59 protein-coding genes (2 of these 59 only partly in view) are annotated in these 54,838 nt (G+C 66.3%); 42 read left to right on the top strand and 17 right to left on the bottom strand.

Annotation, left to right across the window (positions count from 1 at the left end; genetic code table 11):
- Nucleotides 1-413 carry the 3' portion of a zinc-dependent alcohol dehydrogenase family protein gene (locus F3H41_RS16370; protein ID WP_149739754.1) on the top strand. Its footprint begins 628 nt before the window's first position, so only the last 413 of its 1,041 coding nucleotides appear in the window; its start codon lies beyond the left edge, outside the window; the stop codon is at nt 411-413.
- A gap of 23 nt (nt 414-436) precedes the next feature.
- Here the strand turns inward: F3H41_RS16370 and F3H41_RS16365 are convergent, their stop codons facing one another.
- The 5 genes from F3H41_RS16365 to F3H41_RS16345 form a co-directional block, all read right to left on the bottom strand.
- Nucleotides 437-1,789, bottom strand: coding sequence for an HD-GYP domain-containing protein (locus F3H41_RS16365; protein WP_149739753.1), 1,353 nt, complete (start codon nt 1,787-1,789; stop codon nt 437-439).
- Between the two features lie 93 nt (nt 1,790-1,882).
- Nucleotides 1,883-4,228, bottom strand: a complete 2,346-nt coding sequence (locus F3H41_RS16360) for a glucose/quinate/shikimate family membrane-bound PQQ-dependent dehydrogenase (protein WP_149739752.1) — start codon at nt 4,226-4,228, stop codon at nt 1,883-1,885.
- Nucleotides 4,229-4,523: 295 nt separating this feature from the next.
- Nucleotides 4,524-5,849: a DUF2254 domain-containing protein gene (locus F3H41_RS16355; protein ID WP_149739751.1), complete on the bottom strand. Its 1,326-nt coding sequence runs from the start codon at nt 5,847-5,849 to the stop codon at nt 4,524-4,526.
- Between the two features lie 96 nt (nt 5,850-5,945).
- Nucleotides 5,946-8,042, bottom strand: coding sequence for a S9 family peptidase (locus F3H41_RS16350; protein WP_149739750.1), 2,097 nt, complete (start codon nt 8,040-8,042; stop codon nt 5,946-5,948).
- 114 nt (nt 8,043-8,156) lie between these two features.
- Nucleotides 8,157-9,074 carry a LysR family transcriptional regulator gene (locus tag F3H41_RS16345; protein ID WP_149739749.1) on the bottom strand — a complete coding sequence of 306 codons (918 nt, stop codon included), beginning with the start codon at nt 9,072-9,074 and terminating at the stop codon, nt 8,157-8,159.
- A 573-nt stretch (nt 9,075-9,647) separates the two neighbouring features.
- Between F3H41_RS16345 and F3H41_RS16340 the strand changes: the two genes are divergently transcribed.
- A complete protein-coding gene (locus F3H41_RS16340) occupies nt 9,648-9,941 on the top strand; it encodes a DUF2798 domain-containing protein (protein WP_149739748.1) in 294 nt (97 codons plus the stop codon).
- A gap of 115 nt (nt 9,942-10,056) precedes the next feature.
- On the opposite strand, the gene F3H41_RS16335 is transcribed toward F3H41_RS16340, so the two are convergent.
- The gene (locus F3H41_RS16335) at nt 10,057-10,887 is read right to left on the bottom strand and encodes a VOC family protein (RefSeq protein ID WP_244616247.1); all 831 of its coding nucleotides are present in this window, start codon (nt 10,885-10,887) and stop codon (nt 10,057-10,059) included.
- 339 nt (nt 10,888-11,226) lie between these two features.
- On the opposite strand from F3H41_RS16335, the gene F3H41_RS16330 reads away from it, so the two are divergent.
- Both F3H41_RS16330 and F3H41_RS16325 read left to right on the top strand, forming a co-directional pair.
- Nucleotides 11,227-11,649, top strand: a complete 423-nt coding sequence (locus tag F3H41_RS16330) for a universal stress protein (RefSeq protein WP_149739746.1) — start codon at nt 11,227-11,229, stop codon at nt 11,647-11,649.
- Between the two features lie 93 nt (nt 11,650-11,742).
- Nucleotides 11,743-12,078 carry a TraR/DksA family transcriptional regulator gene (locus F3H41_RS16325; RefSeq protein ID WP_149739745.1) on the top strand — a complete coding sequence of 112 codons (336 nt, stop codon included), beginning with the start codon at nt 11,743-11,745 and terminating at the stop codon, nt 12,076-12,078.
- Between the two features lie 37 nt (nt 12,079-12,115).
- On the opposite strand, the gene F3H41_RS16320 is transcribed toward F3H41_RS16325, so the two are convergent.
- Nucleotides 12,116-13,294: a tetratricopeptide repeat protein gene (locus F3H41_RS16320; protein ID WP_188129501.1), complete on the bottom strand. Its 1,179-nt coding sequence runs from the start codon at nt 13,292-13,294 to the stop codon at nt 12,116-12,118.
- Nucleotides 13,295-13,867: 573 nt separating this feature from the next.
- On the opposite strand from F3H41_RS16320, the gene F3H41_RS16315 reads away from it, so the two are divergent.
- Nucleotides 13,868-14,521 (top strand): hemolysin III family protein, encoded by a 654-nt coding sequence (locus F3H41_RS16315; RefSeq protein WP_149739743.1) that lies wholly within the window; start codon nt 13,868-13,870, stop codon nt 14,519-14,521.
- 4 nt (nt 14,522-14,525) lie between these two features.
- Here the strand turns inward: F3H41_RS16315 and msrB are convergent, their stop codons facing one another.
- Nucleotides 14,526-14,939, bottom strand: a complete 414-nt coding sequence (gene msrB, locus F3H41_RS16310) for a peptide-methionine (R)-S-oxide reductase MsrB (protein WP_149739742.1) — start codon at nt 14,937-14,939, stop codon at nt 14,526-14,528.
- 393 nt (nt 14,940-15,332) lie between these two features.
- Here msrB and F3H41_RS16305 point away from each other — a divergent pair, with 393 nt between their 5' ends.
- The 10 genes from F3H41_RS16305 (at nt 15,333) to F3H41_RS16260 (ending at nt 23,979) form a co-directional block, all read left to right on the top strand.
- Nucleotides 15,333-17,702, top strand: a complete 2,370-nt coding sequence (locus F3H41_RS16305; protein WP_149739850.1) for a putative monovalent cation/H+ antiporter subunit A — start codon at nt 15,333-15,335, stop codon at nt 17,700-17,702.
- Nucleotides 17,699-18,118 carry a Na(+)/H(+) antiporter subunit B gene (locus F3H41_RS16300; RefSeq protein WP_149739741.1) on the top strand — a complete coding sequence of 140 codons (420 nt, stop codon included), beginning with the start codon at nt 17,699-17,701 and terminating at the stop codon, nt 18,116-18,118. The genes F3H41_RS16305 and F3H41_RS16300 overlap by 4 nt, the downstream gene beginning before the upstream one ends.
- Nucleotides 18,118-18,495 (top strand): Na+/H+ antiporter subunit C, encoded by a 378-nt coding sequence (locus F3H41_RS16295; RefSeq protein WP_149739740.1) that lies wholly within the window; start codon nt 18,118-18,120, stop codon nt 18,493-18,495. The genes F3H41_RS16300 and F3H41_RS16295 overlap by 1 nt, the downstream gene beginning before the upstream one ends.
- Before the next feature lie 3 nt (nt 18,496-18,498).
- The gene (locus F3H41_RS16290) at nt 18,499-20,112 is read left to right on the top strand and encodes a Na+/H+ antiporter subunit D (RefSeq protein WP_149739739.1); all 1,614 of its coding nucleotides are present in this window, start codon (nt 18,499-18,501) and stop codon (nt 20,110-20,112) included.
- The gene (locus F3H41_RS16285; RefSeq protein ID WP_149739738.1) at nt 20,109-20,627 is read left to right on the top strand and encodes a Na+/H+ antiporter subunit E; all 519 of its coding nucleotides are present in this window, start codon (nt 20,109-20,111) and stop codon (nt 20,625-20,627) included. The genes F3H41_RS16290 and F3H41_RS16285 overlap by 4 nt, the downstream gene beginning before the upstream one ends.
- Entirely contained in the window at nt 20,624-21,016 is a 393-nt protein-coding gene (locus F3H41_RS16280; protein WP_149739737.1) for a cation:proton antiporter, read from the top strand. The genes F3H41_RS16285 and F3H41_RS16280 overlap by 4 nt, the downstream gene beginning before the upstream one ends.
- Entirely contained in the window at nt 21,016-21,354 is a 339-nt protein-coding gene (mnhG, locus tag F3H41_RS16275) for a monovalent cation/H(+) antiporter subunit G (RefSeq protein ID WP_149739736.1), read from the top strand. Before F3H41_RS16280 ends, mnhG begins: the two co-directional genes overlap by 1 nt.
- A gap of 672 nt (nt 21,355-22,026) precedes the next feature.
- Complete coding sequence (locus tag F3H41_RS16270) at nt 22,027-22,458, top strand: MucR family transcriptional regulator (RefSeq protein ID WP_149739735.1); 432 nt, start codon at nt 22,027-22,029, stop codon at nt 22,456-22,458.
- 305 nt (nt 22,459-22,763) lie between these two features.
- On the top strand, nt 22,764-23,138 hold the full coding sequence (locus tag F3H41_RS16265; protein WP_348532496.1) for a helix-turn-helix domain-containing protein: 375 nt from the start codon (nt 22,764-22,766) through the stop codon (nt 23,136-23,138).
- The gene (locus F3H41_RS16260; protein WP_244616241.1) at nt 23,131-23,979 is read left to right on the top strand and encodes a DUF6456 domain-containing protein; all 849 of its coding nucleotides are present in this window, start codon (nt 23,131-23,133) and stop codon (nt 23,977-23,979) included. The genes F3H41_RS16265 and F3H41_RS16260 overlap by 8 nt, the downstream gene beginning before the upstream one ends.
- A 26-nt stretch (nt 23,980-24,005) precedes the next feature.
- Here the strand turns inward: F3H41_RS16260 and F3H41_RS16255 are convergent, their stop codons facing one another.
- Both F3H41_RS16255 and F3H41_RS21335 read right to left on the bottom strand, forming a co-directional pair.
- Entirely contained in the window at nt 24,006-24,431 is a 426-nt protein-coding gene (locus tag F3H41_RS16255; RefSeq protein ID WP_149739733.1) for a SufE family protein, read from the bottom strand.
- A 159-nt stretch (nt 24,432-24,590) separates the two neighbouring features.
- Nucleotides 24,591-25,082, bottom strand: coding sequence for a DUF5330 domain-containing protein (locus F3H41_RS21335; protein WP_188129500.1), 492 nt, complete (start codon nt 25,080-25,082; stop codon nt 24,591-24,593).
- Nucleotides 25,083-25,808: 726 nt separating this feature from the next.
- Here F3H41_RS21335 and F3H41_RS16245 point away from each other — a divergent pair.
- From F3H41_RS16245 to F3H41_RS16235, 3 genes are read left to right on the top strand one after another with little or no spacing between them, the layout of a single operon-like run.
- Entirely contained in the window at nt 25,809-27,395 is a 1,587-nt protein-coding gene (locus F3H41_RS16245; RefSeq protein WP_244616240.1) for a HAMP domain-containing sensor histidine kinase, read from the top strand.
- Nucleotides 27,367-28,308, top strand: coding sequence for a peptidoglycan-binding protein (locus F3H41_RS16240; RefSeq protein ID WP_149739731.1), 942 nt, complete (start codon nt 27,367-27,369; stop codon nt 28,306-28,308). Before F3H41_RS16245 ends, F3H41_RS16240 begins: the two co-directional genes overlap by 29 nt.
- A gap of 56 nt (nt 28,309-28,364) precedes the next feature.
- A complete protein-coding gene (locus F3H41_RS16235; protein ID WP_149739730.1) occupies nt 28,365-28,748 on the top strand; it encodes a DUF1491 family protein in 384 nt (127 codons plus the stop codon).
- A 15-nt stretch (nt 28,749-28,763) separates the two neighbouring features.
- On the opposite strand, the gene F3H41_RS16230 is transcribed toward F3H41_RS16235, so the two are convergent.
- Both F3H41_RS16230 and F3H41_RS16225 read right to left on the bottom strand, forming a co-directional pair.
- Nucleotides 28,764-30,047: a DUF2336 domain-containing protein gene (locus F3H41_RS16230; protein ID WP_244616239.1), complete on the bottom strand. Its 1,284-nt coding sequence runs from the start codon at nt 30,045-30,047 to the stop codon at nt 28,764-28,766.
- 277 nt (nt 30,048-30,324) lie between these two features.
- Nucleotides 30,325-31,113: an SH3 domain-containing protein gene (locus tag F3H41_RS16225; protein ID WP_149739728.1), complete on the bottom strand. Its 789-nt coding sequence runs from the start codon at nt 31,111-31,113 to the stop codon at nt 30,325-30,327.
- A 266-nt stretch (nt 31,114-31,379) separates the two neighbouring features.
- Between F3H41_RS16225 and F3H41_RS16220 the strand changes: the two genes are divergently transcribed.
- The 3 genes from F3H41_RS16220 to F3H41_RS16210 all read left to right on the top strand — a co-directional run bounded on the left by F3H41_RS16220 (nt 31,380) and on the right by F3H41_RS16210 (nt 33,058).
- Nucleotides 31,380-31,673: a hypothetical protein gene (locus F3H41_RS16220; protein WP_149739727.1), complete on the top strand. Its 294-nt coding sequence runs from the start codon at nt 31,380-31,382 to the stop codon at nt 31,671-31,673.
- Nucleotides 31,674-32,009: 336 nt separating this feature from the next.
- The gene (locus tag F3H41_RS16215; protein WP_149739726.1) at nt 32,010-32,189 is read left to right on the top strand and encodes a hypothetical protein; all 180 of its coding nucleotides are present in this window, start codon (nt 32,010-32,012) and stop codon (nt 32,187-32,189) included.
- Between the two features lie 287 nt (nt 32,190-32,476).
- Entirely contained in the window at nt 32,477-33,058 is a 582-nt protein-coding gene (locus F3H41_RS16210) for a DedA family protein (protein WP_149739725.1), read from the top strand.
- A 9-nt stretch (nt 33,059-33,067) separates the two neighbouring features.
- Here F3H41_RS16210 and F3H41_RS16205 read toward each other — a convergent pair whose 3' ends face one another.
- The 3 genes from F3H41_RS16205 to F3H41_RS16195 all read right to left on the bottom strand — a co-directional run bounded on the left by F3H41_RS16205 (nt 33,068) and on the right by F3H41_RS16195 (nt 36,603).
- Nucleotides 33,068-33,622, bottom strand: a complete 555-nt coding sequence (locus tag F3H41_RS16205) for a DUF1254 domain-containing protein (protein WP_149739724.1) — start codon at nt 33,620-33,622, stop codon at nt 33,068-33,070.
- Nucleotides 33,615-34,202, bottom strand: coding sequence for a DUF1214 domain-containing protein (locus F3H41_RS16200; RefSeq protein WP_149739723.1), 588 nt, complete (start codon nt 34,200-34,202; stop codon nt 33,615-33,617). Before F3H41_RS16200 ends, F3H41_RS16205 begins: the two co-directional genes overlap by 8 nt.
- Nucleotides 34,203-34,416: 214 nt before the next feature.
- Nucleotides 34,417-36,603 (bottom strand): PBP1A family penicillin-binding protein, encoded by a 2,187-nt coding sequence (locus tag F3H41_RS16195; RefSeq protein ID WP_244616238.1) that lies wholly within the window; start codon nt 36,601-36,603, stop codon nt 34,417-34,419.
- A 106-nt stretch (nt 36,604-36,709) separates the two neighbouring features.
- Between F3H41_RS16195 and F3H41_RS16190 the strand changes: the two genes are divergently transcribed.
- From F3H41_RS16190 to F3H41_RS16155, 8 genes are all read left to right on the top strand, one after another.
- Complete coding sequence (locus tag F3H41_RS16190) at nt 36,710-37,171, top strand: YcgN family cysteine cluster protein (RefSeq protein ID WP_149739722.1); 462 nt, start codon at nt 36,710-36,712, stop codon at nt 37,169-37,171.
- A 189-nt stretch (nt 37,172-37,360) separates the two neighbouring features.
- Nucleotides 37,361-37,924 (top strand): hypothetical protein, encoded by a 564-nt coding sequence (locus F3H41_RS16185; RefSeq protein ID WP_149739721.1) that lies wholly within the window; start codon nt 37,361-37,363, stop codon nt 37,922-37,924.
- An 811-nt stretch (nt 37,925-38,735) separates the two neighbouring features.
- Nucleotides 38,736-39,944: a terminase family protein gene (locus F3H41_RS16180; RefSeq protein WP_149739847.1), complete on the top strand. Its 1,209-nt coding sequence runs from the start codon at nt 38,736-38,738 to the stop codon at nt 39,942-39,944.
- 123 nt (nt 39,945-40,067) lie between these two features.
- Entirely contained in the window at nt 40,068-40,712 is a 645-nt protein-coding gene (locus F3H41_RS16175) for a hypothetical protein (RefSeq protein WP_244616237.1), read from the top strand.
- 320 nt (nt 40,713-41,032) lie between these two features.
- Nucleotides 41,033-42,223: a phage portal protein gene (locus tag F3H41_RS16170; RefSeq protein ID WP_149739720.1), complete on the top strand. Its 1,191-nt coding sequence runs from the start codon at nt 41,033-41,035 to the stop codon at nt 42,221-42,223.
- A gap of 786 nt (nt 42,224-43,009) precedes the next feature.
- Nucleotides 43,010-43,324: a DUF6107 family protein gene (locus F3H41_RS16165; RefSeq protein WP_149739719.1), complete on the top strand. Its 315-nt coding sequence runs from the start codon at nt 43,010-43,012 to the stop codon at nt 43,322-43,324.
- 109 nt (nt 43,325-43,433) lie between these two features.
- Complete coding sequence (locus F3H41_RS16160) at nt 43,434-43,997, top strand: HK97 family phage prohead protease (RefSeq protein WP_149739718.1); 564 nt, start codon at nt 43,434-43,436, stop codon at nt 43,995-43,997.
- A 45-nt stretch (nt 43,998-44,042) separates the two neighbouring features.
- Complete coding sequence (locus tag F3H41_RS16155; RefSeq protein WP_149739717.1) at nt 44,043-45,305, top strand: phage major capsid protein; 1,263 nt, start codon at nt 44,043-44,045, stop codon at nt 45,303-45,305.
- Between the two features lie 11 nt (nt 45,306-45,316).
- Here F3H41_RS16155 and F3H41_RS16150 read toward each other — a convergent pair whose 3' ends face one another.
- On the bottom strand, nt 45,317-45,802 hold the full coding sequence (locus F3H41_RS16150) for a hypothetical protein (protein ID WP_244616236.1): 486 nt from the start codon (nt 45,800-45,802) through the stop codon (nt 45,317-45,319).
- A complete protein-coding gene (locus tag F3H41_RS16145; protein ID WP_149739716.1) occupies nt 45,789-46,109 on the bottom strand; it encodes a nucleotidyltransferase domain-containing protein in 321 nt (106 codons plus the stop codon). Before F3H41_RS16145 ends, F3H41_RS16150 begins: the two co-directional genes overlap by 14 nt.
- A gap of 101 nt (nt 46,110-46,210) precedes the next feature.
- Between F3H41_RS16145 and F3H41_RS16140 the strand changes: the two genes are divergently transcribed.
- From F3H41_RS16140 to F3H41_RS16080, 13 genes are all read left to right on the top strand, one after another.
- A complete protein-coding gene (locus F3H41_RS16140) occupies nt 46,211-46,780 on the top strand; it encodes a phage head-tail connector protein (protein ID WP_149739715.1) in 570 nt (189 codons plus the stop codon).
- Nucleotides 46,781-46,783: 3 nt separating this feature from the next.
- Nucleotides 46,784-47,116 carry a phage head closure protein gene (locus tag F3H41_RS16135; RefSeq protein ID WP_149739714.1) on the top strand — a complete coding sequence of 111 codons (333 nt, stop codon included), beginning with the start codon at nt 46,784-46,786 and terminating at the stop codon, nt 47,114-47,116.
- The gene (locus F3H41_RS16130; protein WP_149739713.1) at nt 47,113-47,511 is read left to right on the top strand and encodes a DUF3168 domain-containing protein; all 399 of its coding nucleotides are present in this window, start codon (nt 47,113-47,115) and stop codon (nt 47,509-47,511) included. The genes F3H41_RS16135 and F3H41_RS16130 overlap by 4 nt, the downstream gene beginning before the upstream one ends.
- Nucleotides 47,512-47,651: 140 nt before the next feature.
- Nucleotides 47,652-47,984 (top strand): BrnT family toxin, encoded by a 333-nt coding sequence (locus F3H41_RS16125; protein WP_210246666.1) that lies wholly within the window; start codon nt 47,652-47,654, stop codon nt 47,982-47,984.
- A complete protein-coding gene (locus F3H41_RS16120; RefSeq protein ID WP_210246665.1) occupies nt 47,968-48,315 on the top strand; it encodes a BrnA antitoxin family protein in 348 nt (115 codons plus the stop codon). Before F3H41_RS16125 ends, F3H41_RS16120 begins: the two co-directional genes overlap by 17 nt.
- 132 nt (nt 48,316-48,447) lie before the next feature.
- Nucleotides 48,448-48,855, top strand: coding sequence for a phage major tail protein, TP901-1 family (locus F3H41_RS16115; RefSeq protein WP_149739712.1), 408 nt, complete (start codon nt 48,448-48,450; stop codon nt 48,853-48,855).
- Nucleotides 48,855-49,259 carry a gene transfer agent family protein gene (locus tag F3H41_RS16110; protein ID WP_149739711.1) on the top strand — a complete coding sequence of 135 codons (405 nt, stop codon included), beginning with the start codon at nt 48,855-48,857 and terminating at the stop codon, nt 49,257-49,259. Before F3H41_RS16115 ends, F3H41_RS16110 begins: the two co-directional genes overlap by 1 nt.
- Nucleotides 49,256-49,480: a rcc01693 family protein gene (locus tag F3H41_RS16105; protein ID WP_149739710.1), complete on the top strand. Its 225-nt coding sequence runs from the start codon at nt 49,256-49,258 to the stop codon at nt 49,478-49,480. The genes F3H41_RS16110 and F3H41_RS16105 overlap by 4 nt, the downstream gene beginning before the upstream one ends.
- Before the next feature lie 44 nt (nt 49,481-49,524).
- A complete protein-coding gene (locus tag F3H41_RS16100; protein WP_149739709.1) occupies nt 49,525-50,133 on the top strand; it encodes a phage tail tape measure protein in 609 nt (202 codons plus the stop codon).
- Nucleotides 50,134-50,511: 378 nt separating this feature from the next.
- Nucleotides 50,512-51,153, top strand: a complete 642-nt coding sequence (locus tag F3H41_RS16095; RefSeq protein WP_149739708.1) for a DUF2460 domain-containing protein — start codon at nt 50,512-50,514, stop codon at nt 51,151-51,153.
- Nucleotides 51,150-52,043, top strand: a complete 894-nt coding sequence (locus tag F3H41_RS16090) for a DUF2163 domain-containing protein (protein ID WP_149739707.1) — start codon at nt 51,150-51,152, stop codon at nt 52,041-52,043. Before F3H41_RS16095 ends, F3H41_RS16090 begins: the two co-directional genes overlap by 4 nt.
- Complete coding sequence (locus F3H41_RS16085) at nt 52,033-52,473, top strand: NlpC/P60 family protein (RefSeq protein WP_244616235.1); 441 nt, start codon at nt 52,033-52,035, stop codon at nt 52,471-52,473. Before F3H41_RS16090 ends, F3H41_RS16085 begins: the two co-directional genes overlap by 11 nt.
- 42 nt (nt 52,474-52,515) lie before the next feature.
- Nucleotides 52,516-54,838, top strand: the 5' portion of a protein-coding gene (locus F3H41_RS16080) for a glycoside hydrolase TIM-barrel-like domain-containing protein (RefSeq protein ID WP_149739705.1). The gene runs 1,517 nt beyond the window's last position; the window shows 2,323 of its 3,840 coding nt (coding positions 1-2,323); the start codon lies at nt 52,516-52,518; its stop codon lies beyond the right edge, outside the window.

Genomic DNA, 54,838 nt, shown 5'->3' with positions numbered 1-54,838 from the left:
CCGTCGCCGGCATCAATGCCCGCTCGGTGGATGATGTCGCCAGCGCCGTGAAGGACCTGACCGGTGGCGGCGCCCATGCCTCCGTCGATGCGCTCGGCTCGCCCGTCACCTGCTTCAATTCCATCAAGAACCTGCGCCGCCGGGGTCGCCATGTGCAGGTCGGTCTCATGCTCGCCGAGCACGCCGCCCCGCAGATCCCGATGGCGCAGGTCATCTCGCAGGAACTGGAGATCTACGGCAGCCACGGCATGCAGGCCTACCGCTACGACGCCATGCTCGCCATGATCGCGGCCGGCAAACTCCAGCCCGACCGCCTCATCGGCCGTCACCTGTCGCTGCAAGAGGCCGTGCCGGCGCTCGTCGCCATGGGCCAGACGAGCGAAAACGGGATTGCGGTGATCACGTCGTTTTAAAGATGGCGGTCGCTGCCGCCGTGTCAGGCGGCGGCCTTGAGCACCGGTTCGACCCGCGCGAGCGCGCGTTTCAGCGCATCATAGCAGTCGGGGTCGAAGGCGAGCCCGACGTCGCGGTCCATGATCGAGAAGGCCTTGTCGATCGGCATGGCCGGGCGATAGGGCCGGTCGGCCGTCAGCGCATCGAAGACATCGGCGACGGAGATGATGCGCGTGTCGAGGCCGAGGGCCTCCGCCGTCAGCCCGCGCGGATAGCCGCGCCCATCCAGCCGCTCGTGGTGGCTTGCGGCAACGACCGCGAGGTCGGCAAAGGCGGTGATGCGCGACAGGATGCGCTCGCCAAGCCCCGGATGGCTTTTGATCGCGGCCCATTCGTCGTCGTCCGGCTTGCCGTTCTTGTCGAGGATCTGGTTGGAAACGCCGAGCTTGCCGATGTCGTGCAGCAGGCCGGCGCGTTTGAGGTGCCGGCGGTGCTCGTCGGAAAGGCCGAGTTCTTCCGCGATCAGATCGGCAAACAGCGCCACGCGCTTGCTGTGGCCGCTGGTGAAGGGCGACTTGGCATCCACCACCTCGGCGAAGGCGGCGGCGACCGCATCGAGAAAATCTTCCTCGACGGTCTCGGTCGCATCGGATGGTGCGAAGCGTTTGATGCGGCTCTCCATATCGGGGGCCTTGAGCGCCGCCCAGAAGGCCGGGTCGGCGGCAACGGTGGCAAAGACGGCGGCAAGGGCGGGATCGAACCACTTGCCGCTGCGCCGTGCGATTTCCCGCCGCGCCGCGGCCGGGCCGGAGGCGGTGTGGAAGACATCGGCGACCTGCGCCAGAAGCGCGATCTGGGCAAGCGGCGAAATCTCCGCGCCCTTGCGCCCGAGCGGCAGGCCGCTGCCGTTCCAGTGCTCGTCGAGATCGAGAATGCCGGTCGCCACGGCCTCCGAAAACCGCATCTGCCGCGCGATCTCGGCGCCGCGCTGGCAGCGGGTCTCGATCAGCTCGTGGGTGATGTTGCCAGCCGTGAAATTGTGGACGAGGGCCCGGAAGCGTTCGGCAAGGCCGGCCTTCAGCCCCGTATGGCTGAAGACGAAATGCAGCACCTGCGGCAGGCTTTCGTTCAGGGTCTTGAAGTCGCGCTTGAAGGTCAGGTCGTCGGCAAGGAACAGCTGGCAGATGCGCGCGGCATTGCTGGAGCAGCCGATGTCCTTCAAAAGCAGCATGTAATAGAGGTCGCCGCGCTGATCCTGCGGGAAGGACAGGTGCTCTGCCATGGTCATGCCGATGAAGCAGCAGCGCAGCGCATGCCCTTCCGCCTGACCCTCCGTCAGGTCGAGGGCGTAGGACAGGGCACCGATCAGTTCCGCCTTCGAAATCGACACGCGCATCTCCCGTTTCGCGCGGGGAGATTAGCAGGCAGCGGTGAATCAAAGATGATCATGGTGCCCGCCGCCCCGGGGAGGGCGGCGGGCATTGGCCGTTTACCGGTCGAGCTTGTAGGCGATGACGTAGTCGCCCGGCCTGGTGCCGACCGAACCGTGGCCGCCGGCGACGATCAGCACATATTGCGTGCCATCTTCCGTCGCGTAGCTCATCGGCGTCGACTGGCCGCCGGCGGGAAGCCGGGCGCTCCACAGCACGCGGCCGTCGGTGAGGTCGTAGGCGCGCAGGTAGTCGTCCACCGCGGCCCCGAGGAAGACGACGCCGCCCTTGGTGATCATCGGCCCGCCAATGCCGGGCACACCGACCTTGAAGGGCAGCGGCAGGGGCGTCATGTCCATGACGGTGCCGTTGCGATGCTGGTAGGCGACCTTGCCGGTGGAAAGGTCGACGCCCGCCACCGTGCCCCATGGCGGCGCCTGGCAGGGAATGCCGAGCGGCGAGAGGAACGGCCCCATGAAGACGCCGTAGGGCGCGCCGTCGTTGCGGTTGAGGCCCTGCTCGGAGGCCTTCTCGTCCGCGCCCTTCGGCGGGATCTGGTCGCGCGGTACCAGCTTCGAGGTGAAGGCGAGGTAGGTCGGCATGCCGAACATCACCTGCCGCTCGGGATCGACCGCGACCGAGCCCCAGTTGAACGTGCCGAAATTGCCGGGATAGACGATCGTGCCTTCCAGCGACGGCGGCGTGTAGCGCCCCTCATACTTGTGCGACAGAAGCGAGATGCGGCAGGCGAGCTGGTCGAACATGGTGATGCCCCACATGTCCTTGCCCGTCAGCGGCTTCGGCGCGAAGCTGAGGTCGGACACCGGCTGGGTAGGCGAGGTGAAGTCCTCCGGGATCGCGCCGCCGGGAGCGGGTACTTCCGTGACCGGAATGATCGGCTCGCCGGTGCGCCGGTCCAGCACGTAGATGTCGCCCTGCTTGGTGGGGCCGACCAGCGCCGGCACGGTCTCGCCACCCTGACGCTTCAGGTCGATCAGCACCGGCTGGGCCGGAACATCCATGTCCCAGAGATCGTGATGCACGGTCTGGCGCACCCAGCGCAGCTTGCCGGTGTTGATGTCGAGCGCCACGATGGACGAGGAGAACTTCTCGACATTGTCCGAGCGGTTCATGCCGAGCTGGTCCGGCACCTGATTGCCGAGCGGCACATAGACGAGGCCGAGGCCTTCGTCATAGCTGAAGACCGACCAGCTGTTGGGCGAGTTGGTGGTGTAGAATTGGCCCTCCGGCAGCGGCTCGGTGGCGTCCGGATTACCGCTGTCCCAGTTCCAGATCAGCGCGCCCGTGTTGACGTCGAAGGCGCGGATGACGCCCGACTGCTCCTGCGTCGAGTAATTGTCGTTGACGGCACCGCCGATGATGATCTTGTTGCCGGTAATGACGGGTGGCGATGTGGAATAGTAGTAGCCGGCCGGCGTATGGCGCATGCCCTGCTCGAGATGCAGCGCGCCGTTGTCGGCAAAGCTCGTGCACACCTTGCCCGTGGCGGCATCGAGCGCGATCAGCCTTGCATCCGAGGTCGGCAGGTAGACCCGCTCGGCGCAGGCCGCATTCGGCACGGCGGCCGGATCGGCATAATAGCTAACGCCGCGGCAGGTCTGGTGCTGGCGGTCCGGGTTCATGCCGGAATTGGCGTCGAATTTCCACTTTTCCTTGCCCGTGGCGGCATCGAGCGCGATGGCCCAATTGTGGGGCGTGCAGAGGTAGAGCGTGTCGCGCACCTTCAGCGGCGTGACCTGATAGGTCGTCTCGCCGACATCATCCGGCCGCTTCACATCGCCCGTCTGGTACTGCCAGGCGACCGTCAGCGTGTTGACATTGTCGGGCGTGATCTGCGCCAGCGGCGAATACCGCTGCCCATAGGGCGTGCGGCCATACTGGTGCCAGTCGCCCGCGGGCACGGCGCCCCCAAGCGCGGGTTCGGTCGCCGCGACGCGTTCGGTCGGCAGCGTTCCGGCCCGGTCATAGGGATCCTGCAGCATGGAGAACAGGGCGACGGCCACGGCCACGAGGACGGCGAAGGTGACAGGCGTGGCGCTCGGGACATAGGGCGGGGCGCTGACGCCGGGATAACCGAGCGGGCGCCGCACCCACGGCGTCATCAGCCACAGGCCGAGAACGACAATGACGCCGCCGCGGGGGCCCAATTGCCACCAGTCGAAACCGACTTCCCAGACGGCCCAGGCAAGGCTCGCCAGGATGACACCGGCAAAGACCCACAGGGCCGCCGAGGACCGGCGGAACAGCAGGACGGCGGTGAGGATGAAGGCAAGGCCGGCGATAACGTAGTAGAGACTGCCGCCCAGAAGGGCGAGCCAGATGCCGCCAAGGGTGAGGACGAGGCCGATCAGTCCGAAGACGATCGCCGTGAGAAAGAGCACCATGTGCCGTCTCCTGACATGGCCAGGGACCTCTAAAAGACGCAGGAAGGCGTCTCCCGTCGGGTCCGGTAAGTCCCTGGAGGAACGGATGATTTTCCAAAAAGCCGCCGGCGGAAGAGATGCGGGCGACCCGGAAGGCTTGGGGTTCGCTGTTGCCGCGCTGCATGATCGATGCCGCCTGCAATGCGAGGGAGGTAGAGCCCGCCGCCGAGGGTTCAAGGCCAAACTGTGGCAGAACGGACACGGTCCTGCCGCTCGAACCGGTATGGCGCGTGAATGTTCCCGCAGGCAGCGCCTCTTACAGAGTGTCCGTCTTGAGGCCCAATGCCTTGCGGGCCGCGAGGAAACGCACCCGGTCGGGCTCAAAGGACAGCGCGGAAAGGCTCCGCTCGGCAGCGTCGTCTGCCATGGACCTAGCTGCAACGCGGGTCGGCTTGTGGCCGACATGCATGAGAACGTGGAAGATCTTTTGCAGGCGCACCGCAAATTCCAGCGCCCCGGCGCCCTCGCGCGCCATGCCGAGGAAGGAGTCGTCGAAAACGTCGGCCGGCGTGATCGGTGGCAGGTGCAGGCGGTCGTACGTCACGGTCAGGGCGCCGTCCCCGCTCGCCTCGCCATCCCCCGGTTGATCCGAGGCCTTGGCTTCGGTCAGCGCTTTCAACTCGCCCTCTGCCAGCCTGACATGCAGGCGCAATTGCGCATTGGCCACATCGATCGCCGTGCCGGGATCGTTCACCGCCGGGGAATGGGCGCGAATGCCGATCTCGGCGAGCACCACCAGGCCGAAGCGCGGGTCCTGCGCAAAATCGCGCTGCCGGTCGACCACGAAGGCCTTGCGAAGGGCCTCGGCCTGTTCGTCGAACAGCCCGCGACTTTCATTGGCGACCGCCAGCAGCGGCAGGCCGGGACCGGTCAAGCCTCCCGGCCGGCGCAGGATGAAGATCCGGCCGTCCATCGTCTCCGCCAGCGACTGGAGCGTGGCGAAATCGATGCGCTGGACATAGCCCGGCTTTTCCGGCTCCACGAAGACGGCCTCAGCCGGCACCGTTGTCAGCAGGCGGCAACCGATGAGCGGCGCCTCGCAATAGGCGTCGATCTCCCGCTCGGCGACGGCCTCGACCCGCGCGATGGTTTCACCCATGCGACCCAGACGCGCGAGGTAATCGATCCAGCGCAGGAGAGTGAGGACGACGAGCGCGATCATCACAAGCGTCGCAGCAAACAGCACCAGCCGGCCACCGTCGCCATAGGCGCCGGTGTGCAGCGTGATGAGGCCGACGAGGGCGAAGAGAAACGCACCGAGGAAGGTGGCGAGCGCCCGCTGCGCCGTCTCGTCCTCCAGCATCAGCGTCGTGGCCCGCGGCGTGGCGCTGCCGGCCGCCGATGCCGTGGCGGACACCAGGGTGGAGAGCGAGAAGGTGGTGACGGCCAGCATGGAGGAAGCGATGATGGTGAGGATCGACCCCACCGCATCCGCCCCGAGCTTCGTCGTCAGCGATGCCGGAATGTAGGGCCCAAGCAAAATCGCCGCCAGCGCCGCCGACATTCCGGCGATGCAGTAAAGGCTCGCCCGAAACCACAGCCGCCGCGCGATCTTGCCAAACAGCCAGACCCAGTGATTCACGGTGATGTTCCCTCCGCCATGGCCGGAAAGACGCGGCCTCCGGACGGCGCGGATCAAAAGCGACCCGCGCCGTGAGGGTAAGCTAGCGGCGCGGGCTTACCCGGCAACCCCCACCGCCTTCAACGCGAACGCATATTCGAAGGCGATCTCCTCCAGGCGCTGGAAGCGGCCGGAGGCGCCGCCGTGGCCGGCGTCCATGTTGGTCTTGAGGAGGATCGGGGCGGTGCCGGTGGTGTGGGCGCGCAGTTTCGCGACCCATTTGGCCGGTTCCCAGTAGGTCACTCGCGGGTCGGTCAGGCCGGCGAGTGCCAGGATGACGGGGTAGGGCTTGGCGGCGACGTTGTCGTAGGGGCTGTACCCGGCGATGATCTTGTAGAAGTCTTCGCTCTCGATCGGATTACCCCATTCCGGCCATTCTGGCGGGGTCAGCGGTAGCGTATCGTCGAGCATGGTGTTCAGCACATCGACGAAGGGCACGGCGGCGATGATGGCGGCGAATTTCTCCGGCGCCATGTTGGCGACGGCGCCCATCAGCATGCCGCCGGCCGAGCCGCCTTCGGCGACGATCTTCGCGTAGGACGTGAACTTCTCCTGATTCAGATAGTCAGCCGCCGCGATGAAGTCCTTGAAGGTATTGGGCTTGTCGGCCATCTTGCCGGTCTCGTACCAGGCAAAGCCCTTGTCCTTGCCGCCGCGGATATGGGCGATGGCATAGACGAAGCCGCGGTCCACCAGCGACAGGCAGTTGGTGTTGAAGCTCGCCGGAATGGTGATGCCATAGGCGCCGTAACCATAGAGCAGGCAGGGCGCGGAGCCATCGAGCGGCGTATCCTTGCGGTAGAGCAAGGTGACCGGCACGCTCTCGCCGTCATGGGCGGGCGCGAAGACGCGGCGCGTGACGTAGTCGTCCGGATTGTGGCCCGACGGCACGTCCTGCGTTTTCAGCAACGTGCGTTCGCGCGTCGCCATGTTGTAGTCGTAGAGCTGCGAGGGCGTCGTCATCGAGGAATAGGAGAAGCGGATGACGTCGGTGTCGTACTCCGCCGCGCCCTGAAGACCGAGCGAATAGGCTTCTTCCGGGAAGGCGATGGTGTGCTGCTCGCCGGTCATGCGATCTCGGATGACGATTTGCGGCAGGCCGTCGGCGCGCGCCAGCCAGACGAGGTGGCGGGCAAAGGCCATGTGCGAGAGGATCAGCGTGCCGGGCGTGTGCGGCACGACATCCTTCCAGTTGGCGCGCTCGGGGGCCGAGACCGGGGCTTCGACGATCTTGAAGTCCTTGGCGCCATCGGCATTGGTGAGGATGTAGAAGACGTCGCCGCCCTCGGTCAGCGAATATTCGATGCCCGTCTCGCGCGGCGCGACGATCTTCGGCTCGGCGGTCAGATCCGAGGTCGGGATCAGGCGATATTCGCTGGTTTCATGGTCGTGAATGTCGATGAAGATGAAATCATCGAGCAGCGAACCGCCGACCCCCATGAAGAAGCCGAAATCCTCCTCCTCGTAGACGAGGCGATCCTCTGCCTGCGGCGTGCCGAGGATGTGATGGAAGATCTTCGAGGGGCGGTGGTTCTCGTCAAGCACCGTGTAGAAAAAGCTCTTGCCGTCGGGCGCAAAGACACCGCCGCCGCCGGTCGCCTCGATGACGTCGGCGAAGTCCTCGCCGGTTGTCAGATCGCGCACCCGCAGCGTGAAATATTCCGAGCCCTTGTCGTCATAGCCCCACAGGCCCTTGGAATGGTCGGTGGAATGATCGAGGCCGGAAAGGCGGAAATAGGCCTTGCCGGCCGCCTCCTTGTCACCGTCGAGCAGCACGGTGCGCTCGCCGCCCGCGCGCGGCTCGCGGAAATAGCGCGGCTGCTCGCCGCCGGTCACGAAAGAGGTCCCGTAGGCAAAGGGGCCGTCCTTCATGGGAACGGAACTGTCGTCTTCCTTGATGCGCCCCTTCATCTCGGCGAACAGCGCCTTCTGCAGCGCCTCCGTGTCGGCCATGGCGGCCTTCTGGTAGGCGTTCTCCGCCTCCAGATGCGCACGGATCTCGCTTTGTAGAATGGAGGGATCGCGGAACATTGCCTGCCAGTTGTCATCGCGCAGCCACGCATAGTCATCCGTGCGGGTGATGCCGTGGCGGGTGTCCGACACCGGCTTCTTCGGCGCGACGGGCGGGGCGGGCAGGTTCTTGAAAGCGGACAAGGGGAGGCTCCGGTTGGATCACACGGGGGGAGAAAGAGGTGGCAAAGAGATAGAGGGCGTGAGAGGGGCGATCAAGCGCGAAGTGGATGGCGGGATGATGGCGCTTGCCCCGCATCACCAGCGGTTTTTCAGTTCCACGACGGCAAAATCGATGAAGGCGCGCACCTTTGGCGTTTCGGCGAGGCGATCGACCACGCAGATGTGGAAGGTCAGCGGTTCGGGGATGGCGGGTGCGATGGCCGGGTCCTGGTCGACCAGCACGCGCACGAGGCTGCCTTCCCTGAGATAGCGTTCGGAGATGAAGGCACCGAGCCTTGTGATACCGGCGCCCTGCACGGCGAATTCGGCGAGCGTATCGATATCGTTGCCGACAATGGCGGGCCGCACCGGCGCATCGAAGCGCACGCCCTCGCGCACGAAGCCCCAGTCCATGATCCGCCCGTCGATCGGCAGGCGGTAGACGAGGCAGTCGTGATGGGCAAGATCCTCCGGCCGCATCGGGACGCCGTGCTTTTCGAGATAGGCGGGGGCGGCGCAGTAGTGCATCGGTGCGCTGTTGAGCTTGCGGGTGATGAGGCCGGGTTCCAGCTGCTGGTCGAAGCGGATGCTGACATCCACATCGTCGCCGAAATGGTCGGCGGCAAAATCGCCGAGTTTCAGTTCGAAGGAAATCTCGGGGTAGAGCGCCGTAAATTTGGGGATGATGGCGGACAGCACATGCCGCCCGAAGGCGACGGAACAGGCCACCTTCAGCCGCCCGCGCGGCCGCGCCCCGATGGCGGACACGGCGGCCGAGGCAAGTTCCAACTCCTGCAGGATGCCGCCGACCCGCTCCAGATAGACGCGACCCGCCTCCGTCAACGCAAGCCGCCGCGTGGTGCGCAGGAGAAGCCGCGTCCCGAGCGCCTCTTCCAGCCGCGCAATGTTCTGGCTCGCCGCCGCCGGCGTGATCCCCAGCCGCCGCGCCGCCGCCGCAATGCTCCCGCCCTCGGCGGCCCGGACGAAACACTCGATGCTGCGCAGGTTTTCCATGGGGGCTCCGTTTGGGGGCGGGTCTTTATCGGCATGCGAGGGCGGGCACCCCCCTCTGCCCTGCCGGGGATGGGGCACTCCAACCGCAGTCGGTTTGTATGCCTCATTCCATCCGCCGCCGCCGGGGATGCCTCACCGTTGTGTCACCCCACCCGCCGCTTTGCGGCGACCTCCCCCTCAAGGGGAGGTAGGGCGGCGGCAACGGTAGGCCTCCGGCGGCTGCGGCATGCTCCCACCCGCCCCTTGAGGGGGCGGGTCGGCGCTCGCGCCGGGGTGGGGTGACCACGGGGCGGGGCGTTCCAACTCGCACGGGCTCAAGGCAGGACAGGGTCGTCCCGCGACAGCATCCACCGCCGCGACCAACCTCTCCTTGCGCGCCATAATCCCCCATCCATTCGTAAATTTCAATTACGAATGTCTTCGCCACAGCTCGTCTACCGCGGGGACCGCCGCGGCTGTATCTCTTGCCTCACATCGAACGGAGAGAGGGCTTCGCTCCGGTTCCCATACCTTCAAGACACCCCCGGCGCTTTGCGAAAAAGCCGCGCCGGCCCGATACCAAAGGACACCACCATGCCCCATCAGACGTCCCCGGCGCAGGCTGCGCCGTCCTCCAGCCGTGCCCGCCGTTCGGCGCGGCTGCATCCGCGTCATCTTCCCTGGGTCTTCGCCTTCTTCATGGCGGCGATCATGGCGATGATCATGAGCACCGTCATCGTCGGCGCCAATACCGGTGTGGATGCCGGCCTGCCGGGCCGCATTCTCGGCGCCTATGGACTGGCCATGCCGGTCGCCTTTCTCTCGGTGCTGGCGGTGCGCCCCGTCGTCATGCGCCTCGTCGCACTCGTCATCCATCAGGGCCAGTAACGGCAAACACGAAGACGCCGCGCGGGCCGTTCGGTCCACGCGGCGGTCTGGCGTCCCGTCACCGGCGGGGCAGGGGATGCCGGTGCAGGCGGGAGGGGGAGGAAGAGGCGCGGCCTCACGCCACCAGCGTCACGCCGATGCCCCAGGGGTCGGTGAGGCGGGCGCGATCGCCGCTGCGGATGACCGGGATTTCCAGCCGGTCGAGGGCAGCGAGCGCCGCCGCGAAGCGGGCGGGGTCGTTGAACTGGATCGTGTAATCGGCAAGGCCGGTCGTCAGCCCCTCGCGTCTGGTCGCGCCGCGCGAATTCCAGATATTGGCGCCGACATGGTGATGATACTGGCCGGACGCATAGAAATGCGCGCCCGGATAGGTCGCCATCAGGTCAAGACCCAGCACCTGCCGGAAGAAGGCATCCGCCTCCGGCAGCGCCGAAACCTGCAGGTGGATGTGGCCGAGCGTCGTGGCGTCCGGGGCGCCAGCATAGCCGGTCTTCGGAGCCTCGTCATAAAGCGCCTGCAGGTCGAGCGGCAGCGTCGCCATGGCGACCGTGCCGTCTGGCTCGAAGCGCCAGTCACTGCGCGGCCGATCACGATAGACCTCGATGCCGTTGCCTTCGGGGTCGGCAAGGTAGATGGCTTCGCTCACGAGATGGTCGGAGGCGCCTTGCAGGGGCACGCCCGCATGGGCGGCATGGGCGAGCCAGCGGCCAAGTTCGGTTCTATCCGGCAGCAGGAAGGCATTGTGGAAGAGGCCCGGGCCGCGCTGTGAGCCGATCCGCGCATCGCCCGCCGTCGTCAACGTCAGCAGCGGGCGTCCGCCTGCCCCGAGCGTTGTCCCGCTCTGCCCTGTTTCGATCGGGGAAAGGCCGAGGATGCGCTGATACCAGGACGAGACCATCGGCAGGTCGCGCACGAGAAGATGGGCATGGTCGACGAAGGCTGGCATGGAAACGGCGTGATCGGCGCTGTGGACCTTCGGTTGGTCGCCGCCGGCGGGCGCACCGGTAAGAGCGTCATGCATCGTGAAATCCTCCGGGGCGGGCCCGCTTCCGGCGCCGGCGGCGCCGTTCTGTTGCCCGGACTATCCGCCAAACCGGCCCTTTGCAGAAGACGGCAGAACGGGGATTGACCGTTCAACGCCTGTTGACGGCTGTCCACCAACTGGAGTGCGCCTGTTGACTACGATCAAGGCGCGCTCGCCCTAGATCCTGTCGTGTGAGGACAGGCAAACGGCTGGACCCCCGCGCCCGAACAGAATGCGGCAGCCCCTCCAAGGAGACATGCGATGTACAAGAAGATCATTGTTCCCATTGCCATCGACCAGCTCGAGCACGGCGAAAAGGTGATCGAGATCGCCAAGGCGCTCGTCGATCCCGATGGTGAGATCATCCTGCTCAATGTCGTCGAAGACCTCTATGCCTATGCGCAGGGCTACATGATCGTCGATTTCCCGCTCGAAATGGTCGAGGAAAGCCGCAAGCACGCCGAAACCACCCTGAACGGCTTGCTGACCAGCCATGCGGTGAAGGGAAAGGCGGCCGTCAAGACGGGCAGCCCCGCCGCCACGATCAACGGCTTTGCTGGCGACGAGAAGGCTGATCTCGTCATCATCGCCTCGCACCGGCCGGGCCTGATGGACTATTTCATCGGCTCGACCGCCAACCGGGTCGTCAGCCATTGCCCCTGCGCCGTGCTGGTCGATCGCTGAGTCAGGCTTGGCCCCGACGAAAGGTCGCAACGCCAGGCGGGCGCCTGCCGCTTGGCGCCGTCGATGTCCATCGAAATGAAGGGAGATACAGTCATGTCGCATGTCGCCACCCAGACCGAGAAGGCGCGTGCGGGTCTTCTGGCCCGCAAGCGCGACCTCTTTTCCCGGCTGGTCCGGATCGAGAAGGATCTCGAGGCGCCGGTCAGCGCGGATACGGGCGAGCAGTCCGTCGAACGGGAGAATGACGAGGTGCTGGAAGGGCTCGGTGCGGCCGGCCAGACGGAAATCCGTGCCATCGACGCCGCGCTCGACCGCATCTCCGCCGGAACCTACGGGATCTGCGCCGCCTGCGGCGAGCCGATCGCGCCGGAGCGGCTGGAGACCCTGCCGCACACGCCGCTCTGCCAGTCCTGCGCCACCAGCCGTTGAGGCGGCGCCCGGCAGCAATCCTGATCAGGTTGTGAGCCTAGAGCGGCACGTTGAAAACGGTGTCGATCGCATCCTGCGTCGTCGCGCCGAAGTCGCCGTCGATGGCGCCGGTGTAAATCTTCTGCTCCTTCAGCCGGGCCTGCAACGCTTTTCGGAAATCGACGGACCACTCGCCGGCATTGTCGCGCATCTGGTCGCGGCTGAAGGTGGCGCCGGCGCGCAGGGCCTTTTCCATCCATTCGGCGGCCTTGGCCGGGTCCTTGGCCATAGCAATGCCCTCGTCGGCAAAATTGGCGAGATTGTTGAAGGCCATGCCGTCGCCGAGCTCCGCGCCCTTCAGGTAGTACTCATAGGCCTTTGCATTGTCCTGGGGCGCGCCGAGGCCCGTTTCCGAGGCGTAACCGAGATTGGTAAAGGCGGTGCCGATCCCGGCGTCGGCGGCGATCTGGTAGAGCCGCATGGCCTCAGCCAGGTCCTTCGTCACGCCAAGGCCCTCGTAATAGAGGTAGCCGAGCCCGTTGGTCGCGCTGGCATTGCCCCGGTCTGAGGCCGCCTTGTACCATTTGAAGGCACCCTCGAGGTCTTTCGGACCGCCAGTCCCGTTCATCAGGAAGCCGGCGAGGTTGGCCATGCCGACATCATTGCCCGCTTCGGCGCCCTTCACATACCACTCGCGCGCCTTCACCACGTCGCGTAGATCGGTTGTCGTCGTTTCCAGCAGGAAGCCGGCATCCGTCATGGCGCGGGCATTGCCGAGCGAGGCGGCACGCTCGAACCATTGCAGCGCGATCCGGTCGTCCTCCGGCACCTGCCGGCCGTCGTCGTAGAACTTGGCGAGGTTGAACATGGCCCAGGCATTGTTGCGGTTGGCGCCCTTGCTGTACCAGTCGAAGGCCTGTGCCTCGTCCTTTTCGACGCCCTCGCCATTGTCGTAGGCATAGGCAATGCCCGCAAAGCCGGCGGCATAGCCCCTGTCGGCCAGTTCGCGGTACAGCTTCACGGACTGCTGATAGTCCTCGTTCTTCTCATAGGCGCGGGCAAGCTGGTACTTGATCCTGAGAATGTTGGGCTCGGCTGCCAGCGCCGCGCTGCAGGCCTCGATTGCGGCGTCTGCATCGAGGTCATCCCATTCGACGAGATCGACGTCGCGGCGCCGGTCCTCGTCCAGCGGATCGGAGGCCAGCGCATCGCAGCGATCCTTGGCCGTTTCGGCCATGTCGGCATCCGTCTCTGTTTCATCCTCTTGCGTGGTGTCAGGCGTATCCGGCGTCGCCGCCGGTGCCGTGTGAGTTTCGGAAGGGGATTTGCCCGTCTGCGGATGCTGCGCTTGACCGGGAGCGGCCGGGGAGGGCTGCGGCGCCTTTCCGTAACTTTGCGGTGCCGACACGATCTGGGCACTGGCCGCGGGAACAAGAGCGGGGAAGATTAGTGGCGAGAGGGTCGATCCCGTGAGGAGAAGCCCCATGAGGATGCTGATGCGCCGGCACCTGACGGCACCGTTCGCCCGAGCCTTCCCCACATCCATCCCGACTTGCAACGACTGTACCCTCATCTTGCTTCTCCCTTGCCCGGCATGGCGTCGCCGGGCATCATCTTCGGCGCCATTTTCCCCGAAAGCGCGATGCGATCAAGTCGCGCATGATGCGCTGGCGCTTGCGAAATTTGCGCGACGGTCACTCTGCGAGGTTGAACGCGACCGAGCCCCTGTGGCAAGATTTCGCGGCGGCGCAATTGTGCCCCAAACAGACGACATATGCAGCGCTAGAATGACAAGGCCGGGACGAACGCAATGACACACTTTGGGCCGATCAAGTGGGACTATGATCGCTTCGAACTGATCGCCGATGGCATCGTCCACGGTTGCGGGCTCGCCTTCGCCCTGGTCGGCGCCACGGCGCTGATCGCCTACGCCACCTTTTTCGGCACGACGGGGGAGCTTGCCGCCGTCTGGATCTACGGCTGCGGGCTGGTTCTGGCGATCGGGATCTCGTTTCTCTACAATCTCTACCCGGTGTCGCGCACCAAATGGATCCTGCGCCGCTTCGACCATTCGGCGATCTTTGTCCTGATCGCGGCGACCTATACGCCCTTCCTGCAGCGCGGCGCCGATGACCCGTTCCTGCTGGGCATGCTGATTGCCATCTGGATGATCGCGGCGGGTGGCATCGTGCTGAAATTCGGCTTTCCCGGTCGTTTCGACCGGCTGGCCATCCTGCTCTATCTCGCCATGGGCTGGAGCGGCGTGATGGCCGCCGGGCCGCTGCTCGACCGTCTACCGGCCGTGACCATGGTGCTCATCGTCATCGGCGGCGTCATCTATTCGGCGGGCGTGATCTTCCACATCTGGGAGAAACTGCGCTTCCAGAACGCGATCTGGCACGGCTTCGTCATGACGGCCGCGGCCGTGCACTATGGCGCGGTCGCGACCTCGCTCGGCAGCTGATCGTTCAGGCGGCGTCCGGCTCGAAGCGCAGCGCAACGCCGTTCATGCAGTAGCGCAGGCCCGTCGGCTGCGGCCCGTCGGGAAAGACGTGACCAAGATGGGCGTCGCAATCGGCGCAGCGGATTTCCACCCGGTCCATGCCATAGGACAGATCCCGGTGCGCCGTCACCGCATCGCGGCTCGCCGGCTGGAAAAAGCTCGGCCAGCCCGTCCCGGAATTAAACTTCGCATCCGAGCGATAGAGAAGCCGGTCACAGCAGATGCAGTGATAGGTGCCCTTGGTCTTCAGGTCGAAATCGGGACTGGAAAAGGCCCGTTCGGTGCCGTGCTGGCGGGTAATGCGGTACTGTTCGGGGGTCAGAATCTCCCGCCATTCCGCGTCGCTCTTTTCCACTTTCAGCTTGTATGCGGTTTCCATGGCGTCCTCCTGTGGTACACGCTTCGATATAGGAGGTCCGAACCGGCAGACAATGCCGGCGCGACTTCGACTCGTTCACAGCATGCACGCCACCTGTCACGAACAGATGGCAATTCGGTGTCGCCGATGTGATGACACGTGAACGGAAACGCTAAAATAGCATTTCGCTTTTACTTGAGTTTACCCGGGCCTTGCCCTAAGTCCGGTCTCGCCCAGTGGTTTTTCGGCTGGCTCTTCATCTGGCGCTGCTGGAAGTCTTCCGGCGTCTTTAGCGCTCTTTGTCCTTGTCCGGCCCATCTTGTCTTCGGCGTGCCGGAAACGCATGATCGCTCCGCGCATGCGCGATCGGTGGGAGGAACCTTGGCTGACGCATTGACCGGAACCGGCCTGACCATGCTGGCCCTGCTGCTGCCCTTCGTCGGCGCTCTGCTTGCTCCCCTGGCCGTCCGAGCGTTCGGCGGTGCGGCGGCATGGGTGCTTGCGCTCCTGCCGCTCGGTGCCTTCGCCATTCTGTCACGCCATCTGGGGGCCGTCTCCGAGGGGCAGGCCCTGACGGCCGGCTTCGACTGGATCCCCTCGCTCGGCGTGCGCTTTTCCATCCTCATCGACGGGTTGTCGCTGACCTTTGCGCTGCTGGTGACCGGAATCGGTGCGTTGATCGTTCTTTATGCGGGCGGATATCTGAAGGGGCATCCGCATCTCGGACGTTTCCTCAGTTTCCTCTTCCTCTTCATGGGCGCGATGCTCGGCCTTGTTCTCTCGGACAGTTTCCTGATGCTGTTCGTCTATTGGGAACTGACCTCGATCGCCTCCTTCCTGCTGATCGGCTTTGACCATACGCGCACAGCCGCGCGCCGCGCCGCCCTGCAGGCGCTGGTCGTGACCGGTGCCGGCGGCCTGCTGCTTTTGGCCGGTCTGTTGGTCATCCAGGCCATCACGGGCGTTTCCGAACTCTCGGCACTTGCGGCGATGGGGAGCGTGCTGCGCGACAGCCCGCTCTACCTGGCGGCCCTGCTGCTCGTGCTGGGCGGCGCCTTCACCAAATCCGCGCAGTTTCCCTTCCACGTCTGGCTGCCCAACGCCATGGAAGCGCCGACGCCGGTATCGGCCTATCTCCATTCGGCCACCATGGTGAAGGCCGGCGTCTATCTTCTGATGCGGCTCAATCCGGTCATGGGGCAGACGCCGGAATGGCAGATGCTGCTGCCGTTGTTTGGCGGCGTGACGCTGCTCGCCGGCGCGCTGATGGCGCTCGCCGAAACCGATCTGAAGCGCATGCTGGCCTATACGACCATGGCATCGCTCGGCCTCCTGGTGCTGCTGACGGGCCTCGGCACGCCCCATGCGGTGGAAGCGGCCGTTCTCTATCTGGTCGCCCATTCGCTCTTCAAGGGCACGCTCTTCATGGTCGCCGGCATCATCGATCACGAGGCCGGAACGCGGGACGTCACCCGGCTGGGTGGTCTTGGCCGGGCCATGCCCATCACCTTCGTGGCGGGTGGGCTTGCCGCGCTGTCGATGATGGGCCTGCCGCCGGCCTTCGGCTTCCTGGCCAAGGAAAAGACCTATTACGCGCTGACCGGTGGCGGCCTCTTCGTCACGATCCTGCTCGTCGTCGTCATCATCGGCAATGCGCTGATGGGCGCGGTTGGCCTGCTGGTGGGTGTGCGTCCCTTCATCGGCGCGCCCGTGAAGACACCCAAGCATGCCCATGAGGGACCACCGCTGCTCTGGCTCGGTCCGCTGCTGCTCGCCGTCAAGGGCGTGGCGATCGCCATCGCCGCGGCCGTGACCCACCAGATGATGACGACACCGATGGCGAGCGCCGTTGCGGGTGAGGCCCGTCCCGTCACCATCTCGCTCCTGCCGCATCTCGGCCTGCCGCTGCTGCTCTCGCTCGTCACCGTGGCGCTCGCCATTGCGATGTTCCTGACGGCGACGCGCCTGCGCGCCGCGATAACCAGCCCCATGGACGCCCTCGGCTGGGGGCCGGACCGCGGCTTCGACCAGATGATCGCGGGCGTGCTGCGCTTTGCCTCCGCCCTGACGCGCCGTCTCCAGCCCGGCCGGCTGGATGCCTACATGACGGCGGGCTTCGTGCTCCTTGCCGCGCTGCTTCTGCTGACGCCGGCGCTGAACGGCGAATGGCCGAATGCGCCGGTCTTCCCGGCGGATATTCCCTGGGATGAACTGGCGATCTTCGCCATAGCGCTTTGCGGCCTCATTGCCGTCGTGCTTGCGCCGAACCGGCTGACCGCGATCGTCTCGCTCGGCATCCAGGGCTTTGCCGTGGCGGTGATCTTCCTGCTGTACGGCGCGCCGGACCTTGCCTTCACCCAGTTCATGATCGAGACGCTGTCGGTCGTCATTCTCGCGCTGGTGATGACGCGGCTCGACCTGTCGCCCTCCGACCATCGCCCGCTGCGGCAACTGCTGCCGGATGCGGCGCTGGCCGGTCTCGTCGGCTTCGGCTTCACGATCGTGCTGCTGAAGGTGACATCCGTGCCATTTGATCCAGCACTCAGCACCTTCTTCGCGCAATTTTCCAAGACGATTGCCCACGGCGCCAATATCGTCAACGTCATCATCGTCGACTTCCGCGGCACCGACACGCTGGGTGAGATCGCGGTGGTCATGGCGACCGGCCTTGCCGTGCTTGCGCTGCTGCGCCTGCGCGGTGGAAGCGAGCGAAGACTGGCGGACAACGATCCCGATGCCGCCGAGGCGGTCGAGACGGCGCCGCTGCAGGGGAGGGGTGTATGAGCACGCTGATCTTCCGAACCGTCGCGCCTTTCCTCACCGCGCTGATGCTGCTCTTTTCCGTCTTCGTGCTGCTGCGCGGCCATAACGAGCCGGGCGGCGGCTTCATCGGCGGGCTGATCGCCGTCTCGGCGCTCGCCATCTACGGCATCGCCTTCGGCGTGGCGGCGATGCGCCGAGCCATCGTCCTTCATCCCCTCACGATCGCCGGGATCGGGCTGGTGGCCTCGACGCTCGCCGGTCTCGTCTCGCTCGCCGCCGGCGTGCCCTTCATGACCGGCCTGTGGATCGAGCCGTCTTTTGCCGGCGTGACGGTGCCGCTCTCGACGGTCACGCTCTTCGACATCGGCGTCTACCTCGTCGTGATCGGCGGCATCGGCTCCATCGCCATGACGCTGGAAGAAGAGGGAGATCTGTGATGGAACCGGTCTTCGCCATTCTCGTCGGCATCTTCTTTGCCTTTGCCGTCTATCTCCTGCTGTCGAAGTTCATCGTGCGCATGATGTTGGGCGTTGCCATCCTCGGCAACGCCGTGAACCTCCTGATCTTCACGGCGGGGCGCCTGACGCGTGAAGTGCCGCCGGTGATCGGCGCCGGGCTCGATGGCCCCGTGACGGCGACCGCCAATCCGCTGCCGCAGGCCCTGATCCTGACGGCGATCGTGATTTCCTTTTCCTTCTTCTCCTTCCTGCTGGTCCTGTCCTGGCGCGCCATCGACGCGCTGAAGACGGACAACACAGACCGCATGCGCCTGGCGGAGCCCGCCGACGATCCGGCCCCGCCGGCGGGGTATTGAGCCATGTCCATGACACTTCTTCCCCTTGCCGCCGCGCCCGCGGGCGTTGATCTTGCCGCCGCCTACCGCATGGCCGCGCCGGGCCTTGCCGAATGGCTGACCATTCTGCCCGTCGCCTGGTGCCTTCTTGCCGGTGCCGTGCTGACGGCGATGCGCGGCGCCACCCGGCTGCATCCGGGGCTGACGGTCGCCGCGCTCGCCGTGCTGGTCGTGATGGATGCCGCGCTTCTCGTGCATGTGGCGACACACGGTCCCGTGACGATGATGATGGGCCGCTGGCTGCCGCCCTTCGGCATTGCCTTCACGGTGGATATGCTGGGTGCGCTCTTCGCGCTGACGGCGGCGGTGGTTGCGCTGCTCGTTTCCATCCAGGCGCTCGGCGAGGTGGATGACGGCCGGCGGCGCTACGGTTTCTATCCCTTCCTGCTGCTGCTGATGGCCGGCGTCAGCGGCGCCTTCCTCACCGGCGACCTCTTCAACCTCTATGTCTGGTTCGAGGTCCTGCTGATCGCCTCCTTCGGCCTGCTGGTGCTCGGTTCGGAAAAGACGCAGATTGACGGCACGGTGAAGTACGGCTTCCTCAACCTCGTCGCCACGACGCTGTTCCTCATCGGGGTTGGCCTGACCTACGGGGCGCTTGGAACGCTCAACATGGCCGATATCGCGGCCAAGCTCGCGGCCGAGCCGCTGGGCGTGCCCGCCGTGACGCTGGCCGGCCTGTTCCTCTTCGCCTTTGCCATGAAGGCGGCGGCCTTCCCGGTGAACTTCTGGCTGCCGGCCGCCTATCACACGCCGAACGTTGCCGTTTCCGCGTTGTTTGCGGGGCTTCTCACCAAGGTCGGCATCTACGCGCTGATCCGCGTCTGCGTGATGCTGATGCCGGCTGCGACAGGCGAGCTTTCCCTGCCGCTCGGGCTCGTGGCGCTCGCCACCATGCTGGTCGGCAGCTTCGGCGCGCTGGCCCAGGACAATCTGCGCCGTCTCTTCGGCTATCTCGTCGTGGCCGGCATCGGCGCGATCCTCGCCGGCGTCGCCATTGGCGGCGCGACGGGGCTGGCCGGGGCGATCGTCTACGCGGTGCACTCCATGGTGGTCATGGCGGCTCTCTATGGCGTGGCGGCGCTGGCGCTTGCCGTTGCCGGCAGCGAGCGGCTGACCACGCTGGCCGGCCTTTGGACGGCACGGCCGGTTCTGGCCGCGCTCAGCCTCATGCTGTTCCTGTCGGCGGCCGGACTTCCGCCCTTCTCGGGCCTTTGGCCGAAAGTGATGCTGATCCGGGCGGCGCTGGAGGGCGGCTGGTGGTGGCTGGCGGCCGGGTTGATCCTCATGGGTCTTTTGACGACGCTGGCGCTTGGCCGCGTCTTCCTCCTGGCCTTCTGGCGCCCTGTCGCGGACGGCGCGGTGGCAGGTGGTTCGGCGACGTCGGTAACGCCCGGTCGCGCCGTACCGCTCAGCCTTGGCGTGCTGGGCCTGATGAGCGCGCTCACCCTCGGCTTCGGCCTCTATCCCGAGCCGCTGATTGCGGCGGCGAACGAGGCCGCTGCCGGGCTTCTCGATCCGACCGCCTATCGCCAATCGGTCTTTCCGCCTGCCATGAACGGGGAGGGCACGCCATGAAACGCGTGGGTCTGCTGGCCATCATGATCCTGTGCTGGGCCGCCGTTTCCGGCAGTTTCAGCATCCCCAACCTGCTGCTCGGCGCGATCGTCAGCCTTGCCTGCTTCTGGCTGGTGCGCGACCGCCTGGCCATGGAACGCCTGCCAATCCGGCCGATCGCGCTGACGGTGCTTTTCCTGCTCTTCCTGAAGGAGCTCGCCCTGTCGGTCATGGCCGTCGTACGCACCGTGCTGAAGCGTGACATGGCGCTGAAGCCCGGCATCTTCGCCTATGAAACGAACCTGACGCGCGATTTCGAGGTGACGCTGCTCGCCAACATGATCACGCTGACGCCGGGCACGCTGAGCGTCGATGTGGCCGAAGGACGGAAGGGCGAAAAAGCCAAGGGCGGGGAAACGACAAAACCGACGGGCCGCATCCTCTATGTCCACGCGCTCGACTGTGCCGATCCGGCAGCCCTGCGCCGCGGGATCGCCGAGGGCTTCGAGCGCCGCATCCGGGAGGCCTTCGCATGACACCGGCAGCCCTGATCGACATGGCGACCTCCGCCGCCCTCGTCATCCTTTCCATCGCCCTTCTGCTGACGGTGGTGCGCATCGTGCGCGGCCCGACGCTTGCCGACCGGGTGCTTGGCCTCGATATGCTCGTCGCCGTTGCCATCGGCATGATCGCGGTCATTGCCTTGAGGAGCGGCTTCACCCTTTACATCGACATCGCGATCGCGCTTGGCCTCGTCGGCTTTCTGGCGACCATCGCCTTTGCCCGTTTCATTCTGGCGCGCGGCCTCAATCCCGAGGCAGAAGGCGGACGCGGGGCGGTGGCTGCCGTCGCACGAAAGCCGGCGGTCTCCGGCGCGAAGGCCGGCAAGAAGGCGCAAGGCAAGGGCCGGAAGGGAAAAGGCTGATGGAAACCGCATTGCCTCTCATTCTGTCCGGTGCCCTTGCCGTGCTGGTCGTTGTCGGCGCGCTCTTCACGCTGACGGCCGCCATCGGCCTGCTGCGCTTTCCCGATCTCTTCACCCGCATGCATGCGGCCTCCAAGGCCGGCACGGTGGGGGCGTCACTCCTGCTTCTGGCTGCGGGCCTGCACACTGGCGAACTCTACGTCCTGTTCCGCGCCCTGGCCGGTGTCGTCTTTTTCGTCCTGACCGCGCCGATTTCCGCCCATCTCCTGGCAAAGGCGGCACATGAAATGGGCTATCGCCTCAGTCGCCTGACGGTCCGGGACGATCTCAAGCGATAAAGCCTGTCCGGCAAGCACGACATCGCTGACAGGTATTCACACTCTGGCTTAACGTGGAAAGGCCGCAGGTGGAGTCGTCCTGCTCCGAAGCGCCGCTCGTCAGCTTTCCGTGTTCACGCACCCAAACGTCGTTGCGGCGGTTGGGTCGCGGGACGGCGCGTGGTTCCACCACCAGAGTGGTTTCTCCCGGCTAGAATACATACGATTGGTTGTAATGTGTGGCGCACTGATTCGTAATCGCTGCTTAACATGGAGATTGTGACAAAGAAATCCACGTAAAAGTTTCGATCGGTGGACGCATAATGCCGTAACGCGCTGCATAATGACCAGCAAGATGATGGTCCATAGGTAAAATATTGCATGTCGCATGCGAAAATACTGTTTGGATGTCGGCTGGAACAATGTTATTCGACTACGCGAGGGCGGGACCCAAGTTCAGGGCCTGTCCGACGTATCGGATGGGTTGTAAGCCTTGTGGTTTTGTTGAAGTAGAACGTACTCCTCCTGTCCCGGGAAGTAGAGTTTTCCTCACGTTCCATCGGTTTGCGCGCGGTTGGTGCAACTGCCGCCATACAAGGACCTCATCCGCTACGCTGAACTCAGTGTGTGTGACGTTCGCCGGGTCTGTCCGCCTCCCAATGGAAGACCCGCTTTGGATGACAGGAGACTAAAATGACGGAAACAGCCACGGGCCATGGAAGTGATCTTCTGGTCGAATTGACCGCCGACATCGTTGCAGCCTATGTCAGCAATCATGTTGTTCCGGTTGCTGAACTTTCGACCTTGATTGCTGATGTTCATTCTGCCTTGAACAATACATCCAGCCCCCAGCCCGTGCAGCCGGTCATTGAAAAGCCCAAGCCTGCCGTTTCGGTGCGCAAGTCCGTTCAGGACGACCAGATCACCTGCCTCGAATGCGGCGGAACCTTCAAGTCGCTGAAGCGCCACCTGATGACCCACCACAATCTCTCCCCGGAAGAATACCGCGAGAAGTGGGACCTGCCGGCCGAGTATCCGATGGTCGCGCCGGCCTATGCCGAAGCGCGTTCGCGCCTTGCCAAGGAGATGGGTCTCGGCCAGCGCCGCAAGCGCCGCGCCAAGTAAGCGATTCCCTCCCGACATCGCCGGAGAGTGCAAAAAGGTCGCGCAGCGGCCTTTTTCTATGAGGAAAAAAAGCCTAGAAAATCTTGATAATTGCAAATTTATAGGCGTGTTTTCAAGGAGATGGTGCCGGAGGCGCTCGCCTGCTATTCCCCGCAGTGGCGCAATGTGTATGAAATAATTCCTATAACAAGGAGGTTTTCATGCCAACGCCCCTGTCGCATGCCCCAATCACTCCGCTGTGCCCCCACGATCTGCCGCCCTTGGCGAGATCTCTGGTGCCCGTTTCTCCCCACCGATGTGCGGTGGTGCCCGAGCCCTGCGCCTGCACGAGCCTCGAAACACCGACACTGACCGCAGCCCTGAAGCGGGCGCGGGACGCGCGCTGCCGCATGGTCCGGTCGCTGACCGTCGAGATGCTGGCGCTGTCGGCCGACCGGGTGCGGCTGCGGCGCGACAGTGCCTGCAAGGTCCGCCAGATCGCCATGTATGTCTGCCATGTCACGCTGCGCATGCCGATGGTCGAGGTCGGCCTCGGCTTCGGCCGAGACCGGACAACGGTCAGCCATGCCTGCAACGTGGTGGAGGACCGCCGCGACGAACCGCATTTCGATGCGCTCATCAGCGCCATCGAGCGCGTGGCGACGCTGGTTTTCCCCATCGGAGATGAGCCCCATGCCTGATGCACGCATGACAGCACCGGTGGGGAAAACAAGGGCGCTGACACGGCTGTTGAAGGCGGTTCTGTCGGGTGCCCGGCTCGTGGAGGCGGGTTCCCCCGATGGCGGCCTCGATGGCGGTGCCGGGGCGACCGTTGATCGGCAGATGGCGATCGAGACGGCGGACGGCCGCCGGCTGCCGGTCGGCGAGGACGTGCTGACGGCCGCCGCGCGGGCAGGGCTGCTTCGCCGGGACGGTGTGCGCCTTTTGGCAACGCGCGAAACCGAGACGGCGCTGCGCCGGGCGCTGGCGGCCCCGGACGAGGCCTTTCTCGACCAGCACCGCTGCGTGGAGGAAGCGGTGCGGGAGGGACCGGAGGGACCGGCGCGCCTTGCCGTCAACCGGACGGAATCGCCGCTCGCCATGCTGGCGCGGCTGAAGGAACGTGACGGCGCCCCGTTTTTCGCCGCGGAGGCGATCGCCGCCGGCGAAAGGCTGCATGCCGACTTCACCCGGGCGCAGTTGCAGCCGCGCCTGACGATGATCTACGCGCCGCCCCTGCCGGGCGGCAGTGGCCAGGGGGTCGGCAAGGAGGATCTCTCCGACAGTGCGCTGTCGGCGCGCCTGCGGGTGCGGCGGGCCGTCGAGGCGATGGGGCCGGAGCTCTCCGGCGTCGCCCTCGACATCTGCTGCTTCGAAAAGGGGCTGGAGACGGTGGAGCGGGAGCGGCTCTGGCCGGTGCGCTCCGCCAAGGTCATGCTGCGGGCCGCGCTGATGGCGCTTGCGCGCCACTATGCCCCGCCGCGCTCTTCCGGTCAGCGCCAGCACAGCTGGGGCACGGACGATTTCCGTCCGACCCTCTGACACGGAGAAAGATCCGTCCGTCGTGATCAGGCCGCTGCCAGATGGGCGGCGGCCTCTTCGCGGATACGCTTGACCATGGAGCGCAGGCCATTGGCCCGCTGGGTGGACAGATGCTCGACGAGCCCGATCTTCGAAAAGACCTCGATGGCATCGGTCTTGGCGATCTCGGAGGCTGGGCGGCCGGAATAGACGGCGAGCACGATGGCAACGAGGCCCCGCACGATATGGGCGTCGGATTCGCCCTCGAAGACGAGCACCGGATCGGCCCCGGGCGTGTCGACATGGCTGACGAGCCAGACCTGGCTGGCGCAACCCTGCACCTTGTTTTCGGCGGTGCGCTTGTCCTCGGGAAGGTCCGGAAGGCTGCGACCGAGTTCGATGACGTAGCGGTAGCGGTCTTCCCAGTCGTCCAGGAAAGCGAAATCGTCAATGATGCTCTGGAGATCGGCCATGGCGTTCGAAAGTCCCGTCTTCTGTCCTGCGCCTCATATAGGAGCGACGGGAGCGCCGCAAAGAAAAAAGGCCGCGAAGCCGATGGGCAGGCTTCGCGGCCGAGCGGCCTGACAACAGGGACAGTCAGGAAACCGGTAATCTTTTGAACTGCGGTGCCGTCAGGGCGCGGGCTTGACGCGCCATTGCGGGACGGGCGTGTGATTGTCGTCCGGCACAGGCCGCCGGGGCAGGCGCTCGCTTTCGGCCATCGTCGTCGGCCGCGTGTCTTTCGGCAGATGGCCTTCAAGGCGTGCCTTGGCATCGGCGGGCAGGGCCTGTCGGGCCTTGTCGCTGCCGGGATTGACGGTGCCCGTCATCACGCCATTGTCCGGGGCTGCGCCGAAGCGGGCATCGAGAAATTCATAAGCAATGCGGGCGCCTTCGCTGGCGCGGTGGCCGAGCGCCGAAAAGGTTTCCGCGCCCTGTTCGCACACATCAGGCTTTTCCACGCAGATGTTGCGCATATAGGCGATCGCTTCTCCGGCGATCTTGAAGGTCTCGCCGATTTCCACCTTCGGCCCGCTCCCGGACTGTTCCGGAGACGGATCGAGGAACGGCAGAAGCACCAGAACCAGCGAGAACCAGAATCCCGCCTTGACCAGGAACCACATGATTTGCCCATCCTGTGTTCGCACGCCTCCATGACGCTGCCAAACCTCGATGGTCGTGGCGGCACCGCGTGGCGCATCCGTGTTCGTCGGGATCGGCGCGCCCCTGTTTCTGCGAGCCGACCGGATCAGTCTTTACGATGTGACAGGTCTCGTTGCCCCGCTTTGGCGGGCGGCCCGTCTTCATCGGATCGGCAAAGGTCAAACGCCTTTTTCCGACAGTGGCAAGACTAGCCGGGGCCTGCGAAGAACGCCTTGCACAAGATCGCGGCCTTTGTCTCAAACTTGGTTCAAATGCGAACTTGCGGCATTTGAAGGGCATTCGATGCGCATTTGTCGGGATGGCGTTAAGCAACAAGGCGGGCGCCGGCGCCGGAGTCCCTGAGAATGCAGGAAAGGCACGAATGCCGCTTTGCCGCAGATCTTAACGCATCGGCAAAAACCACCGGAAATCCGTTGCTTACGGCACATTAACCATGAAAATCATTGGCGTCGCGAATTGGAACAAAAGCGGCACTTTCGGCCCCTGCAGGCCCCCGCGGCGGGCTTCACTTATTCTTTCATTAAGCCGCCGATGCGACAGTCTGAGCATCCGGACAACGGCCTTTGACGGGGCCGGGACAGACCCGGATGGCAACGACAAGGCATGCATGCAACGACCTGCATGCCAGCTCTACAGGGTTCGACGTGGGTGTATTGCGTAACATGACGGAAAGGTGGGCATCCCGTGTGGATGAGATCGCCGGACCCTGGCTGGACCGCGCCGCCCGCGACGAGCAGCGCCGTCACGAGCTTGGCGTGATCCGCTCCGTTGCCGCCCTGACGCTGGTTGCGCTGCCGGTGATGCCCGCGCTGCTGAGCATCGCTCTTCCCTTTTCCGTGGCGCTTCCGGCCGGGGCTGGTCTTGCGTTCGCCGGCGGGCTCGTGGCCGCCGTCGCCGGCATTTCCTATTCGCGCCGCTGCGACGCGGCGCGCGCGATTGCCGGCGATCGGGACGCGACGCTGACCGAGGCTGCGCCACCCTTTCCGAGCCTCTTCAATGCCTTTCCCGGCCTTGTGACGCTGCATGACAGCCAGGGCAACGTGCGCGCCGTGCATGGCCGCGACCGTGCCACCACCTTTGGCTGGATGCGCGACCCGCTCGGCCGCGGCTTCGTCGACCAGATCCACATTTCCGACCGCATCGGCTTCCTGCAGGCGATCGACGCGCTGCGCACGGGCGAGCCGCACCGGGGCCTCGAACTGCGCATGGAGCGCGCCGGTCTCGACAATGACGGCGCCCAGTTCGTCCACCTGCGCATCGACATGAGCGCCATCAGCACGGCCGACGGTGCGCTCGATGCCATCCTCGTCCAGTCCACCGACATTTCCGATGCCGTCCGGCTGCGCCAGGATGTGGAACGGCACGTTGAGCATGTCGAAAGCTGCAACGAGGCAAAATCGCGCTTCCTGACCGCCGTCAGCCACGAGCTGCGCACACCGCTGAATGCGATCCTCGGCTTTTCCGAGATTCTTTCAGGCGAATATTTCGGCAAGCTGCAGAACGATCGCCAGCGCGAATATGTCGACCTGATCCACCGCTCCGGCGCGCATCTTCTCTCGCTGGTCAATTCCATGCTCGACATGAGCAAGATCGAGGCCGGCCGCTACGAGCTCGTGCCGGAACCCTTCGTCGTGGCCGAGGAAATCGCGGCCTGCGAGGCAATGCTGCAGCTTTCGGCCCGCGAGCGCGGCTTGACCCTCACCAGCCGGGTGACGCGCCATGTCAACGAAATCTGCGCCGACCGCCGCGCCTTCAAGCAGATCCTCATCAATCTGGTCGGCAACGCCATCAAGTTCACCGAGGCGGGCGGGGTTGTGACGGTCGACGCCGACATCGACGGCGACAACCTGCGCCTTGCCGTCAGCGATACCGGCATCGGCATCCGTAAGGACATGCTGGAGCGGCTCGGCCAGCCCTTCCTGCAGGCCCATGACGGCCTGTCGCGCAACTTCGAGGGGACAGGTCTCGGCCTCGCGCTCGTCAAGGGCTTCGTCGCCCTGCATGGCGGTCGTTTCCTTGTCGAAAGCGAGCTGGGACAGGGAACGGTCATCACCATTCTCCTGCCGCTCGACGGGCAAGGCATTGCGGAGGTGGCCGCCGGGAAGTCTGTGGACAATGGCGGGAACGTGCGCACGACGGTCGAATTTCCGCCACGCCTGAGCGAAAAGCTCGTCAGCGAAACAATGCCCGCCGGCCGCACTGAGCCCGCGAGCGCTGACGAAACACATGCAAGGGAAAGGGGCCATGGCGCCGCGCAAGCCAAAACAGCCTGAGCGCCGCAAGGCTCCCGTCAAGCGGGCATCCGTCGCCGCACCGGCCTATGGCGCGGCGCGGCGGGTGGGTCGTGCCGTGTTCGATCATCCGCTGCCCGTCGCCGGCACCGCAAGCTTCCTCGTCGCCTTTTCCTTCGTGGCCGCCAATGCGGTCTGGTATCAGCCCCACGCCCATCCCGCGCCCTTCTTTACCACCCGCGGCCCGCAGGAGGTCGAGACGGCCGATGTGGAACCGCGCCGCGTGACGACCTTCGTGATCGAGCGGGAAACGGACGAAGCCGCCCCTGCGACAACCGATACCGAGGCCCGGCCGACCGGCAGTGTGCCGGCCGAGGCAAGCCGGAGCACGACCGCCCCGGCGACCCAGCAGGGGACAGCGGCGGCGGATGCGACGCTGATGGCCGATATCCAGCGTTCGCTCGCCGCGCTGGGCTTTTACCGTGGCACCGTGGATGGTCGGCCGGGACCGATGACCAGCGAGGCGATCCGCAGCTTCCAGAAGAAGGCAGGCCTTGCCGAGACCGGCGCACCGACGCCGGCGCTGCTGGCCGCGCTGCGCGGCATGACGGCACCGCTCGCCCGCCCGGCGGAGCGCCCGCTGGAAACCGCAAACCTCGACAAGCCGGCGCGCCGCACGGGGGCGGAGGATCCGATCGCCGCCGCGATCCGCTCGGCAGAGACCGATCCGAACCTTATTCCCCCCGCCGAGATCCCGCTTGTGGCCAGCGAGACCGTGCGCCGTATCCAGCAGGGTCTCAACAATCTCGCCTATGCCGACGTCAAGGTCGACGGCATTGCCGGCGCCACGACCAGTGCCGCAATCCGCCATTTCGAGAAACATTACAGTCTGCCGGAGACCGGCCGTCCGAACGAGGCGGTCCTCAAGAAGCTGAAGGCCATCGGCGCCCTCTGACCGGCCGTGACAAGGATGCGTTTGCCGCCTCGCGCATTTCCCACTAGAACGGCGCCATGCGCGTCACATCCGAATTTTTCGTCTCAGCCCTGCTTCGCCGTGTCTTCCAACGGGGCGACTATGCCGCCGTGCTGCACAAGGGGATGGATGCGGCCGGGGCGATTCATATCCGCTGCCGCCACCGGCAGGGGACGGAGACGCTCTACGGCCCGGCTCCGCAAAGTCTGGTCGAGGAGGATGGGGAGGGGGCTGGACGCTCCTTCGAGGAACGATTGAGCGCGGTGGCGCCGGAAGCCGTCGACGCCGCGCTCACCCGCGAATTGCGGTTCGACCCCGATGCCTGGGTGGTGGAACTGGAATGCGACGACGTGGCCGGCCTCTTTTCGATCATCGGTGTCACGCCGCCGGAGAACCCTGCCGACAGTCTCTTCCGCCGATAGGGGGCGGCGCTCGGCTCAGCCGCGTTGCGCGCCGCCACTGCGCTTGCCGAAGGTGTGGGCCGCGTCCGGTCTCGTCGCGCGTGCAGCGGCCGGCTGGCGGCGCGGATCGGCGGGACGTTCGGAGGCCTGCACCGGCTCGTGCCGCGGCGGCTCCACATCATCGTCGAGATTGGTGTCGGCGCGCACCCAGGCCGCGACCCGTTCGCGGTTGTCCGCATTGTCGGCGGCTGCGATGAGGTGGTCGGCCTTGCTGGTGATGCCCACACGCTGGGACAGGTGCGGATATGTGGCCCACAGCACGAGCCTTGCATCGTGTGGCGCAACGCCGAGGGCGCAGAGCGAAAGCGCCAGCTGGCGGCCGGACACATCGAGCAGGATGCGCTCGGCCAGCGCCTCGCTGGCGCCGAGGCTTGCAGCCAGCGTGCGGCGGAACAGGAAGATTTCGCCGGTTCGGGAAAAGCGAACGAGGAGGGCGGCATGGGTCGGCGAGGCCGGCGCGAGTGGCGCGTCACGCCGCCTGGCCTTGCGGGCAACGCGGGCCAGCGCCTTGATTTCCTGCCGCAACGCTTCCTCGCGCTGAACGCGGGCACGCTCGTTTTCGATGTCCTCCGCATGCTCGGTCATGGGAGCGGCGGCGCGGATATCCACGAGATCGTCGGCGATATCTCGGACCATGTCGTCTGCGCTGCCATCTGCTTCAAATTCAGCCGGACCCTCCTCCGGTGCTGCCCCCTGCAGATCCGGTCCGAGGGATTCGGCAAAGACGAGCGGCGAGATGCTGTCGACAGTATCGGGTCCGCTAGGCGTGAAACGGGGAAGGCGCGCGTCCTCCGTCAGCGCGTCGGGCGCGTCGGCAAGACCGGACGTCTCGCCCGTGAAAAGCTCGGCCTCCCAGCGCTGGCCGCCGGCCGACTGGTGGCGATCGACGAGCGCATCGACGACCAGCGGCGAGAGATTGTCGCGCCGCGCAATGGCCGCCGCATGCTGCGAGCCCTGGCGGTTGACGATCTCCACCAGCACGGCGTCGGAAATGGCCGGCGAGCGGGTCAGGAAGGCGGCAGCGATGGCGATCGGCATGCTGCCGATGAGAAGGGCAACCGATTCGGGAAGGTTCTGCGCCTGCGACAGGGCTGCAGCCGCCTGCCGGCGGGCCTCGTCGCTGGAGGCAAGGAAGAGCGGTTCGAAGAGTTCGGCGAACTGGTGCAGATCGGACCGGCGCGGATGGCGAAGCGCCTCGAAACTGGTAACCGTCGCCAGGAGAACGACATCCTTCGTTCTCCCCGACCGGGGACTTTCCAACGCACGAAAGCGATCCGACACAGACACACCTACTCGATACAGATACAGGCAGTTCGGGAGCCCGGGACCCTGTCCTGTCCCGATACAGTCGTGAAACTAGCGCAAAACCGTTAGCGCACTGTTAACTATGGAGCTTGTGGTTTGCGAAAGGACTGCGGCAAAATGCGGACCTGACGACGAGAAGGGCGGCCGAAACGCAAAAGAAAGGCCGCAGCCCCTTCTCGGGACTGCGGCACGGATGTCGTTTCGGCCGCTTCGGCCGGGCGGCCGAAGGCGATTATCGACCCTGGCAGCCCGGGTCGTCCGGAGGGCAGTCCAGCCCCGCACCGGGCGTGTCCAGCATGCGGTCCTGCTGCCTCTGCTGGACGCGGCGAATGCGTTCCAGCTCCTCGGCGCGCTGCCGGTCCTGATCGACATCGGGTGCGTTGCCATAGTCCTGATTGTCAGGACGCGGGCGCGGCCGTTCCTCGGGGCGGCGATTGTCGAGGTCGTTGGTTTCCCGACGCGGCGGACGGTTGCGGTCCCAGTTCTGGTCATTATCGTTCCAGTCGCGGCGACGACGATCCCAGTTCTGGTCGTTGTCGTTCCAGTCCCGGCGGCGGTCCCAGCTCTGGTCATCCTGGTTCCAGTCACGGCGGGGCCGCTCCCAGTCCCGGCGTGGCGGACGGTAGCCATCGTCAAAGCGGTCACGCTGACGGTAGAAGTCGCGGTTGCGGTAGTATCGGTCCCAATAGGTGCCGATTTCGAACGTGACGGTGGGAATGCCGAGCGGGCGATAGTAGCGCGGCTCGAGGATCACGCGGTTGTTGCGGTAGGTGGTGCGAATGTAGCGGGCCGCGACCCAGCCGCGCCAGCGGCCGACCTCAACGTCGCACCAGGCTGTCGAGTTCAGGCAGCCATAGATCTCGATGGTCTGGCCGGCCGGAATGACCGCAACGGCCGGGTAGCTGGTGCTCGGGCCGGAGCGCAGATTGACGTTGGCCGTGGCAAAGCCCTCGGCGGCCTGCGCGACGGCCGGTAGAAGGAAGGAGACAGCAAGCGCTGCCCCGCGAAGAAAACTCTGCATGGATGATCTCTCCCTTGGCGATGAACCTGCCGACACGACAGGCCGGGCAAACGAATGCGGCACCTTTTGAAGACGCGCGCGTGCCTGCACCTATTCGCCCGTTTTTTAAAGCACACGCAAATTTTTACTTTTTTGAGGTGGCGTCACCCGTGCATTTATCAAGGTGCGCGCGCATTTTTCCTTCAAGGATGAGCCGGAACTTTCCGCTGCCCCGGGCGTTCGTCGATTGTGTGTTTTACAGCCGGCAAAGACGAGGAGTTATTCCCATGGCCGAAGCCAAGATTTCCGCTGTCGCCAACGACGTGGCCGCAGCAATGGACGACAAGAACATGGATCGGCGCACCGCCGACCTCGAAGCGCAGATCGCGGAGTTGAAGGCAGAGCTTTCCAACCTCGCCTCGACGGTCGGCAATATCGGCCAGGCCACCGGTGCCGTGGTCAAGGGCGAGGCCGAGCGCGTCACGGACGACCTGCGCGAGCGGGTGCGCTCAGAGCCTCTGGGCGCCCTTGCCGCCGTCGCGGGCATTTCCTTCGTGCTCGGACTGATGGCGCGTCGCTGATCACGCGGGCATAGGCCCGAGGGCGGGAGCGGGCTTTCGCGCGTTCCCAAGGAGACAGCGCCGGGAAGGCTTCCCGGCGCATTGTCGTGTCTGACAGTGCAGGAAGAGCCCGCGGTGTTGCAGTTTCACTATCCTCATGGATTGACTGTTGATCGCGGTGCGTCGTTAAGGTTTCATTAACCGGCCTATGGCTGAAATCGGCACTGTAGACGTGTGGAAGGAGTAAGTTGAGAGCGGCGCAAATGACTGCCACGGCAGGCTGCGCCAGCCCGGGGAGGGCAGGGTGAGATCGTTACGGTGGATCATCCGTCTCACGTAAAACTTGTGGAGACGAGCATGGCAGACGTGATCAGGTTAACGCAGCGACCGCGAAAGGTCGCACGGGTCGAACAGGCCATCGGCGCAGGCGCGCAGATCCTGCTCTTCACCGGTGTCCGCTACGAGCGCCTCGACGGGCGCGCGGACGGCGGGCCGGCGAAAAACCGTCCAAGCGGCGGCAAGCGGGCGGCAAAGTGACATAGGGCGGTACGCCGCAACTGGCGCCGCAACTGGCCTTGCGCCAGGACGGCACGATTGCGCCGCGCAGGCAGGCGTGCGGATGGCCGCGATACGTTTCGCGCGCCGATCGCCCCGAGCCCGACGGGCGAAGGCCAGGCAGCGACGCGCTGCGCTTTGACAATATCCACGACAATTGAAACGGTTACGGGCTCTTCTGCGGGTTCAGGGCAATCCGGTGTGCGGCAGAAGAGATCAGGACGCGACCGTGCGGCGCGCTTTTCGATGACGCAGAAAAGGGTCGTGACATGCTGGAAAGTCTGATTGCCCACTACGGTCTTCTCGCGGTCTTCGTAGGCAGCGCGATCGAAGGGGAAACGGTGGCGTTTCTCGGCGGGGTTTTCGCCCATCGGCAGCTGATGCCGTTCTGGAGCGTTGCCGCGGCCGCTGCGACGGGCTCTTTTTGCGCGGACCAGATCTTCTTTTTTCTTGGCCGCCGGACGAGCCGCTGGCCCCGTATCCGCAAACGGCTTTCCGGCCAGCGGGCAGCGAGCGTCAAGGATCTTCTGGAGCGGCATCCGACCGCCTTCATCCTTTCCTTCCGGTTTCTCTACGGCCTGCGCACCATCAGCCCCATCGTCATTGGCCTGTCGGGCGTGCCGGCGCGCACCTTTCTTCTCCTCAATGCCCTTGCTGCCTCCGTTTGGGGGATTGTAATTCCGGCGGTCGGCTTCTTTTTCAGCGGACTGATCGAAGAGATGCTCGGCCGCCTGCACCTTCACGCGCATCTGCTGCTTGCGATCGGCATCGCCATCCTGCTTGGCGCAGGCGTCACGGTTCTTGTCCGGCGCCGGCTGGCGGCGTCGCCGGAGAAGAGGGAAGCCAAATGATCTTTGGTATTACGAGCCGGGGCGCAGGCCGTCGCAGGTGGCTTCGGCAAGGAAGTTGCGGGCTGCATCCTCAAGGCTCGGCATGGGCGCCAGCGTGCGCAGCACGGCATAGCCGACGTTGCCGGACATTTCCACGAGGATCGACTTTTCAAGTTCCGGCCGGGTGGTGCGGCGCAGCGCCAGCATCTGCGCAGGCGTCGCCACGACGAGATCGAGATTGCCGGCGACCGAGGTCTTGTCGTTCATGCTGAAGATCTCGTTCGAGGCTTCGTCATAGAGGACGATCGACCAGAAGGGCACCGCGCCGACCGCCTGGAAAAGGGCCGGCTGCGCCCCGATCGAAAAGGTGCAGACGGCGGTCCTGAGATAGGGGTTGTCATTGGCAAGGCCGTTCGGCCCGCCTGGCGTCCCCGGCAGGGCGACGAAGCTGTGGACGTCATCCAGCGCCGAGACGCGGCTGAAGGCATCGCGCTCGCTGAATCGCGGCAGCATCAGGATGATGACGATGTGCAGGATGGCCGCGCCGAGCAGGCCGACCGCAAGCGCATAGACAAAACTACGCATCGCCGCACCCCGTCGTGACGATGGCGGGCATTTCCAGCTCCATCACCCCGGAGGAGCCGGCTGTCGGCGTATCGAGCAGTGTCAGCACCAGCGCGAACCGGCCTTGTTCCGGCAGGGCCACCCAATTGTCGGGCTGGGCCTTTCGAGACAGGGCGACGGTGAAGGCGGTGTCGGCGCGCCTGAGGACCGTCCAGGAATTGATGGCCGTCGGCAGGCCCGCATCGAGGCTGAAAGGCCTGTCGTCCGGGCCGGTGACATGCAGCGTCCAGAAGCGCGCGGCCGGCGTCTGGCCGCTGATCTCGTAGGTACAGCCGGCATCGAGCGGCATGCCCTTGCTGTCCGTGCGGGCATAGAAGACAAGCCCTTCCGCCCCGCCGAGCAGCAGCGCGCCCGCCCTTGCCCGATGCGCTTTGGCGTAAGGGTCGGCGTCCGCGGTCTGGGCCTGTGGAAACGCGGTCCAGGGCCCGAGCGTGATGCCGCCGAAACCGAGTGTCACCTTCAGCGCCTCGATGGCCGAGAAGGTGCCGAGCCCGAAGGCGACGGTGAGCGCGAGCGCGACGAGGAGGGGAATGCGGAACACGGGGATTACGGGCTCAATCGGGATGCGGGAGAGGGAACGACGGATGCGGCTGTGGCGAACGCCGGCGCCAGGTGGCGCGCGAGCCCCCTCATCTGCCTGCCGGCATCTTCACCCCGGCGGGGAGAAGAGCGCGTGGGGCGGACGCATGCCGTCCAAGGGCGAGATTGCGCGGCGGCATGGCCTAGGCTGCACCGCCGATGTCCTCCCGCCACGCTCATGGCTGCGTTCCGATCAGCGGCGTATCCTCAAGGCCGGCGACGCGGCCGGGCAGGGTGGTGGCGGGAATGACGACGGCGGGGGCCTTTTCCATGCGTGCGCCGAGATCGCGGATGATGCGGGAGACCGCGCTGCTGAGCATGCGCGGGCGCACCAGCGCCGGCAGCGCATCGGCGCTCTCGTTCTCGGCTGGCTTGGCTTTGGCGCTGGCAACCGGGACGGCGGCGTCGATGCCGGGAATGGCGCGATGCTCGATGCCCTGTTCGGCATAATCCATCAGGCGCTTGAACGTCATGGCCGGCAGGGAGCCGCCGGTCATGTTGTTGGTCGAGGTATAGTCGTCATTGCCGAACCAGACGGCGGTCGTGTAGTCGCCGGAATAGCCGACGAACCAGGCATCGCGATAGGCCTGCGTGGTGCCGGTCTTGCCCGCCGTGGTGATGCCGTTGGCGAGCGCGGCCTTGCGCGCCGTGCCGATGACGGGGATCTGGGTGAGGATGCGGTTCATGGAGGAGACCGCCTGCTCGCTCAAAATGCGCTGTGGCGGCGGCGTGTCGCGCGAGAAATCATAGAGGATGTCGCCGTCGTAATTCATGATCTGGCTGATGCCGTGGCGACGCGATTCCATCCCGCCGGCCGGGAAGACGGCGTAAGCCGTGGCCTGATCGAGAACCGTGACCTCCGAGGTGCCGAGCGGCATGGTCTTGTCGGTGCGGATCGGCGTTTCCACCCCCATCCTCTTTGCCGTTTCTGCAATGATCTCGGTGCCGAGCTCATCCTTGGCGAGGCGCACCGGGATCGTATTGATGGATTTGGCGAGCGCCGTCAGCAGCGTGACACGGCCGGAATAGGAGCGGCCGTAATTTTGCGGCGACCAGCCGCGCCAGGTGATCGGCGCATCCGTGACGACGGATTCGGGGGTAAAGCCCTTTTCCATGGCCGCAGCATAGGTATAGACCTTGAAGGAGGAGCCCGGCTGGCGCAGCGCCTTGGTGGCGCGGTTGAACTGGCTTTCGCCATAGTCGCGCCCGCCGACCATGGCCCGCACCGCCCCGCCATTTTCCACCATGACCAGCGCGCCCTGCTTGACGCGGTAGCTCTCGCCATATTCGCGAAGCCCGGTCTCCACCGCCTCTTCCGCCGCCTGCTGCAGGCTCAGATCGATGGTGGTGCGAACGATGAGGGAATGCTGGGCAAAGGGCTTGGCGATGCGCCTGACCTCGTCGAAGGCCCAGTCGAGGAAGAAGTCCGGCGCCTTGGCGCCCGTGACGGCACGATCAATGACCGTGGCGGGGGCAAGCCGGGCGGCCATCACCTGGCCTTCCGTCATCAGCCCGCCCTGCACGAGATTGGTCAGCACGACATTGGCCCGCTCGCGCGCCGCCGGCAGGTTCACATGCGGGGCGTAACGGGCCGGCGCCTTGAAGAGGCCGGCGAGCATGGCACTCTCCGCCAGCGAGATATCCTTGATATCCTTGCCGAAATAGAACTGCGCCGCCGCCGCCGCGCCAAACGTGCCGCCGCCCATATAGGCGCGGTCGAGATAAAGCCGCAGGATTTCCTTCTTCGTCAGGTTGGATTCCAGCCAGACGGCGAGGAAGGCCTCCTTGATCTTGCGCTCGATGGTGCGCTCGTTGGAGAGGAAAAGGTTCTTGGCCAGCTGCTGGGTGAGCGTCGAGCCGCCCTGCACGACGCCGCCGGCCTGGGCATTGGCGCTCATGGCGCGGGCAAGGCCGAGGAAATCGATGCCGTAATGATCGAAGAAGCGGCGGTCCTCGGTGGCGAGCACCGCCTTGACCAGATGATCCGGCAACTCGTCCACGGGCACGGAATCCTCGTGAATGATGCCGCGATGGCCGATCTCGTTGCCGTAGCGGTCAAGGAAGGTGACGGCGAAATCGCTCTGCGCGCGCCAGTCGCCCTTGGTCTCCTCGAAGGCCGGCAGCGCCAGCGCCAGCATCAGCACCGAACCGGCGGCCCCGAGCGTCAGGCCCTCGCAGGTCAGCTCGACCAGCGCCCGCTTGAAACCGCGCACGCGAAAGCGACGGAAGAAGATGGTGATCTCTTCCCACGTCTCTGCGGCCCGAAAACCGAGGTTCCAGACTGTCGAATCGATCCAGGAATCGAGACGCAGCAGGGAATGCCTCAGGCGCGGCCGGTTATCGTCCTCAGGGGTCTTACTCAAAACGATTGTCCCAATCTGCCCCGGCATCATACCGGGCGCGCGGATCATTGCATGCCAAGCCTTTCCAATCTACTGCACAACCCATGAACTTGTCAGGAGTATGCCGATGAGCGCCGAACCCTTCTGGAAGGCAAAGAGCCTCGCCGAGATGAGCGACGGCGAATGGGAAAGCCTGTGCGACGGCTGCGGCCTGTGTTGCCTTAACAAGCTGGAGGACTGGGACACCGGCGAGATCGCCTGGACCTCCATCGGCTGCACGCTGCTGGACGGGGAAAGCTGTCGGTGCAAGGACTACGAGAACCGGCAGGCGACGGTGCCCGACTGCATCCGCCTGACGCCCGACATGGTGCAGAGCCTGACCTGGCTGCCGCCGACCTGCGCCTACCGCCTCGTGCGCGACGGCGAGGACCTCTACTGGTGGCACCACCTCGTCTCCGGCGACCGCGAAACGGTGCATGCCGCCGGCATCTCCATCCGGGGGCGCACGACCTCCGAGGATGAGGTGGATGTGGATGACTTCGAGGATTACGTGGTGACCTGGCCGCTGGAGGTGGGGGAGGGGAGTTAAGAAAAATTTCCGATATAGGAATTTTATCCTTGACGGCGTGACGGTCGTCTGGTAGGGTTCTGTCATCGTCGCAGAAGTGGGTGAGGCGGGTGCCTCCGGTGCGGGTGAGCCTTGGCGCTGCTTGGTGGTGCCGCTTGCGGGGACGATCTGAGTTTCGGACAGGGGTGGATGTGAAGCGGGGGCGCGGCGATGGGCGGCGGCTTGGGTTTTGGGCTGGCGTCTTCGGACGGCCGGCCCTTTTTGCGTTTCGAGGGCGGTGTTTATGACGGCCTTTCTGCTGGCGAGCGGGCGGCGCTGGAGCCGCTGGTCGACGAGATTGTCGCTCTCGAGCGCAAGTCGGCGCTGATGGCGGCCGGCGGGCTGAATGAAATGCTGGCGGCCACCGTCGAGGAATTGCAGGCGCATCTGCAGAGTTTTCGCGCGCGGCGCCGGGCGGCGGAGGCCGAGGCGCGGGACGGGGGCGAGGGGCTGGCTGGCGGCAAGGCCCAGGCCGACGCCAAGGCGGCGATCGAGGCGATCTCGCTGATCGTGCGCACGCTGGAAAAGATCGACGCGCTGCAAAGGACGATGGCCGATGGGCGCGTTGCGGAAGAGGACATCGACGCGGCGGCCGAGGCGGCGGCGCTCGAAAAGATCCGCACCCTTGTGGAGCGGCGGATCGCCGACGGCGCTGGAGGCGGGCTCGCGAAAGCGAGCGATGCCGGCGCGGGTGACGCGTGGCTGGTGCCTGCCCCTGATGACGGCGGCGGATGAGGTCGCAGCCCGTCTCGCGCGCTTCGACAGGGTGATGGATGGTTTCGAGGACGGCGTGGCTTCGATCAACGACAGGCTCGACCGGCGGCTGGCGGTGCTCGAGGTGATGGCCCGGCGGATCGGGGCTAGCCGGACCGGGGCGCTGCCGGAGGCTGATGGTGCGGACAGGGCGCATGCCCCTGTTGATGTGGGGCAGACGATCGGGAGCGCGGCCCCCTCATCTGCCTGCCGGCATCTTCTCCCCGGCGGGGAGAAGAGCGATGGGGACGAAGGCGGTGCTTCTTCTCTCTTCTCCCCTGGGGGAGAAGGTGGCCCGCAAGGGCCGGATGAGGGGAATGACAAGCGATGTGAAGGATTGACACCTGAGGGGCCGGCGGACGCGGCCCCCTCATCTGCCTGCCGGCATCGTCTCCCCGGCGGGGAGAAGAGCGCTGGGGGCGAAGGCGGTGCTTCTTCTCTCTTCTCCCCTGGGGGAGAAGGTGGCCCGCAAGGGCCGGATGAGGGGAATGACAAGCGATGTGAAGGATTGATGCCTGAGGGGCCGGCGGACGCGGCCCCCTCATCTGCCTGCCGGCATCTTCTGCCCGGCGGGGAGAAGAGCGCTGGGGGCGTGGCGGGTGCTGATCGTCCCTTCTCTCCTCGGGGAGAAGGTGGCCCGATCGGGTCGGATGAGGGGGATGGCGGCTCCGGTGCGGAGGATGGCGGGCGGGGTAAGGGCTCGTCGTCTGACGCCGCTGATAGGCTGCTCGCCGCCATTGAGGCCGCCGACACGCTGGAGGATCTGCTCAACGCCCTGCCGGCGCGGGTGGCGATGCGGCTGGCGACGGCGTGGGAGCTGACGCGGCGGGCGGCGCAGGTGCCGCCGGAGGGCGACTGGCGGTGCTGGCTGATGATGGGCGGGCGCGGCTCGGGCAAGACCCGGGCCGGGGCGCAATGGGTGCTGGACCTGGCGCAGACGCCGGGCATCCGGATCGCGCTGGTGGCCGAAACGCTCGGCGATGCGCGCGAGGTGATGGTGGATGGCGTTTCCGGGATCCTGTCGGTGGCGCGCCGTCCGCGCCCCGTCTTCGAGGCGAGCCGGCGGCGGATCGTCTGGCCGAACGGCACGGTGGCGCAGATCTTTTCCTCCGAGGATCCGGAGAGCCTGCGCGGCCCGCAATTCGACCATGCCTGGTGCGATGAACTTGGCAAGTGGAAACATGCGCAGGAAACCTGGGACATGCTGCAATTTGGCCTGCGCCTCGGCGCCGCACCGCGCGTGCTGGTGACGACGACGCCGCGCGCGGTGCCGCTTCTGAAGGCGCTGGCGGCCGACACGGAGACGGTGAAGACCCATTGCCGGACGGCGGAGAACGAGGCGAACCTGTCGCCCGCCTTCCTCAAGGCCATGGCGGCGCGCTATGGCGGCACGCGGCTGGGACGGCAGGAACTGGATGGCGAACTGATCGAGGATCGCGAGGATGCGCTGTGGCGGCGCGAGGCGATACCGCGCCTTCGCCTGGCCGAGGCCGGGCCGCTCTCCCGGATCGTCGTGGCGGTGGACCCGCCGGCGGCGGCGGGCGCGGCCTCCTGCTGCGGCATCGTGGTGGCGGGCCTTGACGGGCGCGGCCGGGCGGTGGTGCTGGCGGATGCCTCCGTTTCCGGCGAAAGCCCGGCGGGCTGGGCCAATGCCGTGGTCAGGGCCTACAGGCGATACGATGCCGACCGGGTGATCGCCGAGGTGAACCAGGGCGGGGACATGGTGAGCGCGGTGCTGCGGGGCGTTGCCCCGACGCTGCCCGTCGCCACGGTGCGGGCGACGCGCGGCAAATGGCTGCGCGCCGAGCCGGTGGCGGCCCTCTACGAACAGGGCCGGGTGGTGCATGCCGGCACGTTCTCGCTGCTGGAAGACCAGATGGCCGATTTCGGCGCCGACGGCCTTTCCTCCGGCCGCTCGCCCGACCGGCTGGACGCTCTGGTCTGGGCCGTGACGGCGCTGCTGCTGGAAACCGGCGGCGTGCCGCGAGTGTCTGGGTTGTGACGGTAAAAAATGCACGTTTTACAAGAAATCAGGTGCGCCTTGTATTTGGTTGTGATTGATTGGTGGCGCAACCAATGAGCGCTGCATCATGAGGATGGCAGCCGGGGCACCGGAGGGATGGGAATGTCGATCAATCGCAAGTTCTTCTTCGATCATGTCAGGCAGGCGCTCTATCCGGGCGGGATGAAGCAGTCTGTCGTGGCCGGTCATGAGGCCATCCTCGACGTCTGGGAAGAAGACATGACCGGGAAGGACGACCGGTGGTTGGCCTATATGCTGGCGACCGCCTATTTCGAAACAGGCGGAAAGCTGGCTCCCGTCGAGGAGAACCTGAACTACTCGGTCCAGGGCATGCTGAAGACCTTCAAGGGGCGGATTTCGCCCGAACTGGCCAAGCAGATCGTTGGCCATCCCCAGCAAATCGCCAACCACGCCTATGCCAATATGATCGGCAATGGCAATGCCGCCAGCGGCGATGGCTGGCGCTTCCGCGGTCGCGGCCTCCTGCAGATCACCGGCCGCGCGAACTACCGCACATTCGGGATCGAGGACACGCCGGACGTGGCGCTGGACCTGAAAATGGCAATGACCATGCTCTTCAAGGGCATGACAGAGGGCCTGTTCACGGGGAAGAAGCTGGACCGGTACTTCAACGCCAAGACCGAAGCCTGGTCCGGTGCCCGTGCCATCATCAACCCGACGGACAAGCCGGACATCGTGGCCAACCATGCCAAGGCCTATTATGCGGCACTGAGCTACACGGTGTGACGGGCGCGGGGTGCGCGGACGCGATCGCGAGGCTTTGCGTGGCATGGCGCACCCCCCCCTGTCCTGCCGGACATCTCCCCCACAAGGGGGGAGATCGGCTGGGGCGCGACCTTTGCGACAGTCATAAGTGGTCCGGCAGGGGTGGAGGAGCAGTTTCCTCCCTCTCATCTACTCTGAGAGCGCGACGATTGACGAGGGTATTGGGCGTGTAACCTGCGGATCTCCCTCCTCGTGGGGGAGATGCCCGGCAGGGCAGAGGGGGGTGAGGCGACCGCCTGCGCCCGCGCGTTCCTCACGCGGTTCAAAACAAGGACATCATCATGCGGATTTCGGGTTGGATGCCCTGGCGGCGCGCCGGGGCGAAGGGCGTTGAGGGCAAGGGTGCCGGGCCGGCGGAGCGGAAGGCGGCGGCGGGGTTCGTGACGCTGCAGCTGGAGGCGGAGGCCCGGTGGTCGGCGCGAAGCTATGCGGCGCTGTCGCGCGAGGGCTATATGCGCAACCCCGTTGCGCATCGGGCGGTGCGGATGATCGCGGAGGCGGCCGCTTCCGTGCCGTGGCTGGCCTATCGCGGAGAGAGGGAAGTTCCGGACGAGCCGGTGCTGGCCGTGCTGGCGCGGCCGAATGGCGGCCAGCCGGGGACGGAATTCCTGGAGGCGCTTTACGGGCATCTGATGCTGTCCGGCAATGCCTATGTGGATGTGGCGCGGCTTGCCGATGCGCCGCGCGCGCTGCATCTGCTGCGCCCGGACCGTATCAGGGTCGTGGAGGGACGCGACGGCTGGCCGGAGGCCTACGAGTACCGGGTCGGAAACGCCGCGCGGCGCTACGGCGCCGGCGATGGCGGCCTGTTGCATTTGCGGCTCTTCCACCCGCTCGACGACCACATGGGGTTTGCCCCGCTGGAGGCGGCGTCCATGGCGCTTGACCTCTCCAATGCGGCGGCTGGCTGGAACAAGGCGCTGATCGACAATTCTGCCCGGCCCTCCGGCGCGCTGGTCTACCAGCCGAAAGACGGCGGCAATCTCTCGCCGCAGCAATTCGAGCGGCTGAAGGCGGAACTGGAGGACGGCTATTCCGGCCCCGCACGGGCGGGACGCCCGATGCTGCTGGAAGGCGGCCTTGACTGGAAGGCGATGGGGCTTTCGCCGCGCGAGATGGATTTCGTGGAAGCCAGGAACGGCGCGGCCCGCGACATCGCGCTCGCCTTCGGCGTGCCGCCCATGCTGATCGGCATTCCCGGCGATGCGACCTACGCCAACTACCAGGAAGCCAACCGCGCCTTCTGGCGCCTGACCGTCGTGCCGCTCGTGACCCGCACGGCCAGCGCCTTTGCCGCCTTCTTCTCCGCAGGGACCGGGGAGGGCAGACTGAGGCTGGTGCCGGACCTCGACCAGGTGACCGGCCTTTCCGCCGAGCGCGGCGAATTGTGGTCGCGGGTGGAGGCGGCGAGCTTTCTCACCGAGGCCGAAAAGCGCGCGGCGGTGGGGTACGCGGTCGCGGAAAGCGAATAGGTTCAGCGGGTTGGAAGCGTTGGCGGAATCAGCGTGGCCGGGATGTGATTCTGCCTGTGAAGGACCGGATTCGGTTTGTGAGGCGCTTGCCGCAAGGGATTCTGCGGATTCGATAATCGGCACGCGCAGGGGATGTCTGCCGCCCTGGATGCCTCCGGGCCGATGCGGAGGAGTGTGGGCTTCGACGGTTAAGGCGGCGTGTGGGGTGGCACACGAAATCTGGTGGGGATGGCGGGCGCTGTGTCGTGATGCGCGGAGCGGCACGGGCGCGGCGGCTGCGGACCCACGGGCCTAGCGCGAGGACCTATGCGGACATCGGCGGTCTTGGTCGTGGATCCTCGGCTCGGGGGCCGAGGATGACGTGGGTCGCGTGGCGGACGTGCCTTGCAGCGGACAACGAGGCTTCCTTCGTAACAGAGCAGACGACGGTGGTGATGGGCTGACGGTGCCTTGGGGAACGACCTTGGGCTGGCGGGGTCTTCAGCAGTGCCCCACCCTGGCCGTCGTCCTCGGGCTTGACCCGGGGACCCATGCGGCTCGCGTCGCGACGGTGCCAGATCCGACACCGTCATCCCGCCCTTGATGCGGGAGCCAGCGCGATCTCGTCTGTGACCGCGGCAGGGTCTTTCACGGCGCAGACGCGTCGTCACTGGATTCCGGCTCGAGGCCGGAATGACGGAACACCTGGGCTGATGCGCCCGGCCACACCCTGCACCGCGAAACCAGGCGCGGGGGACGGTGGGGTGCGGTCACGCATGGCCCAGACGCACAACAAGGAGAACGACCATGTCGGACCTCGGACAGGATAGCGGGCTGTGGATGACGCGGGCCTTCGGGGCCTTTGCGGGGTCGGCGGTGTCGCTGGTCTATCTGCTGCCGAAGAGCCGGCGCGAGGCGGCGTCGCGACTGGTGACGGGCTTTACCTGCGGGCTTTTGTTCGGCGCGCCGGTGGGGCTGTGGATCGAGGCGCAGCTCGGCATTCGCGACATCCTCTCCGGCCATGAAACCATCCTCACCGGCTCGGCCGCCGCCAGCCTCACCGCCTGGTGGGGGCTGGGGGTGCTGATGCGGGCGGCGGAACGCGGCTCGCGCAGGCAGTAGCCAATAGGCAGTAGGCAGTAGGGGAAAGTGCTTGCGGCCAGGTCCGCGGGAATGACGATCTTTTCTACTGCCTCCTGCCTACCCCCTTCCCAATCCCACGGAGCACCCCATGCCAACCACCGACCTGCCGGTCTGGCGGACGAAGAGATATGCCGATCTGAAGCTGAAGAGCGTCAGCGGCGAGGGCCGGTTTTCCGGCTATGCGAGCCTGTTTGGCGAGGTCGATCTCGGCAAGGACGTGATTGAGCCCGGCGCTTTCCGGCGCTCGCTGGAGCGGCGCGGTGCGGCGGGCGTCAGGATGCTGTTCCAGCACGACCCCTCCGCCCCGCTCGGGCGCTGGCAGACGATCCGTGAGGATGCCCGCGGCCTTTATGTCGAGGGCGTGCTGGCGCCGGGGGTGGAGAAGGCGCGCGAGGTGCATCAGCTGATGAAGCTCGGCGCACTCGACGGCCTCTCGATCGGCTTCCAGGCCGTGAAGAGCAGGGCGGACCGCGCCGGCGGGGTGCGACGCATCCTCGAAGCGGATCTGTGGGAAATCTCCATCGTGACCTTTCCCATGCTGCCGTCGGCGCGGGTCTCCAACGTCAAGAACGCCCGCTTTTTTCGCGACGGCGAAACGGAACTGGCGCGCCGGATGCGCCGGGCCGCGCGCACTCTTCTTTCCACGCTTTGACGAACCGGCGCCGATGGGGCGCTGCAACTCCCGAAAGGACAGATGATGACGGATCTTCAGGCTGAGACCGGCACCCGCGCGCCGGAGGTGAAATCCACGCCCGACACGATGGGCGCGGCCTTCGACGACTTCATGAATGCCTTCGAGGTCTTCCGCGAGACGAACGACCGGCGGCTCGACGAGTTGGAGAAGAAGCTGACGGCGGACGTCGTGACGCGCGACAAGCTGGAGCGCATCAACAAGGCCATGGACGAGCAGAAGGCCGTGCTGGACCGCCATGTGCTGAAGGCGGCGCGGCCCGCCATCGGCGGCGCGGGCGGTACGGACAGCGCGGAAGCGGCCGAGCACAAGGCGGCCTTCGAAAACTATATCCGCCGCGGCGACGAGCAGGGCATGCGCGCCATGGAGGCGAAAGCCCTTTCCATTGGTTCGGCAGCGGACGGCGGCTATCTCGTGCCGGCCGAAACCGACCGCGAGATCGGCCGAAGGCTCTCCACCGTCTCGCCGATCCGGGCGCTTGCGACCGTGCGCCAGGTTTCCGGCGCGGTGCTGAAAAAGCCCTTCGCGCTCTCGGGCATGGCGGCCGGCTGGGTGGCGGAAACGGCGGCGCGGCCGCAGACGGCCTCCGCCACGCTCGCCGAACTCTCCTTCCCGACCATGGAACTCTACGCCATGCCGGCCGCGACCGCCGCGCTGCTGGATGATGCGGCGGTGGATGTCGAGGCGTGGATTGCCTCCGAAGTCGATATCGTCTTCGGCGAGCAGGAGGGCGCGGCCTTCGTGACCGGCGACGGGACGAACAAGCCGAAAGGATTTCTGTCCTATCCCGTCATTGCCGATGCCAGCTGGAGCTGGGGCAATGTCGGTGCCATCGCGACGGGCGTCTCGGGCGGCTTCAAGGCCGCCAACCCCTCCGACACGCTGATGGATGCGATCTATGCCCTGAAGGCCGGCTATCGCCAGAACGCCACCTTCGTGATGAACCGCAAGACGCAAGGCGAGATCCGCAAGTTCAAGGATGCGGACGGCAACTATCTCTGGCGCGCCCCCGCCGGCCCCGGCCAGCCCGCCTCGCTGATGGGCTATCCGCTGACCGAAGCCGAGGACATGCCGGACATTGCCGCCGGCAGCCTGTCGATCGCCATCGGCGACTTCCGCACCGGCTACCTTGTGGTGGACCGCACGGGGGTGCGCGTGCTGCGCGATCCCTATTCCGCCAAGCCCTACGTGCTCTTCTACACCACCAAACGCGTCGGCGGCGGCATCCAGAACTTCGAGGCGATCAAGCTGGTGAAGTTCGGCAACTGATCCTGAGGCGGCTAGTCGCCGTCGGCGCTCAGTGTCGCTTCCAGTTGCGCGACAGCGCTCATGAAGGCGGGAAAGACGGTCCGCAGCCGGAGGAGGTTTTCGATGACCTTCTCCGGCTTGAGATCGATGCCGTATTTGTGACGGACGAGATGGCGAAATCCCTTGAGATCGAAAAGGGCGTCATAGAGTTCGGCATCAAGCAGGGCCGGGCGGATGCCGGCAATGTCAGCCGCCATCTGGTCTAGAATGTCCTGGTGAGCCGAGCCGCCCGTCGGCACATAGGCATCCACATCCTTGGCAATGCTGAGCAGTGCGTCCTCGATGCCGTTGTAGACATTGTGGATGCCGGAAGACATGGCGGAAACCGCGCCCCAGTCGCCGGCGCGGACCTCATCGGCATGGTCGGCGTAATAGGCCTCCATCTGCTGCAGCTCGCGCTCCGTGCGGGCAAGCCTCGCAGCAAGCCGTGCAAAGGCAGCCAGTCTAAAGGGCGTCATGCAGGAACTCCCGGACCCGCTCCGGCGAGAGGTCGTCCTCGAAGATCAGGTCGTAATCGAGCCCCGGGGCGCGCATCGCCTCGGCCGCAAGACGTTCCACGACACGGCGCCGGCCGGAATCGAGCGGGCCTCGCACCAGAAGATCGACATCGGAATGGGGGGCAAAATCGCCGCGCGCGAGCGAGCCGACGAGCGCAACTGCGATGTCGGCCTCTTCAGCCGCGCGGATGACGGCATGCGCCGCGGCCAAGGCTGCGGCCTGTCTGCTCACGCGGCGTTGCGCGATCAACGCGTCCATCCTGTTCATGCGGCACCTCATTGTCTGACCGCAAGCTTAGCGCAATGGGCCCCGTGCCGAAAGGCCGAGGCCGGTATCCAGCTTTCCTGATTTAAACACCGGAGACCATCATGACCATGACCGAACTTGCGCCTGCCGGCGGCGAGGCGATTTCGCTTGCCGAGGCGAAGGCCTTCCTGCGGGTGGACGACGGCGCGGAGGATGCCCTGATCCTCTCGCTGATCCGCACCGCGCGCGATCATCTGGAGCGGGAGACGGGCGTCGTGACGCTCACGCGGCCGTTCCGGCTCTATCTCGACGACTGGCCGGCGAGGAAGACGCTGGAGATCGGGCGCTTTCCCGTGACGAGCATCGAGGCGGTGACGGTCTATGATGCGGCCGGCTTGCCGGTGGCGGTCGATCTTTCCGGCTTCGTGCTGGCGGGGCGGGCGCTGCCGCCGCGGCTGTTCCTGCCCGCGCGGCCGGTGACGCTGCGCGCGATGAACGGCATCGAGATCGATTTCACCGCCGGCTTCGGCGAGACGGGCGCGGACGTGCCCGATGGCCTGAAACGCGCCATGCTGACCCATGTCGCCGCCATGTACGAGCTGCGCGGCGGGATCGATGCCGGCGACCAGCCGGCCGTGGTGCCGGCGGGCTACGACCGGCTTGTGGCACCCTATCGCATCCGGAGGCTCTGACCCATGCGGCTTCCCTTCGATCCCGGGCGGCTGTCGCGCCGCATGACGCTGGAGCGGCCGGTGGAGATGCCGGACGGGCAGGGCGGCGCGACGCTGGCGTATGTGGCCGTTGCCGACCTCTGGGCGCTGATCGAGCCGCTGGCCATGCCGGAACGCGAGGCAGCGGGCGAGGCGCGCTTCGAGGTGCGCCATGCGGTGTGGCTGCGCCATCGCGCCGATGTGACGGCCGGCATGCGCTTCAGGATGGGCGGGCGGGTGCTGGTGATCCGCTCGCTTCGCGATCCCGACGAGACGCGGCGCTACCTCGTCTGCCGCTGCACGGAGGAAGGCTTATGAGCGCGGCATCCGCCCTTCAGACGGCGATCGTGGCGCGGCTTGGCGGTGATGCCGCGCTTTCGGCGAAGATCGGCCCAGGCGGGATCCGCGACCGGCGCATTGACCGGCGTGACGGACCGGCCGTCGTCATCGTCGAGATCGATAGCCGCGATCTTTCGACCGGGACGGAGACCGGCGAGGAGCACCTGGTGACGCTGCAGGCGCTGAGCGGCGAGGGCGGCATGAAGACGGTACAGGCGATTGCCGGCGACGTACGCCGCCTGCTCGACGATGCGGAACTGGTGCTGGCGGGAGCGGCGCTGGTGTCGATCCTCCACCGCCGGACGGTTTGCCGACGGGATGCGGCGTTGAGGGGGCATGTGGCGGAGATAGTGTTTCGGGCGGTGACGGAGTGAGGTCAAGCTGGCATGGTTTTCCGGTTGCATTCTGCATCTCATGATAGCAATCTTGGCTGTCCTGGTCGCTGCCCCCGCGCGATGTGTCACCCTTGCGCGCGGAACGAAGCAGATGGTCAATCGTCGCCAGCGGATGTCACATGGGAAAAAGTATTGACGAAAATATTGACGATCGCGGCGATCTGACCCATCATTCGTTCGTGGAGTTCGACTGGGATGATGGCAAGCACGCGAGCAATCTCGAAAAGCACCGGGTCGATTTCATCGATGTCATTCCTGCTTTTGCAGATGTCGGCAAGATGATCGCGCGTGATGACCGAAAGGATTACGGCGAGCGGCGCTACAATATGTTGGCGATGCTGGAAGGTCGGGTCTTTCACATCACCTTTACACCGCGCGGGCCAGTGACCTGGCTGATCTCCGCGCGCAAGGCAAATGACAGGGAGCAGAAACGCTATGAGCAGCGCACCTGACACAGGCCGTTTTGTTCTCGTGGACGGCAAGCCGCACCGTCGTGAGGCGGACGGGCGACTGGTGCCCACGGCGGGCAGGACCGACTTCAGACAGCTCGATGCCATGAGCGAGCAGGCGGTTGAGGACGGAGCGATCTCCGACCCGGACGCCCTGGCGATGAGTGATGACGAATGGGCGACGGCAGTGGCGGTCAAGCCGGCGAAGGTGCCGATGACCCTGAAGCTCGACGCTGACGTGCTCGACTGGTTCCGGCAGAACGGCAAGGGGTACCAGACCCGCATCAACATGGTCCTGCGTCGGTACATGGAAGCGCAGAAGAAAGCCGGCTGAAAACCAGGCGGATGCGTTTGCGCGGTCGAGCTGATTGCCTCGCTCGAAGCGGCGATCTGATCCGAACACAACTAAAATCTCACCGAGGCGTCCCATGCGGGGCGCCTTTTTTGTTTGGCGAAGGAGCGGGTGATGGTGGCGCAGAAGGGCAGGGACATGCTCGTCAAGGTCAATGGCGGCAGTGGTTATGTGACCGTGGCGGGCTTGCGGGCGCGCAAGGTGTCGTTCAATGCGCAGGCCGTGGATGTGACCGACGCGGAATCGAGCGGGCGGTGGCGGGAGCTGCTGGGCGGGGCGGGCGTGCAGCGCGCCTCGATCTCGGGCGGCGGCATTTTCAAGGACCAGTCCTCGGATGCCACGCTGCGCACCGCGTTTTTTGCCGGGACGATCCTCACGCTGCAACTCGTCATTCCCGCCTTCGGGACGCTGGAAGGGCCCTTCCAGGTGACGGCGCTCGACTATTCCGGCCGGCATGACGGCGAGGTGCAGTTCGAGATGGCGCTGGAATCGGCTGGTGCCCTGACCTTTACGGTGCTGTGATGCCGGGCGCGCGTTTGCAGATGGGCGGCGGTTACGCGGGCGCGCGGGCCAATCGCCACCGAGGCGAAGTGGAGGCGATCATCGACGGGGAGCGGCGCATTCTGTGCCTGACGCTGGGCAGCCTTGCGGAGCTGGAAACGGCCTTCGGGGCGGAGAACCTGGCGGCGCTTGCCGCACGCTTTGCCGGCGGTCGGCTCTCGGCAGGCGACATCATCCGCATTCTCGCGGCGGGCTTGCGGGGCGGCGGCAATCTGATGGGCGAGGACGAGGTGGCGGCCATGACCGTCAATGGCGGGCTTGCCGGCGCGGCCCGGCTTGTGGCCGAGCTTCTGGCGGCGACCTTTGGCGTCCCCGGTGCTGACGGTGGCGATCTCGCGAGAGAGGGCGAAACGCCGGACCCTTGAGGGCCGCGGCAGGCGACAGCGGTGGTGCGCGGCGGGCCTTTCCCTGGGACGCGGCGCTGCATCACGGCTTCTGTCTGTTGCGGCTTTCGGCGCGGGATTTCTGGGCGATGACGCCGCGCGAACTGGCGGCGTCGATGGGGGCGTTGGCGCCCCGCAATGCGTGCCTGTCGCGCGGCGCACTCACGGCGATGATGGCGGCGTTTCCTGACGAGGCGGTGTGAGCTGCCGCGTGGCCCGTCGGAACGGATGATGGAAGGATGAGGCGATGGCGGGGGACGTAACGGATTTTGCGGCGCGCCGCGAGGAGGCCGAGGCGCTGGAGCGGGTGCTGGCGGATCTGGAGGATCGCTCGCGGTCCTTCGGGGCGGCGATCACCGGGGCGCTGGCTTCGGCCGCGCGCGGCGGCGAGGGGCTGGAGACGGTGCTGAAAAACATCGCCTTGCGCATGTCGTATGTGGCGCTGTCGGCCGGCCTGAAGCCGCTGGAAACGGCGCTCGGCAATGCGATCTCCGGGATTGCCGGGGGATTGGCGAGCGGGCTGTCTGCCGGGCTTGCGGGAGGATTGCCAGACGGGCTTTCCACCGGCGTCACGGGGACTGTGACGCCCTTTGCCGAGGGCGGGGTGGTGGCGACGCCGACCTATTTTCCAACCAGTGGCGGTCTCGGTCTGATGGGCGAGGCGGGCGCCGAGGCGATCCTGCCGCTGAGGCGCGGCAGCGACGGGGCGCTGGGTGTTGCGAGCGATGGCGGCGGGCAGCCGGTGCAGGTGGTGTTCAACGTGACGGCGCAGGATGCGGCGAGCTTTCGCAAGTCCGAAGGTCAGATCGCCGCCATGCTGGCGCGCACCGTGGCGCGGGGGCGGCGGGGGCTGTGAGGCGGGACAGGTCGTTCGCGCAGGCCCCATTGTGGCGCGTCGATGGGCTTCGCACCCCCTCATCTGCCTGCCGGCATCTTCTCCCCGCTGGGGAGAAGAGACCCGGACGGGAAGTTGCCTCCCTCCCTTCTCCCCTCGGGGAGAAGGTGGCCCGAAGGGTCGGATGAGGGGGCTTTGCGCTTCCGCAAATTGCGCGGCGCCCGACGAGCGAAGAGCGGACACCGTGCATGGCGCGCAGGACTGCGACGTCGCAGTCATGCGGATTTTGGGTGACGCCGGGCCATCACAGCCGGTGAGCAGCAAATTGCAGAGACAAGAAACGCGCACCGGACGGCTTTCAGCCGATGGATGGCGTGTGGGCGAAAAGGATGATCGGGCATGGCGGACGGGTTTCATGAGGTGCGCTTTCCGTTGCGGCTGGCGCTGGGGGCGAGCGGCGGGCCGGTACGGCGCACCGATATCGTCGATCTCTCCAACGGACGGGAAACGCGCAACCGGCGCTGGCAGGATGCGCGGCGGCGTTATGATGCCGGCTCGGGCCTGCGGAGCATCGACGATCTCTATGCCGTCGTTGCCTTCTTCGAGGCGCGGGCCGGCCAGCTCTACGGCTTCCGGTTTCGCGATCCCGTCGACTACCAGTCCTGTGCGCCAGGCGCGGTGCCGGCGGCGGGCGATCAGGTGATTGGAACGGGGGACGGGGTCCGCACCGCCTTTCAACTCGCCAAGACCTATGGAGATGCGGGCGGCAGCACGCGCCGGGAGATCGTGAAGCCGGTGGCGGACAGCGTGATGGTGGCGGTGAACGGGGCGGTGAAGGTGGCGTCGAGCTTTACGGTGAATGCGGCGACGGGCGTCGTGACCTTTCTGCCCGGCCATGTGCCGGCGGCAGGCGCGGTGGTGACGGCGGGCTTCGTGTTCGACGTGCCGGTGCGCTTCGACACCGACCGGATCGAGGTGGACCTGTCGCGCTTCAAGGCGGGCTCCATTCCGAGCGTGCCGCTGGTGGAGATCCGGCCATGAGGGTGCTTCCGGCGGGTTTGGCGGCGCGCCTTGCGAGCGATGCGACGACGCTGGCGCTGGCCTGGCGGGTGACGCGGCGGGACGGGACCGTGCTTGGCTTTACCGAGCATGACCGCGATCTCGTCTTTGACGGCACGACCTTTCTGGCGGCGAGCGGCTTCAGGGCCAGCGAGAGCGAGGCGGCGGCGGGGCTCTCGGTCGATGCCAATGCAGTGGCGGGCGGCTTTTCAAGCCTTGCCATCTCCGAGGCGGATGTGACCGCGGGGCGCTATGACGGGGCGGGGGTCGAGACCTTTCTGGTGGATTGGGCAGCGCCGGAGCATCACCTTCTGTTGAGGCGCGAGGAGATCGGCGAGGTCACGCTCTCCGGCGGGGCGTATCGCGCGGAGCTCAGGCGTCTCACGCACCGGCTGGATGCGGTGAAGGGGCGGATCTACGGGCGGCGCTGCGATGCCGTGCTGGGGGACGGGCGCTGCCGTGTCGATCTCAATGCGATGGGGCGACGGGTGACGGGCACCATTCTTGCGGTCGCGGACGGGCGGCGGTTGAATGTGTCGGGGCTTTCGGGCGCGGCGGCGGGGGCCTTTTCGCTCGGCGTGCTGACGCCGGCCGGTGGCGCGCTGTCCGGCGTTGCGCTCGACATTGCCGATCACGCCCGCGACGGCGGCACGGATGTGCTGACACTGTGGCTGCCGCCGCCGGTGCCGCTTGTGGCGGGGACGGCGTTTGCGGCAACGGTCGGCTGCGACAAGCGGTTTCAGACCTGCCGCGAGAGATTTGCCAATGCGCTGAATTTCCGTGGTTTTCCGCACATGCCGGGCGGCGACTTCGCCTTTGGCTATGCGGACCGGGACAGCGTGCATGACGGGAGCCCGCTCTATGACGATTGAGGCTCAGGGGCAGCGGATCGTGACGATCGCGCGCGGCTGGATCGGCACGCCTTACCGCCATCAGGCGAGCCGCAAGGGCGTGGGCTGCGATTGCCTGGGCCTGGTGCGCGGCATCTGGCGGGACCTCTACGGAAAAGAGCCGGAGGACCCAGTGCCCTACAGTGCCGACTGGGCCGAGCGCGGCGGCGCGGAGCGGCTGCTTGAGGCGGCGATGCGGCATTTCGGGCCGGCGCTGCCGCTGGGCGACGCGCGGGCCGGCGACGTGATCGTGCTGCGCTGGAAGACGGGCGCCATCGCCAAGCATGCCGGCATCCTCTCCGGGCCGGATATGTTCATCCATGCCTATGAGCAGGCGGCAGTGGTGGAATCGCCACTCGTCTCGGCCTGGCGGCGGCGGATCGCCGGGGTTTTCCGGTTTCCGCCGGCCTGAGCGCGCAGGGCATATTCGAGACAGTGACGGAAGGACGGCAGTATGGCGACGATCATCCTGCAGGCGGCGGGCGCTGCGCTCGGATCGGTGTTCGGGCCGGTGGGCGCGATTGTCGGGCGGGCCGCGGGTGCGCTGGCGGGCAGCGCCATCGACCGCAGCCTGTTTGGCCAGGGTGGCGGCACGGTGGAGCGCGGGCGGCTGTCGGCAGCGCGCATTCCCGGTGCCGACGAGGGCAGTCCGCTGGCGCGGGTCTACGGCACGGCGCGGGTGGCGGGCACGCTGATCTGGGCAACACGCTTCGAAGAACAGGTGACGGTGGAGCGGGCCGGCGGCAAGGGCGGCGGCGGCACGCGCGTCGAGACTTTCACCTACTATGCGAACTTCGCGCTGGGCCTCTGCGAGGGGCCGATTGCCGGCATCCGCCGTGTCTGGGCCGACGGGCGGGAGCTGGACCTGACGGAAATCGAGATGCGGCTGCACCGCGGCACGGAGGACCAGCCGGTCGATCCGCTGTTGGCGGCCAAGCAGGGGACGGAGGCGCTGCCGGCCTATCGGGGGCTCGCCACTCTCGTCTTCGAGCGTTTTCCGCTCGACCGGTTCGGCAACCGCATTCCCGTGATCCATGCCGAAGTGCTGCGGCCGGTGGGGCGGCTGGAGCGGGATATCCGCGCCGTGACGATCATTCCGGGCGCGACCGAGCACGGCTATGACCCGGCGGTCGTCAGCGAAACGACAGGGGACGGGGCGAGCCGGCTGATCAACCGCAACATCTTCCATGCCGGCAGCGACTGGGAGGCCTCCATCGACGAATTGCAGGCGCTCTGCCCGAATCTGGAGCGGGTGGCGCTGGTGGTGGCGTGGTTCGGGACGGACCTGCGCGCCGGCACCTGCCGGATCCGGCCGGGCGTGGAGGTGCGGGCGCGCCGCGACGAGAGCCGGGAGTGGCGGGTCGCGGGGCTCGACCGGACGGCGGCGCATCTCGTCAGCGGGGGCGCCGATGGTCCTGCCTATGGCGGGACACCCTCGGATGCCAGCGTGCTGGCGGCGATCGCTGACCTCACGGCGCGGGGGCTCAAGGTCTATCTCTACCCCTTCCTGATGATGGACGTGCCGCCGGGCAACGGGCTGCCGGACCCCTATGGCGGGGCCGAGCAGGCGGCCTATCCCTGGCGCGGACGGCTGACGTGCCATCCGGCCCCCGGACGGCCGGGAACGGCGGATGGCACGGCGGCGGGGCGCAGCACGGTCGAGGCCTTTCTGGGGACCATCGCCTATGATGATTTCGACGTTTCCGGCGGGCTGCCGGTGGCGCCTGCGAGCGACGAGGGCTATCGCCGCTTCGTGCTGCATCATGCGAAGCTCGCCGCGCTTGCGGGCGGGGTCGACGGCTTCATCATCGGCTCGGAAATGCGCGGGCTGACGCGCGTGCGGGACGAGGCCGGCGCCTTTCCCTTCGTCGAGGGGCTGGTGGCGCTGGCGAGCGATGTGCGCGCCGCGCTGGGGCCGGCGACGAAGCTGACCTATGCGGCCGACTGGAGCGAATATGCCGGGCTCGATCTCGGGGGCGGGGCGTTCCGCTACCATCTCGACGCGCTGTGGGCGGCGCCAGAGATCGATGCGGTCGGGATCGATGCCTATCTGCCTCTCGCCGACTGGCGGGACGGCGATATCGGCAGCGGCAATCCGGATGGTTTTGCCCATGCCGAGGATGAGGACGCCATGCGGGCCATGGCGCGCGGCGGCGAGGGCTATGACTGGTTCTATGCAAGCCCGCAAGATCGTGCCGCGCGCCAGCGCACGCCGATCACCGACGGCATGGCCGGCAAACCCTGGGTCTACCGCGTGAAGGATATCGCGAGCTGGTGGGGCAACCGGCATTATGACCGCACATCCACCGGCGAAAGCGCGGTGCCGACCGCCTGGCTGCCGGGCATGAAGCCGGTCTGGTTCACCGAACTCGGCTGCCCCGCCATCGACCACGGCGCCAATCAGCCGAATGTCTTCGTCGATCCAAAATCGGCCGAATCGGCGCTGCCCTATTTCTCACGCGGGCGGCGCAGTGATGCGATGCAGCGGCGCTATCTGGAGGCGATGCTCTCTTCTTGGGCCGATGCCGGCGGGCCGGTCGATCCCGACCACATGTTCGTCTGGACCTGGGATGCGCGGCCCGTTCCGGCCTTTCCGCTGAACCGGGCGCTTTTCGCAGACGGGACCAACTGGGCGACGGGCCACTGGCTGAACGGGCGGCTGGGCGCCGGGACGCTCCGGGATGTCGTCTCGGCCGTGCTCGCCGACCACGGCGTGACGGATGCGGATATCACGGGTCTTTGCGGCGATCTCGACGGCATCGTGCAGGACGGGCCGG

This window comes from Rhizobium sp. RU20A (assembly GCF_900155885.1).
Lineage (GTDB): Bacteria > Pseudomonadota > Alphaproteobacteria > Rhizobiales > Rhizobiaceae > RU20A.
This window is presented reverse-complemented; position numbering and strand designations above follow the sequence as displayed.

Bases quoted from the DNA above. Each gene is read 5' to 3' on its own strand.
- F3H41_RS16125 (WP_210246666.1), top strand. From the start codon at position 47,652: ATGGGAAAAAGTATTGACGAAAATATTGACGATCGCGGCGATCTGACC.
- F3H41_RS16290 (WP_149739739.1), top strand. From the start codon at position 18,499: ATGTCCATGACACTTCTTCCCCTTGCCGCCGCGCCCGCGGGCGTTGAT.
- F3H41_RS16210 (WP_149739725.1), top strand. From the start codon at position 32,477: ATGCTGGAAAGTCTGATTGCCCACTACGGTCTTCTCGCGGTCTTCGTA.
- F3H41_RS16340 (WP_149739748.1), top strand. From the start codon at position 9,648: ATGCCCCATCAGACGTCCCCGGCGCAGGCTGCGCCGTCCTCCAGCCGT.
- F3H41_RS16305 (WP_149739850.1), top strand. From the start codon at position 15,333: ATGCTGGCCCTGCTGCTGCCCTTCGTCGGCGCTCTGCTTGCTCCCCTG.
- F3H41_RS16270 (WP_149739735.1), top strand. From the start codon at position 22,027: ATGACGGAAACAGCCACGGGCCATGGAAGTGATCTTCTGGTCGAATTG.
- F3H41_RS16335 (WP_244616247.1), bottom strand. From the start codon at position 10,887: ATGCCAGCCTTCGTCGACCATGCCCATCTTCTCGTGCGCGACCTGCCG.
- F3H41_RS16225 (WP_149739728.1), bottom strand. From the start codon at position 31,113: ATGCAGAGTTTTCTTCGCGGGGCAGCGCTTGCTGTCTCCTTCCTTCTA.
- F3H41_RS16360 (WP_149739752.1), bottom strand. From the start codon at position 4,228: ATGGTGCTCTTTCTCACGGCGATCGTCTTCGGACTGATCGGCCTCGTC.
- F3H41_RS16100 (WP_149739709.1), top strand. From the start codon at position 49,525: ATGGCGGGGGACGTAACGGATTTTGCGGCGCGCCGCGAGGAGGCCGAG.
- F3H41_RS16145 (WP_149739716.1), bottom strand. From the start codon at position 46,109: ATGAACAGGATGGACGCGTTGATCGCGCAACGCCGCGTGAGCAGACAG.
- F3H41_RS16140 (WP_149739715.1), top strand. From the start codon at position 46,211: ATGACCATGACCGAACTTGCGCCTGCCGGCGGCGAGGCGATTTCGCTT.
- F3H41_RS16220 (WP_149739727.1), top strand. From the start codon at position 31,380: ATGGCCGAAGCCAAGATTTCCGCTGTCGCCAACGACGTGGCCGCAGCA.
- F3H41_RS16120 (WP_210246665.1), top strand. From the start codon at position 47,968: ATGAGCAGCGCACCTGACACAGGCCGTTTTGTTCTCGTGGACGGCAAG.
- mnhG (WP_149739736.1), top strand. From the start codon at position 21,016: ATGGAAACCGCATTGCCTCTCATTCTGTCCGGTGCCCTTGCCGTGCTG.
- F3H41_RS16285 (WP_149739738.1), top strand. From the start codon at position 20,109: ATGAAACGCGTGGGTCTGCTGGCCATCATGATCCTGTGCTGGGCCGCC.
- F3H41_RS16165 (WP_149739719.1), top strand. From the start codon at position 43,010: ATGTCGGACCTCGGACAGGATAGCGGGCTGTGGATGACGCGGGCCTTC.
- F3H41_RS16280 (WP_149739737.1), top strand. From the start codon at position 20,624: ATGACACCGGCAGCCCTGATCGACATGGCGACCTCCGCCGCCCTCGTC.
- F3H41_RS16185 (WP_149739721.1), top strand. From the start codon at position 37,361: ATGGGCGGCGGCTTGGGTTTTGGGCTGGCGTCTTCGGACGGCCGGCCC.
- F3H41_RS16170 (WP_149739720.1), top strand. From the start codon at position 41,033: ATGCGGATTTCGGGTTGGATGCCCTGGCGGCGCGCCGGGGCGAAGGGC.
- F3H41_RS16180 (WP_149739847.1), top strand. From the start codon at position 38,736: ATGCGGCTGGCGACGGCGTGGGAGCTGACGCGGCGGGCGGCGCAGGTG.
- F3H41_RS16090 (WP_149739707.1), top strand. From the start codon at position 51,150: ATGAGGGTGCTTCCGGCGGGTTTGGCGGCGCGCCTTGCGAGCGATGCG.
- F3H41_RS16160 (WP_149739718.1), top strand. From the start codon at position 43,434: ATGCCAACCACCGACCTGCCGGTCTGGCGGACGAAGAGATATGCCGAT.
- F3H41_RS16155 (WP_149739717.1), top strand. From the start codon at position 44,043: ATGACGGATCTTCAGGCTGAGACCGGCACCCGCGCGCCGGAGGTGAAA.
- F3H41_RS16190 (WP_149739722.1), top strand. From the start codon at position 36,710: ATGAGCGCCGAACCCTTCTGGAAGGCAAAGAGCCTCGCCGAGATGAGC.
- F3H41_RS16300 (WP_149739741.1), top strand. From the start codon at position 17,699: ATGAGCACGCTGATCTTCCGAACCGTCGCGCCTTTCCTCACCGCGCTG.
- F3H41_RS16260 (WP_244616241.1), top strand. From the start codon at position 23,131: ATGCCTGATGCACGCATGACAGCACCGGTGGGGAAAACAAGGGCGCTG.
- F3H41_RS16095 (WP_149739708.1), top strand. From the start codon at position 50,512: ATGGCGGACGGGTTTCATGAGGTGCGCTTTCCGTTGCGGCTGGCGCTG.
- F3H41_RS16365 (WP_149739753.1), bottom strand. From the start codon at position 1,789: ATGCGCGTGTCGATTTCGAAGGCGGAACTGATCGGTGCCCTGTCCTAC.
- F3H41_RS16330 (WP_149739746.1), top strand. From the start codon at position 11,227: ATGTACAAGAAGATCATTGTTCCCATTGCCATCGACCAGCTCGAGCAC.
- F3H41_RS16240 (WP_149739731.1), top strand. From the start codon at position 27,367: ATGGCGCCGCGCAAGCCAAAACAGCCTGAGCGCCGCAAGGCTCCCGTC.
- F3H41_RS16235 (WP_149739730.1), top strand. From the start codon at position 28,365: ATGCGCGTCACATCCGAATTTTTCGTCTCAGCCCTGCTTCGCCGTGTC.
- F3H41_RS16110 (WP_149739711.1), top strand. From the start codon at position 48,855: ATGCCGGGCGCGCGTTTGCAGATGGGCGGCGGTTACGCGGGCGCGCGG.
- F3H41_RS16205 (WP_149739724.1), bottom strand. From the start codon at position 33,622: ATGCGTAGTTTTGTCTATGCGCTTGCGGTCGGCCTGCTCGGCGCGGCC.
- F3H41_RS16345 (WP_149739749.1), bottom strand. From the start codon at position 9,074: ATGGAAAACCTGCGCAGCATCGAGTGTTTCGTCCGGGCCGCCGAGGGC.
- F3H41_RS16320 (WP_188129501.1), bottom strand. From the start codon at position 13,294: ATGGCCGAAACGGCCAAGGATCGCTGCGATGCGCTGGCCTCCGATCCG.
- F3H41_RS16115 (WP_149739712.1), top strand. From the start codon at position 48,448: ATGGTGGCGCAGAAGGGCAGGGACATGCTCGTCAAGGTCAATGGCGGC.
- msrB (WP_149739742.1), bottom strand. From the start codon at position 14,939: ATGGAAACCGCATACAAGCTGAAAGTGGAAAAGAGCGACGCGGAATGG.
- F3H41_RS16150 (WP_244616236.1), bottom strand. From the start codon at position 45,802: ATGACGCCCTTTAGACTGGCTGCCTTTGCACGGCTTGCTGCGAGGCTT.
- F3H41_RS16175 (WP_244616237.1), top strand. From the start codon at position 40,068: ATGTCGATCAATCGCAAGTTCTTCTTCGATCATGTCAGGCAGGCGCTC.
- F3H41_RS16135 (WP_149739714.1), top strand. From the start codon at position 46,784: ATGCGGCTTCCCTTCGATCCCGGGCGGCTGTCGCGCCGCATGACGCTG.
- F3H41_RS16325 (WP_149739745.1), top strand. From the start codon at position 11,743: ATGTCGCATGTCGCCACCCAGACCGAGAAGGCGCGTGCGGGTCTTCTG.
- F3H41_RS16315 (WP_149739743.1), top strand. From the start codon at position 13,868: ATGACACACTTTGGGCCGATCAAGTGGGACTATGATCGCTTCGAACTG.
- F3H41_RS16215 (WP_149739726.1), top strand. From the start codon at position 32,010: ATGGCAGACGTGATCAGGTTAACGCAGCGACCGCGAAAGGTCGCACGG.
- F3H41_RS16255 (WP_149739733.1), bottom strand. From the start codon at position 24,431: ATGGCCGATCTCCAGAGCATCATTGACGATTTCGCTTTCCTGGACGAC.
- F3H41_RS21335 (WP_188129500.1), bottom strand. From the start codon at position 25,082: ATGTGGTTCCTGGTCAAGGCGGGATTCTGGTTCTCGCTGGTTCTGGTG.
- F3H41_RS16295 (WP_149739740.1), top strand. From the start codon at position 18,118: ATGGAACCGGTCTTCGCCATTCTCGTCGGCATCTTCTTTGCCTTTGCC.
- F3H41_RS16130 (WP_149739713.1), top strand. From the start codon at position 47,113: ATGAGCGCGGCATCCGCCCTTCAGACGGCGATCGTGGCGCGGCTTGGC.
- F3H41_RS16085 (WP_244616235.1), top strand. From the start codon at position 52,033: ATGACGATTGAGGCTCAGGGGCAGCGGATCGTGACGATCGCGCGCGGC.